This window comes from Marinihelvus fidelis (genome assembly GCF_008725655.1).
In the GTDB taxonomy this organism is placed as follows: domain Bacteria; phylum Pseudomonadota; class Gammaproteobacteria; order Xanthomonadales; family SZUA-36; genus Marinihelvus; species Marinihelvus fidelis.
The window spans coordinates 226,529-284,199 of record NZ_VYXP01000005.1 but is presented as its reverse complement, the minus strand read 5'-3'; the positions used below and the strand labels follow the sequence as shown (position 1 = coordinate 284,199).

The window sequence follows — 57,671 nt, the reverse complement described above, 5'->3', positions numbered from 1 at the left end:
TCGACAACCCAGAACTGTTGCGCACCCAGGCCTATATCGATGGCCAGTGGGTCAATGCCGATGACGGCGCCACCTTCGACGTCGATAACCCCGCCGACGGCGAGGTGATCTGCGCCGTGCCGGAGATGGGCGCGGCCGAAACCCGCCGGGCCATCGAGGCCGCCGACCGCGCCTGGGGCGAATGGCGCGCGCGCACCGCCAAGGACCGCGCGGCCATCCTGCGCCGCTGGCATGGCCTGATGCTGGACAACAAGGAAGACCTGGCGCGGCTGATGACCGCCGAGCAGGGCAAGCCCGTCGCCGAATCGACGGGCGAAGTGCTCTACGGCGCCTCGTTTATCGAATGGTTCGCCGAAGAAGCCAAGCGGGTTTACGGCGACGTGATCCCCACCCACATGAATGACCGCCGGATTATCGTCACCAGGCAACCGGTGGGCGTGGTGGGCTGTATCACGCCGTGGAACTTCCCGAACGCGATGATCACGCGCAAGGCCGGCCCGGCACTGGCCGCGGGTTGCCCGATCATCATCAAGCCGGCCTCGGAAACGCCGCTGTCGGCACTGGCGCTGGCTGTCCTGGCCGAGGAAGCCGGCATTCCGCCGGGCGTGTTCAACATCGTCACCTCGACCCGGGCGAAAGAGGTCGGCCTGGAGTTGACCGAGAGCCCGCTGGTACGCAAATTTTCGTTCACCGGCTCTACCGCGGTGGGCAAGCAGCTGATCAGACAGTGCGCTTCGACGGTGAAGAACGTGTCGATGGAGCTGGGTGGCAACGCCCCGTTCATCGTCTTCGACGACGCCGACATCGACGCCGCGGTCAAGGGCGCGATCATCAGCAAATACCGCAACGCCGGCCAGACCTGCGTCTGCGCCAATCGCATCTACGTGCAGGACGCGGTCTACGACGCGTTCATCGAGAAATTCGCCGCCGCCACCCGTGAGCTGGTGGTGGGCCGGGGTGAAGACGATGGCGTCAGCATCGGCCCGATGATTTCCGACAAGGCCGTGGACAAGGTGGAAACACTGTTGTCGGACGCCGTGGAAAAGGGTGGCCAGGTGGTCGTGGGCGGCGCGCGACATTCCAGGGGCGGGCTGTTCTACGAACCCACCGTGGTGCGCGACGCCAGCGCCGACATGGCGTTTGCCACCGAGGAAATTTTCGGTCCCATCGCGCCGGTCTTCCGCTTCAGCGACGAACAGGAGGTCATTGACCTGGCCAATGCCACGGAGTTCGGCCTGGCGTCCTACTTCTACGCCCGCGACCTGGGCCGTGTGTGGCGCGTGGCCGAGGGCCTGGATTACGGTATGGTCTGTATCAACGACGGCATCCTGTCGACGGAAACCGCGCCGTTCGGTGGCATGAAGGAATCGGGCATGGGCCGCGAAGGCTCGAAGTACGGCATCGACGAATACATCGAGATGAAGTACATCACCCTGGCGGGCCTGGGCAGCTGATCAATCCTGCGCGGCGCCGGTCTCCAGCATGAAGTCGGTGACCAGGCGCAGGTGTTCGTCGTTGCAGAAGCTGCACATGCCGCGTTCGGGCATCGCGCCCAGGCCATCACGGACATTCGCTTCGATCGTTTCAAGCGGCTTCGCCGCGACCTGGCTCCAGCGCGCGCGGTCGTCCATGCGCGGCGCGCCGTAGGCGCCGGTGTCGTGACAGCCCGCGCAGACGGCATCGTAAATGGCCTGGCCGGAGGCTTCGGGCTGCTCGCCCAGTCCCGGCAGGTCTTCGCGTGACAGCCTGAACAGCCCGCCATACTCGATCAGCACCCAGACCGCGCCGTCGTCGGCGACCTTGATATCGCGCATACGTGCATCCAGCGTGCCCAGGAAGCGGAACTCCGACAGGATGGTCCGGCCTTCACGGGCCAGGCGGCTGATGGACTTGCCCCGCAACGCACCGACCAGCAGGTCGCCGTCCCATTCCGGAAACATGTCACCGCGGTAGACGGTGATCGGCGAGGTGGCCACGGACGGCAGGTAGAACCAGGTGGGCTGGCGCATTCCCGGCGCGTGGGTGCCTACACCCAGGCGCTGGAAGTTGTAGCCCATGCCGTAGCCGATTTCCGGCCAGCCGTAATTCACGCCGGCCTCGATGATGTTGACCTCGTCACCGCCCAGCGGGCCGTGCTCGGTTTCAAACAGCAGCCCGGATTCCGCGTCGAAGTGCAGCCCCTGTGGATTGCGCACACCCAACGCGTAGATGCGGTCATCCATCGACGGATCGTCAACGAACGGGTTGTCAGCGGGCACGCTGCCATCGTCATTCAGGCGCAGGACCTTGCCCTGCAGTCGGTCCCCGCGCTGGGCCAGGGCTTCTTCGGAGCGGTCCCCCATGGAGACGAACAGCTTGCCCGTGTCATCGAACTCGATGGCGCCGCCGAAATTCGACGGCGAATACCCGTACGGGTCGGCCGCAACCAGCGTTTTAACGTCGACCAGCCGGGTATCGACCAGGCGCGCGGTGGCGATCATGGTGCGAAAGAAACGCCCGGCCTCGGGGTCCGCTTCGGAGTAACTGAAATAGATCCGCTGGTTGTTCGCGAAGTCCGGGTGCACTTCGATATCCAGCAGCCCGGTCTGCTCCTGGCTGGTGGCGATGTCCGGCAGGCCGGTGATCTCGACCAGCGCGCGCGGCTGCAGCGTCAGGCGGTACAGCCGGCCGCCGATCTCGGTGATCAGCAGGGTATTGGGGTCGATGAACTCGAAGGCCCACGGCTTGCGCAGCCCGGTGACGACCGGGTCGAGCCGGGCGTTGCGGATATTCATCAGGTAGAGATTGCGGAGGTTCTCGCCGCGGTTGTGCATCGGGTTGTAAGCACGCTTCTCATCGACCGGCGACAGGTTTGGCCCGGTTTGAATGGCGTGTTCGGCGTGCTCGGCGACGGGGTGCTCGACGGCCGGCGCTGACTTTGCGGGCGATGCCGCCGGCGCGTGCTTGGCGTCTTCGGGATCGGCCGTCGGTGAGCAGGCGGTGACGGCCAGCAGGCAAAGGCCAGGAAGCAGTTTACGCAACAACGGTTTTCCCCGGAGTTTGGCTGGCCGAAGACTAAACCATTGGTGACCCGGTCACCAATGGCTCGTGTGGCCTACTCGTTGCCGAACAACTTGTCGGCCAGGTTGACCCGGCCACGGCCGGGCTTGGCGCGCTGGGGCTTGCCGGCGCCCGGCTTGCTGCCGGAGTGGTTGCCGCGCTCCGTGGAGGCCTTCTTCATGTTGCCGCCGCTACGATTGCCATTGCTGTTGCCATTGCCGTTGCTGGCGCCGGACCGGCCGCCACGCCGCCGCCCGGACTTGCCGGCGGGCTTGGCACCATTGCCATCGCGGCCACCGTGACCACGGGCCTGGCTGCGCGGCTTGCCGCCGTTCTTGCCACGGCCGGACTTGTTCGACGGCTTGCCAGCGGCCTTGCGTTCGGACTTGGTGGGGCCCGTCGGCAGCGTGTGATCCGGCTCGTAGCCGTCCAGTTCCTGGCGCGGGAGTTCGCGCCCAATCAGCCGCTCGATATCGCGCAGCAGGTGGATTTCATCCGCGCTGACCAGAGAGATGGCCTCGCCTTCACGGCCGGCTCGACCCGTGCGGCCGATACGGTGGACGTAGTCTTCCGGCACATTCGGCAGGTCGAAATTGACCACGTGTGGCAGGCGGTCGATGTCGATACCGCGGGCGGCGATATCGGTGGCGACCAGAACGCGGACCTTGCCGTCCTTGAACTGCTTCAGCGCCTTTGTCCGCGCCGCCTGGCTCTTGTTGCCATGGATGGCGGCGGATTCCAGTCCGTCGGCGGTCAGCTGTTTAACCAGCCGGTTGGCGCCGTGCTTGGTACGGCTGAACACCAGCACCTGCTGCCAGTTGCCGGCGCCGACCAGGTGGCTCAACAGTTCACGTTTGCGTGACTTGTCCACGGGGTGGATGCGCTGCTCGACGGTGTCGGCGGAACGGTTGGTGCCGGCCACTTCCACCAGCTGCGGATTGGTCAGCAGGGTGTTGGCCAGTTTGCGGATATCGGCGGAGAACGTGGCCGAGAACAGCAGGTTCTGGCGCTGGTCCTTGGCCGGCAGCAGCGAAATCACGCGGCGGATATCGTGGATGAAGCCCATATCCAGCATGCGATCGGCCTCGTCCAGCACGAAGATCTCGATCTGCGACAGGTCAACAGTGCCCTGGCCGGCGTGGTCAAGCAGCCGGCCCGGGGTGGCGACCAGCACATCGACGCCGTCGCGCAGCTTGTTCATCTGCGGACGGATGTTCACGCCGCCGAAAATGACGGCAGATTTCAATCGCAGGTGGCGGCCATAATCGCGCACGCTGTCGCCCACCTGGGCGGCCAGCTCGCGCGTGGGCGTCAGCACCAGTGCGCGCACGGCCTTGCCCTTGCCGCGCCGCGGCTGGGTGGCCAGGTGCTGCAGCATCGGCAGCACGAAACCGGCGGTCTTGCCGGTACCCGTCTGCGCGCCGGCCATCAGGTCATGGCCCTGCCGCACCAGCGGAATGGCCTTGGCCTGGATCGGCGTAGGGGAATCGTAGCCCTGCTCGTTAATCGCGCGCAGGATTTCGGCTTCGAGGCCGAAGTGTTCAAAAGACATTGGGATTGTTGCTCCAGTCTCGCCCAACGCCGCTATTCGTGGCGTAACCGGTCAGGGCTGGAATCGTAATGATTTGCCAGACGGCCCGAATGGCCGAAAAGATAAGGACACCACCGGTCGGGCATCCGAGGCGCGCATTGTAACAGGTAACGGGTGACGCGTAACGCGTGACGCGGGGGAGCATGTCGCAGGGGTTTGGGGGTGGCGTAGCGCCTGTGCGGACTCGCTCAAGTCCGTCCATGGATCGCTCATCGGCGGCATCCATGCCGCCGAAGGTCCGCACAGGCACTACACCACCCCCAAACCCTGGAATGTTTTCTGTCACGCGTCACGCGTCACGCGTTACGGGGATGCGCGAGTGTGACAAAACCGTTATTCTCCGGAATCAATAACCCTTCTGGCTCTGAAGGGGTCGCGGAGAGCGGTAGAACTAAAGGGCGATGAAACGTACGGATACGTCGAATCCTGACTACTTTCACAAGGTGGTCGACTGCCAGTGGGCCTGTCCCGCGCATACGGATGTCCCGGAGTACATCCGCCAGATCGCGCAGGGCAATTTCACCGAAGCGTACATGGTCAACCGGGAGAGCAATGTCTTTCCGGGCATCCTGGGGCGTGTCTGCGACCGGCCGTGTGAGCCGGCCTGCCGGCGTGGCCGCACCGGCCAGAAGCCGGTCGCTATCTGCCGACTCAAACGCGTGGCCGCCGATCATCGTGGTGATATCGACGACCGCATGCCGGTCATTCCACCGAAAAATGGCAAGAAGATCGCGCTGGTCGGTGCCGGTTGTGCCTCGCTGACCGTCTGCAATGACCTGGTGCCACTGGGTTACGACTGCACGATTTTCGAAGCGCTGGATGAGCCCGGCGGCCTGATGCGCTCCAACATTCCCAGCTTCCGCCTGCCGCACGAAGTGCTGAACGACGAGATCGACCGCATCGTCGACATGGGCGTGGACCTGCGCCTGGGTACCCGGGTCGAGAGCATGCAGTCGCTGCTGGACGAGGGCTTTGACGCCGTGTTTGTCGGTTCCGGCGCGCCCAAGGGCAAGGAACTGAACCTGCCCGGCCGCGAGGAAGCGGACGCCAACATCCACATCGGTATCGAATGGCTTGAGTCGGTGGCCTTCGGACATATTGAATCCATCGGCGAGCGCGTGCTGATTATCGGCGTGGGTAACACGGCGATGGATTGCTGCCGCACCTCGCTGCGCCTGGGCGCGAACGACGTCAAGGTCATGGCGCGCAAGCCGCGCGACTTCTTCAAGGCGTCCGACTGGGAACTGGAAGACGCCGAGGAAGAGAACGTCGAGATTGTCATCAACCACTCGCCGAAGGCGTTCGTGGTAGAAGACGACAAGCTCACCGGCATGGTTTTCGAGGTCATGGAGTACGACATCGAGAACGGCCGCATCACCGGCCAGCGGGTGTTGCGCGAGGAGACCATCCCCTGCGATGACGTTGTACTGGCGATTGGCCAGGACAACGCCTTCCCGTGGATTGAGCGTGACCTGGGCATCGAGTTCGACCAGTGGGATGTGCCCGTGGTTGACGAAAAAACCCACCAATCGACACGCGATGGCGTGTTTTTTGGTGGTGACGCGGCCTTCGGGCCGAAAAACATCATCTGGGCGGTCGAGCACGGCCACCAGGCCGCCATTTCCATCCACCTGCACTGCACCGGCCAGCCGCTGCAAGAGCGTATCCCAGTTCACCTGAACCTGGGCAGCCGCAAGATGGGCATGCACGAGTGGAGTTACTCGAACAGTTTTGACGCGGCGGCCCGCCGCAAGATGGAGCATGTGCCGCTGGCCGAGCGGTTCCGGGCGTTGGGCACCGAGGTCGAACTGGGCTTCAACCCCGACCAGGTAGCCGTGGAAGTCGAGCGCTGCCTGAACTGCGATATCCAGACGGTCTTCACCGATGATCTTTGCATCGAATGCGATGCCTGCCTGGATATCTGCCCGACCGAATGCCTGACCATTGTCCCCGACGCCGAGGAGCCGGCGCTGGTCGCCAGCCTGCGCGCGCCGCGCCTGGAGCCGGACCAGCCGCTGTACGTGTCCGGCGAGCTGAAGCAAACCGGCCGGGTGATGGTGAAGGACGAAAACCTCTGCGTGCACTGCGGCCTGTGCGCCGAGCGCTGCCCGACGGCCGCCTGGGACATGCAGAAGTCGCTGCTGAAATTCCCCCGCGCGGGCGACCACGAACCGACGGCGGAGCCGCTGAAGAAGACCGGGTGACGGCCCGGGGAAGAACGCCCCATGACCACCGAACGCATTAACGATTTCGTCCTCAAGATCGGCACCGTCAACGGCACCGGCTCGGCCAGCGCCAACGGCATGCTGATGAAGGCGCTGTTCCGCATGGGCATCCCGGTCACCGGCAAGAACATGTTCCCGTCGAACATCCAGGGCCTGCCCACCTGGTACGAGATCCGCGCCAACCGCGACGGCTACATGGCCCGCGAGGCGCGCGTCGATGTCATGGTGGCGATGAACGCGCAGACCTACGCGAAAGACCTGGCCGAGGTCGCCCCGGGTGGCTTCTTTATCTACGACTCCACCTGGCCGCGCGATTCGCAGCTGGAGCGCGACGACATCACCGTGCTGGGCGTGCCGCTGGCGCGAATGTGCAACGAGCATTTCGACAAGGCCCGCGTGCGCATCCTGATGAAGAACATCGCCTACGTGGGCGTGCTCTCGGCGCTGCTGGGTATCGACCGCGCGGTGCTGAAACAACTGCTGGAAGAAACCTTCGCCAGCAAGCCGAAACTGGTGGACAGCAACCTGGAAGCCATCAACCTGGGCTATGAATACGCGACGGCCAATTTCACCTGCCCGCTGCCGGTGCGCGCCGAGGCCATGGGCGACAACGCCGGCCATATCCTCATCGACGGCAACTCGGCGGCAGCACTGGGCTGTGTCTACGCCGGCGCCACGGTGGGTGCCTGGTACCCGATCACGCCGTCGACCTCGCTGATGGACGGCTTCGAGCGTTACTGCAAGATGTTTCGCCGTACCGAGGACGGCCAGAACAACTTCTGCATCATCCAGGCCGAGGATGAACTGGCTGCGGCCGGCATGGTGCTGGGCGCCAACTGGATGGGCGCGCGCGCCTTCACGCCCACCTCCGGGCCGGGCATCTCGCTGATGAGCGAGTTCATCGGCTTCGCCTACTACGCCGAGATCCCGTCGGTGTTCTTCAACATCCAGCGCGTCGGGCCCTCAACCGGCATGCCGACACGCACCCAGCAGTGCGATGTGACGATGTGCGCCTATGCCTCGCATGGCGATACCCGCCACCCCTTGCTGTTCCCGGCCGACCCGCGCGAGTGCTTCGAGATGGCGGTCAACGCTTTTGACCTGGCCGAGCGGCTGCAGACCCCGGTGTTCGTGCTGTCCGACCTGGACATCGGCATGAACGACTGGATGATTCCGGAACTGGAGTGGAACGACACCTGGCGGCCCGACCGCGGCAAGGTGCTGCATTCTGCCGAGCTGGACGAAATCCAGAAATTCCACCGCTACCTGGACACCGACGGCGACGGAATCACTGCCCGTACGCTACCGGGCGAGGACGCGCGCGGCTCATATTTCGTGCGCGGTTCCGGGCACAACCGCTACGGCGGTTACACCGAGGACGCCGACGAGTACCAGGACGTGGTCGACCGCCTGCTGGTGAAGTGGGAGACCGGCAAGTCGCTGGTGCCGCAGCCGGTGCTGCGCGAGGCGCCCGAGCCGACGCGCCTGGGTGTGATTGCCTACGGGTCTTCCGACGGCGCGGTCAACGAGGCATTGGACCGGCTGGCCGAACAAGGTGTCCACCTGGATTACCTGCGCGTGAAGGCGTTCCCGTTCAACGATCACGTGGAGGCCTTCCTGGAAGCGCACGACACCGTGTTCGTGGTCGAACAGAACCGCGACGCCCAGCTCCGTTCGCTGCTGCTGACCGAAACCGAGACCGGCCGGCGCGACCTGCTGGTGCCGCTGCTGCACTACAACGGCATGCCCATCCCCAGTGACTGCATTATCCAGGCCGTCACCGAATTTTGCGCCGGCAAGGAGGTGGCCGCATGACCTTCATCGCCAAACCCCGCATCGACCTGCCGTCCGACCGGCTCAATGACATCGGCCTGCGCCGCCGCGATTACGAGGGCGTGCTCTCCACGCTCTGCGCCGGCTGCGGCCACGATTCCATCACCGCCGCCATTGTCCAGGCGTTCTGGGAAATGTCGATCGCGCCGGAGAAAGTGGCCAAGCTGTCCGGTATCGGCTGCTCATCGAAGACGCCGGCGTACTTCATTTCCGGCGCGCACGGCTTCAACTCCGTGCACGGGCGCATGCCGTCGGTGGCCACCGGCGCCATGGCCGGGAACCGCGACATGGTGGCGATTGCCGTGTCCGGCGACGGCGACTCGCTGTCCATTGGCTTCGGCCAGTTCGGCCACGTGGTGCGCCGCAACCTCAACCTGCTCTACATCATCGAGAACAACGGCGTGTACGGCCTGACCAAGGGCCAGTTCTCGGCCTCGGCCGACGTCGGCAGCCGCGCCAAGAAAGGCGCCGAAAACCGCTGGCAGAATATCGACCCGGTGGCCACGGCCATCACGCTGGGCGGCTCGTTCGTGGCCAGGGGTTTTTCCGGCGACCGCGACCAGCTGGTGCCGCTGATCAAGGCCGGTGTGCGCCATCGCGGCTGCGCCATCATCGACGTGGTCTCGCCCTGCGTGACCTTCAACGACCACGAAGGCTCAACCAAGAGCTACGCCTACACCCGCGAGAACAAGCATGAGGCGGTGAAACTGGACTTCGTCCCGCCCGCCGAAGAGATCAACGCCCAGTTCGACCCGGGCGAGGCGAAAGCCGTGACCCTGCACGACGGCTCACGCGTGATGCTGCGCCGTACCGAGGATGGCTATGACCCCACCGATCGCAGCCGCGCGCTGCAGTACCTGGAAACCGCGCGCTCCCGCGGCGAAGTGGTGACCGGCCTGATGTACATGAACGAAGACCTGCCCGAGATGCACGACCTGTTCGGCACCACGGAGCGTCCGTTGAAGGACATTCCCTACGAGGAGCTATCGCCGGGTTCGGACGCGCTCAGAAAGTTGCAGTCGAAAATGCGCTGACCCTGGATCAGTCGGCTGCTTCCCGCAACCGGCCTTCAACGTACTTGTGTAACACACTCGCGATCAGGGTCTGATAGGGAATACCTTCCGCCAACGCACGCTTTTGAATTCCGCGCAGGTCCCGTGATGAAATTCGAATGTTGATCCGGGCGTCCTTGCGCAACATGGCTTCAGCATAAGCCTGGTGGCGTGTCTGTATTTCCTTCGCGTTGTCACTTGGCTTCAGCGAGCCTGATTCGAATGCTTCCAGAATCTCGCGTTCTTCATTGTCCAGGTCACTCATCTTCATTGCCTCTGAATTTTCGCGTGGCCTTTCTGCTCGGAAAGATCGTTTTCAGGAACACCTCGTTTTCCGACTCTACAAATGGAACCAGGTAGACGTATTCCTCTATCTCAATTACGTGAACCTGTTGGTCCGGATACTTCTCCGCGTTGGGGTGTTCATATGTGTCGAGGACATCGCCCGCGAGAATATGGAAAACCACATCTTCAAACGAAACGCCGCGTTCGGATTTGAGTCGCGCGTTCTTGTCCGGGTTCCATACGATGGACTTCATTCTGAAGAACATTATGACGTTGTGTGCCTTATGGCATCAAGTCGGGTGTGTCCGGACATTCTGCATACGTAAACACTCTATCGATATGGCAATTATGTGTTTCATCCTGTACGAAACCCTCGCTATGATGCGGGGTTCGTGCTCTTAAAACGTTGAGATAAAAACAGTGTGTTCCATTTTCGGCATCCTGGACGTCCAGGAGGCGGATGACGCTTTGCGGCAGACCGCCCTGCGCCAGTCCCGGTTGCTTCGTCATCGCGGTCCCGACTGGTCTGGCAGTTACACCCACCCGCACGCGATCCTGGCGCATGAGCGCCTGGCCATCGTCGATGTGAATACCGGCGCCCAGCCGCTGCTGTCCGCGGACGGCGAGTGCGCGCTGGCGGTGAATGGCGAGATCTACAATCACCAGGAACTGCGCGCCAGTGAACTGGCCGACTATGCCTTCACCACGGCGTCGGACTGTGAAGTGATCCTGCCGCTGTACCAGCGCCGTGGCGCCGGGTTTCTCAACGACCTGCGCGGCATGTTCGCTTTTGTCCTGTTCGACGCCGACAACGACCACTGGCTGATCGCCCGTGACCCGATCGGCATCATCCCGCTCTACTACGGCCACGATGACCAGGGCAGGACCTACGTGGCCTCGGAGATGAAGGCGCTGATGGAGGTCTGTGCAGAGGTGCACGAGTTTCCGCCTGGGCATTACTGGCAGAAAGGTGAAGCCGCACCGCAGCGGTACTTCGAGCCGGCCTGGCGCGAATACGACGCCGTGGACAAAGGCGAAACCGACCGCGGCGAGTTGTTCCGCGCCCTGGACGACAGCGTCCGCAGCCACCTGATGAGCGACGTGCCCTACGGCGTGCTGCTGTCCGGCGGGCTGGATTCCTCGGTGATTGCCGCGTTGGCGGCGCGCCATGCCGAGCGCCGCGTGGAAGACAACGAGCAGAGCCCGGCCTGGTGGCCGCGGCTGCATTCCTTCGCCGTCGGCCTGGAGGGTTCGCCGGATCTCGCCGCCGCGCAGAAGGTGGCGGACCATATCGGCACCGTGCACCACGGCTTCACCTACACCCTGCAGGAAGGCCTGGACGCGCTGGAAGAAGTGATCGCGCACCTGGAAACCTACGACGTGACCACCATCCGCGCGGCCACGCCGATGTACCTGATGGCGCGCAAGATCCGCGCCATGGGCATCAAGATGGTGCTGTCCGGCGAGGGCGCCGACGAGATCTTCGGTGGCTACCTGTATTTCCACAAGGCGCCGGACGCCGAGGAATTCCACGCCGAGACCGTGCGCAAGGTGTCGCGCCTGCACATGTATGACTGCCTGCGTGCCAACAAGGCCATGTCCGCCTGGGGCGTGGAGGCGCGGGTGCCGTTCCTGGACCGCGATTTCATGGACTACGCCATGTCCATCAACCCGGCCGACAAGATGATCGTCGAGGGCGGCATGGAAAAGCAGGTGGTGCGCGAGGCGTTCGAGGAACTGCTGCCCCACGAAGTGGCCTGGCGCCAGAAGGAGCAGTTCTCCGATGGTGTGGGCTACGGCTGGATCGACGCCCTGCGTGACAACGCCAACGAGCGCGTCAGCGACGCGCAGATGGCCAGCGCCGCGCGCCGGTTCCCGCACAACACGCCGGATACCAAGGAAGCGTATTACTACCGCACGGTGTTTGAGCAGCACTTCCCGCTGCCGTCTGCGGCGCAGTGTGTGCCCGGCGGCAAGTCGGTGGCCTGCTCGTCACCCGAAGCCATGGCCTGGGACCCGTCCTTCGCCGAGATGGCCGACCCCAGCGGTCGCGCCATGCGTTCCGTCCACAAGGAGGCCTACTAATGCTGGTGCAGAAATTCGGGGGCTCGTCACTGGCGGACTTCCGCGGATTCGAGGCCAGCGCGGCCCTGATCCGGAAGTTTTCCGAAGACGAACCCGTGGCCGTGGTGCTGTCCGCCGTCTATGGTGTGACCGACCTGTTGATCGCCGCGATCAACCAGGCCCAGGCGGGTGATGATTTCTCTACGACCCTGGCCGACATCGCCTCACGCGAGTCTGCGGTGGTTGATGGCATGGCCGGCGCCGGACACGACGACAGCCGCCTGCGCGACATCCTGGCCGAACGGCAAAAACGCCTGGCTGGACGCCTGGAGGGTATCCGCCTGCTGGGGGACTGCCCGGACAAGAGCCGCGCCGAGATCCTGGCCTCCGGCGAAAACCTGAGCAGCCGCCTGATGGCCGAGTACCTGGCGTTGACCGGCGTGAATGCACGCTGGTCCGATTCCGAGGTGATTCCACCGGCCAACGACAGCTGGCTGGACTCGCTGGTGGATGTCGAGCGCGCCGCGCCGCGACTGAAGGACGCCATGGCCGACGACCTGCGTGTGCTTGTGCTGCCGGGCTTCCATGGCCGTAACGCCCAGGGCGACTACCAGTTGCTGGGGCGAAATGGCTCCGATTACTCGGCCGCCGCCGTGGCCGCCGCACTGGACGCGCGTTGCTGCCAGATATGGAAAGACGTGGATGGCTTCTTCTCCGCCGACCCGTCGATTGTGGGCAACGCGCAGGTCCTGGACGAGGTCAGCTACGGCGAAGCCATGGAACTGTCGTTCTATGGCGCCGGCGTGATCAGTTCCAAGGCCCTGGCGCCGCTGGCCAGCGCCAACATTCCCTGCGAGATTCGCAATACCTACCGTCCGGAACTGCCCGGCACCGTGGTCCATGCCGGCGCGTCGCGCTGCGTGGCCGTGCGGGGCATTTCGCTGCTGGACCACGTGGCCTCGATCACCATCGCCGGTAGCGGCCTGCGTGGCCGCGTCGGCGTGGCCCACCGCGTCATGGGCGCGCTGGCCCGCCAGTCCATCTCGGTGCTGCTGATCGTACAGTCGTCTTCGGAGTACAGCATTACCTTGTGTGTGCGTACCGACGAGGCCGACACGGCCTCCAAGGCACTGGCCGAGGAATTCCATTTCGAGCGCCTGCATGGCCTGGTCAGCGATATCTCGGTGCTGCGTGAGCGCGCCGTGGTGACGCTGGTGGGCGACGGCATGAAGCAGAACCGTGGCGTGGCGGCACGTTTCCTGACCGCCAACTCGGCGGCCGGGGTGAACGTTGAAGTCATCGCCCAGGGTTCCACCGAGCGCGCGATCTCCCTGGTCGTTGACCGGCGCGACGCGGTGTCCGCGACCCGCGCCAGCCATACCGCGTTCTTCGGCCACATGAGCCATATCGACGTGATCCTGCTGGGTTGCGGCAATGTCGGCGGCGCACTGCTGGCGCAGATTCACCGCCAGCGTGACAAGCTGGCCTCGAACCACCAGCAGCTGAAGGTCCGCGCTATCGCCAACAGCAAGCTGCTGCTGACGGCGGCCGACGAGGTCGACACGGGCCGCTGGAAAGACGACCTGCAGAGCAAGGGCAAGGCCTACACGCTGGACGATATCCTGAAGATCCGCGAGGAACTCGGCCTGCTGAACCCGACCATCGTCGACTGCAGTACGGATGCCGGCCTGGCCAGCCAGTACGTGCGCCTGCTGGCGAACGGCTTCAACGTGGTGTGCGCCAACAAGAAGGCCAACACCATGTCGATGGATTTCTACCATGAGCTGCGTGATACCGCGGCGCGCGGTTTCCGGCGCTTTTTGTATGAGACCAATGTCGGCGCCGGCCTGCCGGTGATCGACACCCTGCATGGCCTGATGCGCTCCGGCGATCACCTGCAGGTGTTTGAAGGCATCCTGTCCGGGTCGCTGTCGCAGATTTTCGGTTCGCTCGAGGACGGCGTGCCGTTTTCCGAGGCCGTGCAGTCGGCCATGGAACTGGGCTTCACCGAGCCGGACCCCCGCGATGACCTGTCCGGCATGGACGTCGCCCGCAAGCTGCTGATCATCGCCCGCGAGACCGGGCTGGACATGGAGCTGGGCGATATCGACGTCGAGCCGGTGATTCCGGCGAATTTCGCGTCCGATGCCAGTGGTGCGGAGCTGCCGCCGCGCCTGAAGGAGCTGGACGCCGCTTTCGCGGAAAAAATTGCCGCTGCCCAGGCCGACGACTCGGTGCTGCGCTATGTGGGCAGGATCAGTGACGGCCGCTGCAAGGTGTCGATCGAGGCGGTGCCGGCCTCCGGCCCGCTGGGCGCCATTCGTGACGGCGAAAACGCACTGGTCATCTACACCGATTACTATCAACCCATTCCCCTGGTGCTGCGCGGCTATGGCGCCGGCGCCGAGGTAACCGCGGCCGGCGTGTTTGCCGACGTGCTGCGGACGGCCTGGCGGCCACTGGATCCCTAAGCTCACGGGACAGGAGAGTCATGACATGAAAGTGTTCGCGCCCGCATCCACCGGCAATGTTTCGGTGGGCTTCGATTCACTGGGACTGGCCCTGCAGTCGCTGGACGGCGATGTCTTCGGTGACGTGATTGAACTGCAGGCCGGCTCCAATGACGACTGGCTGCTGGACGTGACCGGCCCGTTCGCCGATGCCCTGCCGCCGGACCCGGAAAGCAACATCGTCATGGCGTCCTGCCGCCGTTTTGAGCGCATGGTCCGGGCCCAGGGCAAGGAAATCGAGACCCTGAAAGTGCGCCTGGACAAGCGCCTGCCCGTGGGCAGCGGCCTGGGTTCCAGCGCCAGCTCCATCGTGGCCGCGCTGGTCGCGCTGAACCGCTTCTTCGGCGGCCCGCTAAACCGGCTGGAACTGCTTGAACTGATGGCGCGGATGGAAGGCGAGATCAGCGGCGACGTGCACCTGGACAACATTGCCCCCAGCCTGCTGGGTGGCCTGCGCCTGTGCATGCCGGATGGCCGCGGCCAGTACGCCCTGCCCTGGCCGGGCAGCTGGCAGGTCGTGGTGGCCTGGCCGGGCACGCGCCTGGAAACCAAGGCCGCGCGTGACCTGCTGCCGGAGCGGCTGCGGCGCGAGACGGCCGTCGCCCACGGCGCCAACTTCGCCCGTTTCGTACACGAACTCTACAGCGGTGACCCGCGTGATGCGGCGGCCTGCCTGGTCGACCTGATCGCTGAACCCTGGCGCAAGGACCTGATCCCGGGCTTCGAAGACGCGCGCGCCGCGCTGATGAAGATGGGCGCGCTGGCGTTCGGCATTTCCGGCTCCGGGCCGACGGTGTTCTGCGTGGTCGACAACAGCCAGGTCGGGAAAAATGCCAGGGCCTGGCTGGAAGACAACTTCCTCGAAAATGAGCGCGGCTTCGTCCGCCATTGCCGGGCCGACCTTGCCGGCGCGCGTGCGTTGCCCTGAGTGGCCGCCTGACCGATCCAAACTCCAGCGAGCCTGACCATGCGATTCCTGAACCTCTCCGACCCCAGCGACAGCGCCAGCTTTGAACAGGCTGTCCGCCGCGGCCTGGGCCGCGGACAGGGCCTGTATTTTCCCGAGACCATCCCGGTCGTGACCGAGCTGGATGCCCTGCTGGATCTTCCGTTTGCCGAGCGCAGCGCCCTGTTGCTGGCCGAACTGACCGGCCTGGACGTGGCCGTCATCCGGCCCATCGTCACGGCCGCCTTTGATTTCCCGCTGGAGCAGGTGGCGGTGGATGACCGGGTCAATGCGCTGGAACTGTTCCACGGCCCGTCGCTGGCCTTCAAGGACTTTGGCGCCCGTTTCATGGCCGGCTGCCTGTCGGCCTTCAGTGACGGCTCGCCGACCACGATCCTGACTGCGACATCGGGTGATACCGGCGCCGCGGTGGCGCACGCGTTCCACAACAAGCCCGGCGTCGAGGCCGTGATCCTGTATCCGAAGGGGCGCATTACGCCGCTGCAGGAAAAACTCTTCTGCACGCTGGGCGGCAACATTCGCACCGTGGCCATCGAGGCCGATTTCGACACCTGCCAGGCCATGGTCAAGCAGGCCTTCGACGACGAGACCCTGCGTGTGCAGCTGGGGCTGAACTCGGCCAATTCGATCAACGTCGCGCGCTTACTCGCGCAAGTCTGCTATTACTTCGAATCGGTGGCGCGACTGCAGGGCCGGGAGCCCGTGTTCTGCGTGCCCAGCGGCAATTTTGGCAACGTCACCGCGGGCCTTGTGGCACGCGCCATGGGTCTGCCGATGAAGCGCATGCTGGCGGCGACCAATGTGAACGACACGGTGCCGCGCTACCTGGCCGACGGACAATGGGCGCCGCGCGACACCGTGGCCACGCTCAGCAACGCCATGGACATTTCCCGGCCCAACAACTTTCCCCGTGTCGAGGCGCTGGCGCAGCGGGCCGGTGTGCCCATCGCCGAATTTCTCGACAGCGTCGCCGTTTCCGATACCGACACTACCGATGCCATCGTCGCGCTCAAGGCAAAGGGTTACCTGGCCGACCCGCACAGCGCGCTGGCCTGGTGGGCGCTCGACGCGTCGCTGGCCGACGGTGAGATCGGCGTGTTCGCCTGCACGGCGCACCCGGCCAAGTTTGCCGAGGTCATCCTGGACGCCACTGGTGAGGACGTGCCCCTGCCGCCGGAGCTGGCGGCGGTAAAAGACAAGACGGTATTGTCGGCCACGATCCCGGGGGATTTCAGTCGCTTGCGGGAATTATTGCTGGACTGATACCTGCCGACCAACTTTTGTGGTCGGCCATGGTACTCCTTTAGGCACGACCAACGAGGACGTGCATCATCTCTCTTTACTCGCCCGGCGCCCAGCCGGGCGCTTTTTTTTGGCGGTACGCCGTACCAGGCGGTCAGGCGAAGAACTGGCGAAGGATGAAGAAGCCGACCATCAGGAAGGCGATCGCGATCTTGGCGGCGGCACCCAGCACGGTGCCGATCCATGCACCGACACCGGCACGCCCCGCGTCCTGCACGGCCCGTCCGCCGGAGATTTCGGCGACGAACGCGCCGACAAAGGGCCCCAGCAGGATGCCGGCCAGGCCAAAGAACATCCCCACGATGGCGCCGAACATCGCGCCCCAGAACGCCCTTGGACTGGCCCCCAGGCGCTTGGCGCCCAGCGCCGCGGCAAGAAAATCGATCAGCCAGGCGATCGCGGTCAACGCGCCGAGGATCACCAGGGTCCACAGCCCTGCCGGCTCGAAGTTCGTGATCCACGCGGCGATAAACAGTCCCGCGAAGACCATGGGTACGCCCGGCAATGCCGGGATGATCGTGCCCGCCAGGCCACCAACAACCAGCAACACGGCCAGGATCCACCACAGTACTGTCAGGTCCATCGCCTAGCCCTCGTCATCGGCGGCCCGGGCCGCGCTGGGTGATTGTCCGGTCCAGTTCTTGAACGCGCGTGAAAATGAACTCATCTCCGAAAACCCCAGCAGGAAGGTGATCTCGGTCAGTGTCAGCGAGGCGTCCTCGATGTACTGCCGGGCCAGGTCCTGCCGCACGTCCTGGAGGATCGATCGAAAGCTCAGGCCTTCTACCTTGAGCTTGCGGTTCAGCGTGCGCGAGGTCATGTTCAGCGCGCTGGCCACGGTCTCGTCGCTGATATGTCCCGAAGGCAACTGCGCCATGATCGCGGCGCGGGCGCGGTTGGGGATGTTGTCGCGGTCCAGGCTGGCGAGCCGGCGGATAACGATGCGGTCATGCATCTGCGCCAACACCGGGTTGGCGCTGGGCAACTGGCGCTCCGCGTCCTTCTTGCTGAAGCCGATCTCGTTGTGTTCGCTGCCGAAATGAACCGGACAACGGAACAGTGCATCGTAGGCCTGGATGTCCGCCGGACGGTCCAGGCTAAAACTGACGTGCGAAGGGTTGGTCTCTGGCCCGGCATTCAGGCGCGACAGTGCGACCGCGTAGGCCATCATGCCGTCATCCCGCACACGCGCATTCGCCGATGGTTTGTTGACCGACAGGCTGACCACGAAGGTGTTGCCGCGGTCCTCAATGTCGAAATGGCTGTCATCGTTCACCACCCGGATAAAGCGGTGCATGCGCTGAAAGCTGTTCAACAGGCTGGAGCTGGCCAGGACGGCGTAGCCGAGCGCACCGATGTGGCTGGGATGAACCAGGGCCGCGGTGCGTAAGCCGAAATCCGGGTCACCGGTATCCCGGGCGGCATGGGCCCGCGCACGGTCGATGGCGTCGTAGGCCACCCGTGTGCCGGGCTCGATCGGCCATACGACATCAAGCCCCTCGGCCCGGAAATAGGGGTCCGGATCGAGGCCATAGGACTCGATGATCCTCCACCAGATGCCGATGGATGGTGCCAGGACTGACATGTTTACCCCCCGGGAGACGCGCATCCCTATTCTGGTTGACGGGCCCGGGCCGGGTCAAACCCCTGTCTGATAATGACAAGCCCGCAATGGGCCCGATCCGTACCATGCGCATCATTGAACGGGTACGGAACCAATTGATGTCATCCCAGGAATGCCACCTTCTCGCCGAAATTGATTTCTGGCGGGACATGATCGAACGCGAAAAATCGACCGTATCGGAGGTGGCACTGGAGCGGATGCACAAGGCCCTGGCCCTGGCCGAGCGGAAGTTGCTGATGCTCGCCCCGGAACGGGCAGACCCGGCCGCGCCGACCCTGGCCGCCCTGGGTACGTCCAGGCTTTCGAGCAGGAGGCACTGATGAAGCACATCGCGCGTTTTGTCGTATTCGTTTCACTGATCGCGATTGCGGTCAACTTGGCCCTGACGTTTTGAGCGTCGTGGTCAAGATTTTCTAGGGGAGGAGACAGGAGAACGCCCCCTGTCGGGTTTGACGTCCCGGTGCCGGTACAGTCCAGTGGCTTTGACTCCCCCCCCAAACCTTGGATTCGGCACCGGGACATTTTTAACAACGTGGTTTATGGCCCCGGGGCAACGACATTCAGTGGTTTCTTCCCCCCCTACCCTGGATATGCACCGGGGCCACCCTTGCAAGGTGTCGGTTCCCGACGTTTCAGTGGCTCCTCCTCCCTGTTCACTGGGTGGGGGCCGGCACCTTCTTTCCTGCCAGCGACAGGCTGGTCCCTGTTTGTCATTCGCCGCTCACAGACCAGGTCATGGCTGATTTTCTGAATCAGGTTCATGGGTCACACTCCTTCCAGGTTGCCTGAAAGCATGGACGCGAACCCTGACAGTATCGTGTCAGGGGTGAGACGAATGACTGTCCAGGAGGGATAAACCGGGGAGACGCGGGAAAACCCGGAAAATCAGGCCATTCACTTCGTTAATGACTTATTTATCCCGCGAATATCCACAAAATTATCCACAGGCGGAATAAATCAATAACTTACGCACTGCTTTTGGTGCCTGGTCGCTAAAAAAGGCCATATCCGGCCCTGATGGCGCGGTTTCGTGACCCAGAAACAGGATTTCGGCTGAACTATTTGTCCGCTGGCAGGGTGCCGTTCAGTCTCAGGGCGGCCTGGCGGATAGCGGGCCAGGCCTGCAACGCACGGCCGAAGTCCCGCCAGAACACCCGCCACCATTCCGTCAGTGACTCCCCGCGAAGGTTTTCCGGGTGCCCGGTGACCGGCCCCGGGACGGGCTCACCGGCCAACTCACGATTCAGCCGCTCCACGCCCTTGCCAATCAACAATTGCCACGCCGCTGGCGCGTCCGTGGCAACGCCCTGAAGGGCTTTCAGGTGACGATAGTCATCCGCCCGCGCGCGCAGGAGGTAGTCGGTGTGCAACTCGACCATCGCCTCATGGTCGAGTTCGGCAAGGTCGGCGTACAACTGCGCCAGGCGACGCAGCCGGGCCAGTGGCTCCTCGCCACGGCGGTCGTCCGCATGGTCACGGACCCAGTCCATGGCGAAGGCAGGAAAAGCGGAAGGCGTTTTGAGCTGCCGGTCGGCGTCCGTCCACTGGCGCTCGGGAATGGGTTTGTGCGGCACGGCCCAGGCATCGTCCAGGGCGACGGACCCGGGGTGGACAAAGGCGGTCATGTCGCCAAACAGGCGGTCTTCCCCGCGGAAAACGGGGATATAGGGCGGTAACAGGTGGCGATTGTCCAGCCCGGTGAACTGCGACATATTGGCCCGCGGCGACAGGGTGGGGCGGGACTGCCCGCTCCAGCCGTTGCGCCGCGACAGGGCGCAATCCACGCTGTCATCCGATGCCAGCAGGCGCTCCATCGATGCGCCGTCCAGGCCGGTGATCCAGTCCAGCCGGGACGTTCCCGGGTCACCCAGTGAACCGCATTCGGTAACCAGGACCCGGGAGTCATCTCCCAGGCTTTCCATGAACGGCACAGTCGCGCCTTCAAAGCTGGACAGCGGCAACTCGCCGGTGCCCATGGCGCCCAGGGCGGCCGGCAGTGACGCGCCCAGGTAGCGCAGGTGCCGCAGCATCGGGTCGGTATCGTCACTGGCGCGGAATTCCTGCCAGTCGTCATCATTGGCGAAGAACGCGGCCTCGCGGCCGCCCTCGGAGAAGGCCGGCGCACCATCGCCACGATAGGGTTCATGGGGAACGGCCAGGATATCGTCGTCGAGCACCAGCAGGCGGCGGCCTGCCGACACCAGCAGCGCCATGGTGCGGGCCAGTCCGCTGGTCCAGTAATCCGTCCAGCGGTCACGGTCCGCCAGGAACCGGATCGCCTCGCCGTGCGCGGGGACGGCAGTGATCAACTGTTGCAGGTACTGGCGCTGTTCGGTTTCGCCCATGTAGCGAACCGGTGTGTCGGTGCGCTCCGCGAACGCGGAAGTCGTCTCACGGTTGCGGGCCTGGTTCGCCGCCTGGCGCGAGTCATCGATGATGTAGAACGCGACGGCGTTCGACAGTTCGCAATGCCCGGCCAGGGAATCCAGGCAGCGGGCCAGGGCGTCAGGGCGCTCCCAGGTAATGATGGCAACCACCGGGCGGTCGGAATTCAGGCGCGGATTCACGGCGCCGCCCAGCGTGGTGGCGTAGATCTGTGCGGAAATCAGCAAACCGTCCCGGCGAACCGAGTCCAGCACCTGGACGATGGCCCCTTCCTGCCCGTTCAGGGCCGGGTTGTCACTGGCCAGGCGGGCGGCGTGATCGGCCAGGGTACGGAACTGTGTGCAGGCCGTCAGCGCGGAGTAGACATCGGGGGTCAGTACAGCCTGCCGGCCGCTGCGCGGGTTGCGGACCAGGATGCGGTTGTCAGGCAGTGGATAGGCCTTGCACTGGTCGAAGGCGTAGAGCCCGGCCTCGGCGTGGGTCTGGTTCGTCTGCTCGGTGCTCATGGTGTTCGGGGCCCGGTGAATGCGTCGCGTGCTGGACAGGTTCAAGCTAAATGGGGTCGCCTGGCCGAATTGCCAGTGTCACGAGGCCAGCCGCACCCCGGCCACCCTGCGATGAGCCGATGATGCGATTTCGGACCGGCTTGCGTTTAAAGGTATGAGGGTGAACTTCCGGCGGACCTTCGCAGGGACCCAACTGAAGCCACCGGGAACACTCTCCAACCCCCAGGGAAGCCCGGCCGTGTCCGTTCGGCCAATACATGGGCTGTCCTCCTCGAAGCGCCGCCTTTCGCCGGGCGGCGTTTCCTTTTCCCCCTACCGGAACTTGTGTCAGCCAGACGCCTTGTTCAGCAGCGCGCGTGCCTGGTCGGGTGATTTGCGCAGCGAATGCGCCAGTTCGTCAACCAGCAGGTTGGTGGACTGGGTCAGGTGGGCCCGGTCCTGCGCGCGCAGGGCATTCTCCGACTCGAGCGTGCACAGGGCCTTGTAGACCTTGGCGTATTCGAACGGGTCGCCACAGTCGATCGCCGCCTGGTTGGCGCGAGCGCGGGTTTTCCATTGCTTGCTGGGTTTGCCTTTCCAGGCTTTGAGTTCGTCAAGGAGCTTGCGCGCGTCCTTGGAGGAGATGGGCTCGCGAACGGTCTCGTCGAGCTCGGTTTCGGGCAACATCAGGGTCAGGTCGTCGCGTTCGAAATAAAGCTTGGCGAAGGAGGATGCTTCCTCGCCGTAGAAGCTTTTTTCGCGGATGGATTGAACCTGGCCGATGCCGTGTTGGGGGTGATGTACTGCGTCGCCTTTTCGGATGTTAATGAGCCTTTCCTTTGAAATATCAGGGGTTAAAGAACTAACCGTAGGAAAAACAACATTTTACACGATTTTGGCATGAAAAGCAACGCGGCGAGCGCCAAGTGTTTGTCTGTAAACGAAAACCCCGCCAGGCGGCGGGGTGATCAACGTGCGGTCTATCGGGGCAGGTTCAGCCTGCCTTGACGACGTTGGTGGCCTGCGGCCCGCGCGGTCCGTCTTCCACTTCGAAAGTCACGGAATCGCCTTCTGCGAGAGACTTGAAGCCGGAACCCTGGACGGAAGAAAAATGCACGAAAAGGTCCTTGCCGCCGTCAGCCGGCTGGATGAAGCCGAAGCCCTTGGCGTCGTTGAACCACTTGACAGTGCCTGTAGCCATTTGAAATCACCTGTAGGTAAAAAATTAAAACGAATCGATCAATCGCCAGTCGCGGAAAAATCTGTGGAAGGTAACACCGGAGGTATACTTCTGGGACATTTCAGGGATGTGCAATCAATCTCTACTACCGAGCGGCGCCCGTTGGCGTTATTGCCTTCAGATCACCGTTCTTGTTTTGAACAATAGGCCCAAGTTGTGAAAAACTCAAGCTTTATCTTAAGTTTATGAATTTCCGGGTGAACTGTTGAGTGACTCGTCCCAAAGGCCCCCACTGGGCAACTGGCGTGAAGAAGAACGCCGGGTTCAGAAGGCCCGCGCCCGCCGTTCGCGCTGGATGACCCTGGCCGCCGTGGTGGTCGTTGGCCTGGCCGTGGCCGGCGTATGGCGCGTGTTGAGCCTGCCGGCGCCGGAAGGATCGGGACCCAACCCGCCGGGCATGCCCTCAAACCCGGTTGATCGCCGCTCACCCGCCGCTGACGCCGGCGCAGATGCCAGCGGTTATTCAGACCGGATTCTGCAGTGCACGGCGGCGGATGGCTCCACGTTCTACACCAACGCCAGCGACTGTGATGCGGCCGACACCAGCAACCGCGTGACCGTGGTGCCTGCGCATGAATCCGGCGCCGATGCCTCGGTAGGACAGAACTGCGTGGATTCCAGTCGCGAAGGCCGGGCCTCGCATCGATTCCTGGGCGCCTGCCAGGAGCCCTTCAGCGAAGCACTCGAACTGGAGCGCTACCTCGCGCTTGCCGAAGACCCGGCTGCGAGTCCACGGGCCGAGAGCTATTGCGCGCTTATCGCCCAGGGCGTGAACGCCGGCTGCCTGGCGACCAACGCCCAGTTCTGCTTCCTGCGCATCTGCCAGCAGCGCCTGGAAAACCCGGCAAAACGCTGAACCGGATTGATGCACGACGAATGGGCATAATGGCCTGATGCCGCGACCGCCCCCACCGCCGCCCACCGAAGCCGTCACCCAGGGCTTCTTTGGCGTATTCCGCTACTCTCGACGCGCGCTGGAACTGGTCTGGACGACCCACCGGGGGCTGACCATTGCCCTGGCCGTGCTGACCCTGGTGGCCGGCCTGTTGCCGGCGGGTATCGCCTGGGTCGGCGCGAAGATCATTGATGCGGTGGTGGCCGCCACCGCCACGTGGACGGCCGATGGCGTCCTGCAGATGGGCGACGTCTTCGGATGGGTCGCTGCCGAGGCGGGCATCGTTGCAGCATTGGCGTTCTGCCAGCGCGGCATTTCGTTGTGCCAGGCGTTGTTGCGTGCCCAGCTGGGCCAGCGCGTCAACATGATGATCCTGGAGAAGGCGGCACAGCTGGAACTGGCCCAGTTCGAGGACAGCGAGTTTTACGACAAGCTGACCCGCGCTCGCCGGGAAGCGTCGAGCCGGCCGCTATCGCTGGTGAACCGGACCTTTGGGCTGGCCCAGAACCTGATCTCGCTGGCCAGCTACGGCGTGCTGCTGGTGCAGTTTTCTCCGTGGGCGGTGCTGGTACTGGTCGTGGCCGGCCTGCCGTCCTTCATTGCCGAGACCCGGTTCGCCGGGGACGCCTTCTCGCTGTTCCGCTGGCGCTCGCCCGATACCCGCATGCAGATCTACCTGGAATCGGTGATTGCGCGCGAGGACAACGTCAAGGAGGTCAAGCTGTTCGGGCTGGGCCCGCTGTTGCTGGGGCGCTACCGGGACATCTTCCTGCGCCTGTACGGGCGCGACCGTGACCTGGCCATCCGCCGTGACGGCTGGGGTTTCTTGCTGGGCCTGATTGGCACGGCTGCACTGTATGGTGCCTATGCGTGGATCGCGCTGGCCGCGGTCACCACACGGATCACGCTGGGGCAGATGACCATGTACCTGATGCTGTTCCGCCAGGGGCAGTCGGCTGTGTCGGCCAGCCTGACCGCTATCGGCGGCATGTACGAGGACAATCTCTACCTGTCGACCCTGTACGAATACCTGGAAACGCCGGTGCCCGAAGCGCGGTCGGGCCTGTCCGAGGGCCCCTTGCCAGGCGACGGCATCCGCTTCGAAAAGGTCGGTTTTACCTATCCCGGGGCCAACCGTCCCGCGCTGGTGGATATCGACCTGCATATCCGCCCGGGTGATTCGCTGGCGCTGGTGGGTGAAAACGGCTCCGGCAAGACCACGCTGATCAAGCTACTGACCCGCCTTTACACGCCGACCACCGGGCGCGTTCTGCTCGACGGGCTGGACCTGGCCGAGTGGGACGAGGCCGCCCTGCGCGCCCGCATCGGTGTCATCTTCCAGGACTTTTCGCGTTACCAGTTCATCCTGGGCGAGAACATCGGCGTGGGCGATGTGCGCCATATCGATGACGAAACCCGCTGGCGTGATGCGGCCCGGAAGGGCATGGCCGACGCCCTGGTCGAGGGCCTGCCCGACGGTTACGAAACCCAGTTGGGGCGCTGGTTCGCCGATGGCCAGGAGCTGTCTGGCGGCCAGTGGCAGAAGATTGCGCTGGCGCGTGCGTTTATGCGCGAGCAGGCCGATATCCTGGTGCTGGATGAGCCGACCGCGGCCATGGACGCCGCCGCCGAAGCCACCATCTTCGAACATTTCCGCCGCCTGACGGAAAACCGCATCGCCATCCTGATTTCGCACCGTTTTTCCACCGTGCGCATGGCCAGCCAGATCGTCGTGATCGAGAACGGCCATATTATCGAGCGCGGCACCCACGACGAACTGATGACGATGGACGGGCATTACGCCAGCCTGTTCTCCCTGCAGGCGGCGGGATACCAATAAACTAAGGAGAGCACGATGAACCACCTTATCAACCGGAGACTCCGGGTCCGCATTCAGTTCCTGGCCGCCTGGGGGGTGTTGGCGATTTTCACCACGCCGGCCATCGCCGACGTCCAGGCGATTACCGCCCAGCGGTTGTTCGAACCCGAGCGGGGGCGGGTGACCGGCCCGGTCACCGTGCTGGTCGAGGACGGCAGCATCACCGCGGTGAACCCGGCGCGCATCCCCGATGGCGCCGAGCGCATCGACCTGGGTGACATGACCCTGCTGCCCGGCCTGCTCGACATGCACACGCACATCACCGGCGACTACTTTACCGGCGATAACTGGGTTACCACGCCGGTGATGGAAACCGCGCCCGACTGGGCGATTCGCGGCGTGGTGTTTGCTGACAAGACCCTGCAGGCCGGTTTCACCACGGTGCGCGACCTGGGCGCGCTGCCGGGTTTCCCGGACGTGGCGCTGATGCGCGCCGTCAACCGCGGCGAGGTGCCCGGCCCGGATATCTGGCCAGCCGGTCACTACATATCCATCACCGGTGGTCACTGCGATGTCACCGGGTTTGCGCCCGGCGTCATGGAACTGGGGCCGAAGCAGGGGGTGTCTGACGGCGTCGACGAGGTCATCAAGGCGGTGCGCTACCAGGCCAAGCACGGCGTGCGCGTCATCAAGGTCTGCGCCACCGCGGGCGTGTACTCGTTCTCGAAGTCGGCACCCATTGGCGCGCAGCAGTATTCAGAAGACGAACTGCGCACCATCGTCACCGAGGCCACCAAGCTGGGGCTGAAGGTGGCCGCGCACGCGCATGGCACCGACGGCATCAACGCGGCGGTGCGCGCGGGCGTGGCATCCATCGAGCACGGTTCGATTTTATCCGACGAGTCCATCCGGCTGATGAAGGAACGCGGCACTTACCTGGTGCCCAACCTGTACATCAACGACATGCCGCTGCCGGACAACACCCCGGCCGAGGTGCGCGAGAAGAGTGACTACCTGGTCCCGCTGGTGGTGGGGAGCCTGGAGAACGCCTACCGGGCCGGCGTGAACATGGCGCTGGGCACGGATTCGGGCGTGTACCCGCACGGGGTCAACGGCCGGGAGTTCGCGGCGCTGGTAAAGAACGGTATCGAGCCTGTCGATGCCCTGCTCATGGCGACCATCCATGCAGCCGACCTGCTGGGCGTGGATGATCGCGGCGTTATTGCCGCCGGCAAACGCGCCGACATCATTGCCGTGGCCGGCAACCCGCTCGACGACATCGCCGTGATGGAAGATGTGCGATTCGTGATGAAGGAAGGCGTGGTCTACAAGCGCTGAGCCGGCCTTACCGGCGTTGGCCCATGGTCGCGAGGTCCAGCTTGCCGGTTTCGTTCACACGGATTGACGGGTGCAGCCCACCCATGTCGAGCTTGGCCTTGAAGGCGTAGTCCAGTTCGTTGCCGCTGGACTGCATCAGGTCGGCGAACAGGCGAATGCCCTCCAGCAGGTTGACGCTGCCGGTCAGGGTCAAGGTCTCCTCTGAATAGCTCTCGATCACCGGAAAACCCTTGCCCACGCTTTTCACCAGTTCATGCCCGTCGAGCGCGATGGTGTACACGACGCCCTCCAGGTCCAGGTCGAAATCGTTCGGATTGACGATATGCAGTTTGACCTCGAAGTTGGGCATGCCGCCCTGCGACGGCAGGGCCCGGATGCCCGCCAGGCTCACCACCGGCTCCTCGTAGTCGGGGTCCAGCGTGGCGCAGGCAGTGAGCAGCAGCACTGAAAGGATGGTGAGTAAGCGATAAAGTGGCGTGGTCATGGCACCTCCCCCGGGAATGGTCAGGCCCAGTATACGGTGCGCTGTACATGGATTCTCACGCACTGATAACGTCCGCCGTTAACATGGTTTCCTGCCGACCCGCCCAGGAGCAATCGACCCGCCGATGTCGCTGAAAATCTACCACGCCAACCGGATTGAGACCCTGTTCGCGCAACTGGCCGTGCGCCTGGACCAGGCGCCGCCCGGCATGGGCCCGCTGGAGGGCGAAACGGTGTTGCTGGAAAACCCGGCCATGGGCGCCTGGGTGAATCTTCAGCTGGCGCGCTTGCATGGCGTCGCGGCCAATATTCAGTATCCGCGGTTCTCGCAGTTTTTCTGGGACCTGGCCCGAGTGGTGGTTGCCGAAGATATTCCCGAGGTCACTCCGCTGAACAAGCTGGAGATGACCTGGCGGATCCTGGCGGCCCTGCAAGACCCGGAACTGATGGCCCGGCCGGAGCTGGCGCCGGTGAACCAATACCTGGACCGTGACGATGCCGGAGAATCGCTGACGGCGCTGAAGCGCTACCAGTTGGCGGCGCGCGTGGCCGACCTGTTCGACCAGTACCAGGTGTTCCGGCCGCGGTGGATCGTGGATGGCTGGGACCGGGACGAGCCGGCGGGTACCCGGCGTGAATGGTCGGAAAGCTGGCGATCGGCGGAGGCCTGGCAGCGCGCCATCTGGCGATTCATCCGCGTGGCCGGTGATGGGGCCCCGGCGCCTTCGCGGAAGGCCCACCGGGCCGGTATTCACCGTGCGCTGTGCAATCGGCTGTCGGGCGATTTCGATCCGGCGATTTTGCCGTTCAGGCGCTTGTCCGTATTTGGTGTCACGGCGCTGCCGGAGTCCGACCTGGACGTACTGATGGGCCTTGCCCGCCACGTTGATGTCAGCCTCTACCTGTTCAACCCCTGCGAGGCGCACTGGTGCGACATCCCCACCGCGCGCCAGGCCATCCGCGAAGAAGCGGCGCGATACCGGGCCGGAGAGCAGGCGACGGGCCTGCCCCCGGAACTGGGCAACCCGCTGCTGGCGGCGCAGGGCCAGCAGGTTCGCGACTTCCTGGAACTGGTTTACCGAAAGTCCGATGAGTACCAGCTGGCTGCGGGCGTCGAGGACCACCAGGCCTTTACCGACCCGGATCCGGAGCGGGACCGTGGGCTGCTCACCGCCGTGCATCAGGACATCCTGGAACTCAGCTTCCGCGGCGAAATCGCAACGCTAACCGGTGATGAAGGCGAGCCCCTGCCATTGCCCGCAGGCGAGACGGATGGCGCCCCCAGCATCCATTTCCACAACGCGCATGGCCCGTTGCGCGAGGTTGAGATGCTGCATGACCAGCTGCTGGACCTGTTCGACCGTGACCCGGACCTGAACCCCCGCGATGTGGTGGTGATGATGCCGCGCGTGGCCCCCTACGTGCCCTGCATCAAGGCGGTGTTCGAGCGCGGCGCGGAACGCGGCGATGGCCGGCGTATTGACTACCACATCGCCGACCGGACCCTGGTGGAAGAATCGCCGGTGCTGAATGGCTTTGAATCGTTGCTCAAGTTGCCGGAGAGCCGGCTGCCGCTTTCAGAGGTGCTGGGCCTGCTGGAGCTACCCTCGGTGCAGCGCCGGTTTGGCCTGCAACGCGGCGATTTCGAATCAATCCGGCGCTGGCTGATCGATGCCGGCGTACGCTGGGGGCGTGACGCGGCGCACCGGCAGGCGGAAACCGGCGCCGCCTTTAGCGAATTCAGCTGGGCGTTCGGGCTCGATCGCATGCTGTCGGGATACGCGATGTCGGCGGATGGTGATACGAACATCCTGGGCGTGCAGCCGCTGGATGACATCGAGGGCGGTCACGCGGCCGCCTTCGACGGGTTCCTGCGCTTCTGGCGGCGCCTCGAACATTACCGTGAGCTGCTGGCGAGGGACCGGTCGCCGGCCGCCTGGGCCAGCACCCTGGGTGGGATGTTGAATGACCTTTTCGAACCGGATGACGAAGACCGGCCCGCGTTCACAGAACTGCGCCGGGGGCTGGAGTCACTGGCCCGGGCCGGTGAGTCAGGGTGGTTTACGGGGACGGTGCCGCTGGACGTGGTACGGGCCGCCATCGCGCCAGTGCTGAGGCAGGGCAGCGGCATGCGTCACCCGTTCAGCGAGGGCGTGAAGTTCTGCAGCCTGCTGCCCATGCGCGGCGTGCCGTTCAAGGTCGTCTACCTGCTCGGCATGAACATGGAGGATTACCCCCGCCGCATCGACCGCCCCGGGTTCGACCTGATGCGCGACGACTACCGTGCAGGCGACCGCTCCGCCCGCATCGATGACCGCTGGCTGTTTCTCGAGGCGCTGCTGTCGGCACGCCAGGCCTTCCATGTCAGCTATATAGGCCAGGACATGCACCGCAACGAGGCCCGCGAGCCGTCCGTGGTGGCGTCCGAACTGATGGACTACCTGCGCGACGGCTATGCCACCGACGGTTTCGATGAGGAAGGCCAGCTTCGCGAAGGCCGGCTCTACACCCGTCATCCCCTGCAACCTTTCAGCCCGTCTTACTTTGGCGGACGGTCCCGTGAGGACAGTCGGCGGTTCTCGCTGGATCCGGCGTCCTGGGCGATCGCCACCGAACAGGCGACTGCGCGGGGCGCTGGCCAGGATGGTGAGGAACCCGGTGTCCTGCGCGCACGGTGGAACGCCGGCGTGGTGTCCACGGAAACCCCGGCCGAGGTCGATCTTGACGATTTCATCGCCTTCTTTACCCGCCCGGCGAAGTGGTTTTTCCGTCGCCATGGTGTCAGCCTGGGCCTTAATCAGGACCAGGTCGAAGACGAGGAAATGCTCGGTTCCGGTGATGGCCTGGCGGCCTGGCAACGGGGCAACGCGTTACTGCGGCGGATTAACCAGTCCCCGCTAAGTCCAGATGCGGACCAGGCGGCGGAGAAACAGCGTCAGATTGACGGCCTGGTCCGGTCGCTGCAGGCCCGGGGGCAGTGGCCGATGGGCAGCGCGGGCCAGCATGCCGCGAAGAAACTGGATGAGCTCGGTGAGCCCTATTTGTTTTTCCGTGCCCAGGCCGGCCCGGCCAGCGATGTAGCCATCCGCCTGGAGGTTCCCGTTGCTGGCACCGCCACCGGCCCGGTGGCCAGCCTGCGCATCACAGGCACCCTGCCACTGCATGAAGCCGCCTATCGCTACCAGTCCGCAAGCGGCCTGAAGTTCAAAACGCTACTGGATTTCTACCTGCGAACGGCCGTGCTGGCCGGTTCGTACGACGGTGGGTTGACGGAGGCGTGGGGCGTGTTCGGTGGCGCGAAGTCGGCGGCTGACAGGCGAAAGCTCAACGGTGAGTACGTCGGCCTGCGTTTTGATGCGGACTTCCTGGCTGATCGCCGCCGGCATATCGAATTGCTTTCTGGGTTGGCCAACCTCTACCTGGCACATGCTCACGGCGGGTTACCCTTTCACCCGGAACTGAGCGCCGAACTGGTGGACCTGGATCCGGATGAACAACGTCAGCTCGTCCGGAAAAAGTGGTACGAATCCGGGTTTGGCCGTGATGACTCCATGCGCGGCAACCTGGTGGAGCGGGCCTATTATGGTACGCCCGAAGCCCTGTTGGAGCCGGTGTTCCTGGACACCTCGGCGGCGATGGTCGAAGCCGTGAACCGCTGGGCGAAGGGGGGTAGCGATGAGTGAGTCAAACGTCGAGCATTTCGATTCCGCCGGTTTCCCGTTGAGCGGACGCCGGCTGGTGGAGGCCAGCGCGGGCACCGGCAAGACCTACAGCATCGCCCACCTGGTGCTGCGGCTTGTGCTGGGTGTCGGCGAAGGGCTGGATTTTTCGACGCCGAGGCGCATTGAAGAGATCCTGGTGGTGACGTTCACGCGCGCCGCCGCCGGCGAACTTCGTGGGCGGATTCGCGCCCTGGTCGAGAAGGCCTGGCGAGACCTGCGTGCAGGGCATAGTGATGACCCCCGCATCAGCGCGCTGATCGATGACGACCCGGAACGCATGAAGGCCATGCTGTTTCGGTTGCAGCGGGCGCTGGTGAACATGGACGAGGCCGGTATTTCGACCATCCACAGTTTCGCGGTGAAGGCGGCGGCCAGCTTCCTGTTCGAAACCGGCGCGATCGATGATGTCCAGCTCAGTCACACCGGTGGTGAGCGTTCCGAGCGCATCGTCACGGACCTGTTCCGGCGCCTGGCGGCGAGCACGGGCGCGCCCGGCCTGGTCTACGCCTTGCTGGGCCGGCCGCAGCTGGAAGATTTTCGCAAGTACTGGAACAGGGTGAAGGGCGACTCGGCCGAGGTTCGTCCCGCGTTGCCGCCCGGTGATGCCTGGGAAGTCATGGATGCGGTGGTGCAGGCACAGACCGCTTTATGCCAGGCGCACCAGGACCTGGCGGATGAGTGGTCGCAGGCGTTTCCATTGCAGGACGGTGCGTCGGACCGGGCGGCGACGAAGGCCGTGCTGGTGGAAGCCCTGGGCGAGCTTGAAGACTCACCGGTGGCCGCTGGGCGGGTCACCAACATCATCAAATACATTGAAAAGAACCTGGCCCTGCCTGTCGATGCGGTGGCCGGGGCGGGTGCGTCCGACTACTTCAAGGACCTGGCCGAACTCCAGGTGCCGCCTGGCACGACTGGTCCGGTGGAGTTGCTGGTACGTGTTCGTGACCACCTGTTTGGTCTTCCGGACGCGCGGCAAGAGGTCGCTCACCTGGCCCGCGCGGCGGTTTACCGGACGCTGGTGCAGGCCCGCGCGGGGCTTGACCTGCGCGACATGTCCCTGGACGAGGTCATCACCCTGATCAACCAGCGCCTTGATCGCGATGACACCCGGCCGGCGCTGCAGGCCGCCATCGCGCAGGCGTACCCGGTGTGCCTGGTGGACGAGTTCCAGGACACCGATCCGGAACAGTTCCGTATGTTCAAGCGCATTTACGATACCCCGGCGGCCAGGGCGCCGGGCGCGGGGCTGTTCATGATCGGCGACCCCAAGCAATCCATTTACGGGTTCCGTGGCGCCGATATTTTTGCCTACCTGGATGTGCGCGGCCAGGTCGCTTCCGCATGTGCCGGGGGTGACAAGAACCAGGGCATCTATGACCTCGACACCAACTGGCGCAGCCGAGCGCTGCTGGTGCAAGCCGTTAACGCCTTGTTCGCGGAGCCACCCGCCGGCGATGACGATGCGCTGTCGTTTGTCTTCAAAGGCATGCCGTTCACGGCGGTGCGGTCCTGCGAGGAGGCGGCACCCGGGCGGATACGCGACTACCGCCTGGGTGGCGAAAGCCCGATGGGCGACGAGGCGCTGGTGTTTATCGGCCACCCGGCTGAACGGCCGGAAAAAGCGGAGCTGAACGGCGACCCGCTGAAGCGGCTTTATGCCCGTGACACCGCGGCCCGAATTTCCGCGCTGCTGGATCCGGTTCACGGCGCGAAAACGGTCGGCGCCGACGGCGAAGAGCAGCCCCTGACACCCGGTGATATCGCGGTGCTGGTGCGCAGCGCTCACGAAGCCCGCGATATTCGCCAGGCGTTGGCGCAGCCGGACATCGGCCTGCGCAGCGTGTTCGCCAGCCAGCGCGACAGCGTCTTCAGTGACTCGGAGGTGAGCGAAGACCTGCTGCTGGTGCTGATGGCCATGGACCAGTGCACCGATCGCCGGCGCCTGAAGTCGGCGCTGGCCACGCCGCTGATGCGCGGGTTTGGTTACGGTTTTGACGAGCTCGCAAACATAGAAATCGATGACGATGCCCTGGAGGCGGTCATCGCCGAGTTCGGCGGCTACCGTGAGACCTGGCTTCGCCACGGGGTGCTGGCCGCGATCAACCAGTTGCTTTCGCAGCCGGCACGCAGGCTCCTGCCCGCGATTGCCCGGCGCGAAGACAGCGACCGCCTGTTCACCGACCTGCGACACCTGGGCGACCTGCTGCAGCAGCGTGACCTGGACTGCGCCACGCCGGAGCAGCTGGTGGACTGGTACGCCGACTGCCTGCGTGATGACAGTCACCTGGACGAGGATGTCCGCCGTGTGCGTCTGGAGAGCGACGAGGACCTGGTCAAGATCGTCACCATTCATGTCGCCAAAGGCCTGGAGTACCCGGTGGTGTTCCTGCCGTTTTTCTTCATGCCCTGGAACACCAGCCTGGACAAGGGTCCGCCGCTTTATCGCGAAGACCGCGGTGACCACTGGCAATCGGTGGTCGAGTTCGGTGGTGACACGACGAAAGTGACCCGGCACCTGGAGCGCGAGCGCCTGGCCGAGGACATGCGCCTGCTGTACGTCGCCATGACCCGCGCCGTGTACCAGTGCCACGTGGGCATCAGCGCGTCGTACCGGAACTCCAGGGCGCCGCAATTTGCGGCGTCAGTGTGGGGCCACCTGCTGGCGCTGCCGGCCGACGAAAACGGTGCCGTTCCCGACGCGCCTTCATTCGCGGAAATCCGAATTGCGCTCGAACAGCGCTTCGGCGGCGCGCCGGGCACCGTCGGTTACGCGGTAGCGGGCGAGGTTGGCCCGGTGCGGTACCAAGCCGGGTCCGCCGCCGCGCAGGCGCTGGTGCCGGCGCTTCCCGCCGTGCAGCTGCCACAGAGCCACTGGCGTATCACCAGCTACACCGGCCTGGTCCGTGGCGAGGCGCCGCGCCTGGGGGTTAAGGACGATGACGATGGCAACGCCCCGGCGGTGGAAGTCGCCGTTGTCGAAGACGATTCGGGCTGGGCGGATAACATCCGCTTCGCGCTGCCGGGCTCGGCCAATACCGGCAGTTGCCTGCACGATATTCTCGAGACTTATGCGCTGACGCGCGCCCCGGCCGGCACCGGCGAGCCGGCCGCGGTCGACCTGGGTGAGATCGCCCGTCAGTGGGTCACGCGCTACGGGCTGGAAACTCCCGGCCTGGATGACACCGCCCTGGCGCAGGCCGTGACGACCTGGATGAACGACTGCCTGCATCACCCGTTCGAGGGCACCTGCCTGGATACGCTGTTCGCCGCCGGTTGCGCGATTCCCGAGATGCGCTTTGATTTTGCCATCGGTGGCGATGGTATTACGGATTTCGACGCCATCAACGCCGCCCTGGCCGCCGCCGGCCAGGCGCCTGTCCATCGCTACGGTCCGATCAGCGGCCTGATGACTGGCGCCATCGACCTGACCTTCGTCCACGACGGCCGGATATACGTGGTCGACTACAAGTCCAACACCCTGGGCCGTGCGCCGCGGTTCTATGACCACGCGGGCATGGGCGCATCCATCGCGGAGCATCGCTACGACCTGCAGTACATGATCTATGCCGTCGCGGCGCACCGGCACTTCCGACGCCGCCTGGGCGAGCGTTATGGGTTCGACGATGGCGAGTTCCGGTTCGGCGGTGTCTATTACCTGTTCCTGCGCGGCATGGGGCTGGCGGATTACCCGGATCACGGCGCCTGGTTCACGCGGCCCTCGCTGGAAAGCGTCGAGCGCCTGGACCGCGCGCTGGCGGGAGACCACCATGAGTGACCGCCGCGATCGGCACCCGTCCCTGCGCCAGCTGGATATCAGCTTTGCCGACTGGGTGGCCACGCGGCTGGTGGCGGACCCTGCCGGCCGGGCCACGGCGGGCCGGCTGGCGGCCGCGGCCAGTTTCGCACTGCACCTGAAACACACCTGCCTGGACCTGGACCTGTACCGGGAGCTGCACGAGCCAACGCTGGATGAACTGCTTGATGGCCTGGGCCCGGAATCGGTCTGCGCCCTGCCGGAGACCGCCTGCGCGGTCGCGGCGCATGCCGGCAGCGGCGGCGACGCCGGCCCGGCAACACCGCTGGTTCGTTCGGCCGACGGGCGCCGGCTATGGTTGCAGAAGTATTTCCGTTTCGAGCAAGGCGTGTGTTCACGAGTCCGCCAACTCGCCCAGGCACGGCTTCCCGCGGTCGAGGTGGTGACCGCCGGCCTGGACGAAGGCCAATGCACCGCCGTGCAGACCGCGTTGACACGCCGCCTGGCCGTTATCACGGGCGGCCCCGGCACCGGCAAGACCTGGACCGTGGCCCGTATCATCACCCTGCTGCTGGAGGCCGACCCGACGCTGCGCATCGAGATGGCCGCGCCCACCGGCAAGGCCGCCAATCGCATGATGGAATCGCTGCGCAGCGTGCTCGAGGGCGGTACCGCCAGGGGCAGCCGGCCCGATGTCGCCACGCTGCCCGGCAAGGCCCATACCTTGCACTCGTTGCTGGGCATCTACCGGCACACACCCAAACCGCGCTTCGATACGCACAACCGGCTGCCGCTGGACGTGCTGGTCGTCGACGAGGCCAGCATGGTGGACCTGCCGATGATGGCGCGCATCCTGGCTGCGCTGCCTGATCACGGCAGGCTGGTGCTGCTGGGTGACCGCGACCAGCTGGCCTCGGTGGAGGCCGGCGGCGTGCTCGCCGAGCTCTGCCGTGGCGGGCCGGATTCGGTGTATGGTGCGGAGGACGCCCCGGTGGCGGTGCTCAGCACCAATCACCGCAGCATCCAGGCCATCAACGACCTGGCTCAGGTGGTCAACGCCGGCCAGGCCCCAGGCGAGGCCCTGCTCGACAACGGGATCGTCCGGCACGTGGTGGAAAACTCACCGGGTGCGGCACCCGCCTGGCTGGAGGATGCCACGAACCACTACCAGGCCCTGGTGGAAAAGGTCGCCGCGCACGACAGTGTCGTTGAGCTGCTCAAGTTCCATGGCCGGTTCCAGTTGCTCTGCGCCCTGCGCGCCGGTCCCGCCGGCGTGGCCGGCATCAATGCCCGGCTGGAGCGCCGCTTCGGCGGCCGGCATGAACACGCCACCGGCCAGCCTTCACGCCGCGAGCTACAGGCCTGGTACCCCGGCATCCCGGTGATGGTCACCGCCAATGATCATGAGCGGAAACTCTACAACGGTGATATCGGCCTGGTGCTGCCGGTACGTGAAATTACCGATGACGAACCTGGTGATGACAGTCCCGGTCCCGCCGGCTGGGTGATCGACACCGAGCACGGCGAGTTGCGCGCCTGCTTCCCCGGGGACAGCCCGCGTGCCATCCGGTTCGCACAGATGCCGGCGTTCGAGACCGCCTATGCGCTGACCGTGCACAAGTCGCAGGGCTCGGAGTACGACAAGGTCGTGCTGGTGCTGCCCGATGACGCCAACCAGATGAACGACCACCCGGTGCTCACGCGGGAGTTGCTCTATACCGGCATCACAAGGGCCGCGAAGGCGCTGGATATCCATGCCGGCCCCGGCGTCATTCAAGCGATGACCAACCGCAGGACCGTCAGGATGTCGGGCCTGGGGCACCGCTCCAGCGGATGACGTCGATGTCCACCTCCCGTTTGCAAGCAGACGTTATTGTCCTGGGCGCCGGCGCCGCCGGCCTGATGTGCGCGATTACCGCCGCGCGCCGCGGCCGCCGCGTGATCGTGCTTGACCGCTCCAACAAGGTGGGCAAGAAAATCCTGATGTCCGGCGGTGGCCGCTGCAACTTCACCAACCTGCATGCGGCGCCGGACCGCTTCCTGTCCGCCAATCCACACTTTTGCAAGAGCGCGCTGAGCCGATATACCCAATGGGATTTCATCGCGATGGTGGAATCACACGGGATCGAGTACTTCGAAAAGGAAACCGTCAACGGCCTGAGTGGACAGCTGTTCTGTCGCGAGTCGTCGAAACAGGTCGTGGCGATGTTGATGGCGGAGTGCGAGAAGGCCGGGGTCACGGTGCTGACGCGTTGCGAAACCTCGGAAGCGCGCCATGCCGGTCATTTCGAATTGGCCACGGACCAGGGCCGGTTCAGTGCCGAGAGCCTGGTGGTGGCCACCGGCGGCCTGTCGATCCCCAGCCTGGGCGGGTCCGGGTTCGGGTACCAGCTCGCCGAGCAGTTTGGCCTGGCGTTATTGCCACGCACGGCCGGGCTGGTGCCGTTCACGTTGACCGATGAAACCCAGGCCCTGTGCAAGGCCCTGTCCGGTGTGTCCTGCGAAGCCATCGTGGCGAACCAGCGCGCCAGCTTCCGGGAAGACCTTTTGTTCACCCACCGCGGCCTGAGCGGCCCGGTCATCCTGCAGGTCTCCAGCTACTGGCGCCCGGGTGAGTCCATCCAGGTTGACTTGTTGCCGGGGCACGACGCCGAACAGGCGTTGTTGGCCTTCAAGGCGTCGAACCCGCGGGCGACGCTGCGCACATCACTCACGACGCTGTTGCCCAAAAACCTGGTCATGACGTTGCAGGCCGAGTGGTGGCCACAGATGGCGGAAAAGCCGCTTGCTGACTGGCCCGACCGGCAACTGCGGGCAGTCGCCGAACGCCTGCAGGGTTGGGAGATCAAGCCCGCCGCCACCGAGGGCTACCGCACCGCCGAGGTCACGCTGGGCGGCGTCGATACCAGGCAGTTGTCTTCTAAAACCATGGAATCGAATACTCCGGGGCTGTTCTTTATCGGCGAAGTCGTCGACGTGACCGGCCACCTGGGCGGTTTCAACTTCCAGTGGGCGTGGTCATCGGGTCACGCCGCCGGGGTGGCGCTCTGAGCGGCGCGTTCCGGTAGACTCAATGGCATAACACCAACAGCACACTCAGAGGAATGTCCATGAAGCACATCGCCCCCGTTCGCGCCGCCCTGGCCGCGCTTGTCGCCGCTGCCTTGATGGCCCCCGCCGCGCAGGCGCAGGTCTCTGGTGGCGACCTGGCCACCAGCGTCAAGGCCGATTACGACAGTCATTTGTGGCCGTTGTACGAGCATTTCCATCGCTACCCGGAACTGTCGACCATCGAAAACGAGACCGCGATGCGCATGGCCAACGAGTTGCGCGCGGCCGGTTTCCGGGTCACCGAGGGTATTGGTGGTACGGGCGTCGTGGCGATCATGGAGAACGGTGACGGACCGCTGGTGATGATGCGCGCCGACATGGACGGCCTGCCGGTGCAGGAAAAGTCCGGCCTGGAGTACGCTTCGGAACACCAGCAGGTGAGCCCCATCACCGGCGAAGAGGTCTACACCATGCACGCCTGCGGCCATGATGTGCACATCACCGCGCTGGTGGGTACGGCTCGGCAGATGGCCGAGCGCCGCGACGACTGGTCCGGCACGCTGATGCTGCTGGTGCAGCCCGCCGAGGAGCGCATCATCGGCGCGCGCATGATGAAGGAGGACGGCCTGTACGCAAAGTTCGGCAAGCCCGATTACGCGCTGGCGTTCCACGTGTCCGCGGGGGATGTCGCCGGCAAGATCAACGTCACCGAGGGCAGCCCTTATGCCGGCGCCGATACCGTTGACATCATCATCCACGGTGTCGGCGCGCATGGCGCGGCGCCGCATCGCGGCAAGGACCCGATCGTGCTGGGCAGTGAAATCGTGCTGGCCCTGCAGACCCTGGTGTCGCGCGAGCTGGCCCCGCGCGAGCCGGGCGTGGTCACGGTCGGTTCATTCCACTCCGGTACCAAGCACAACATCATCTCCGACCGCGCGCACCTTCAGCTGACGGTGCGCAACACCAGCCCCGAGACCCGCGAGCTGCTGCTGAACGGCATCCAGCGTATCGCCGTGAACATGGGCCGCGTTGCCGGCCTGCCGGAGGACAAGCTACCGGAAGTGATCATCTCCGAGGAGAGCGTACCGCCGACGGTCAACGACGCCGCCCTGGCGCGACGCCTGCGCTCGGCATGGCAGGAAGAAATGGGCGACGACGCGGTGGTCGAGAACCCGCCGTCGGGCATGGGCGCCGAAGACTTCCCGATCCTGGCCACCGACCCGGACATCCCGATGGTGTACTGGGCCATCGGCGGCACCCCGCAGGCCGACTTCGACCGCGAGGCCGCCGGCGGCGAACCGGTGCCCAGCCACCATTCGCCGCTGTTCAAGATCACCCCGGAGCCCGCCGTGCGCGCCGGTGTGGAATCCACCGTGGTGGCGCTGATGGACCTGATGCCGGCGAGTGGCGACTGACGCCGGCCGCCTCCTGCAGAACTGGCTATAGCCGATTCGCCAGATTGGCTATAGCCGCCTTGCCCAAATGGCTAAAGCCAGAACAGTGAATGGTCCATGAGCGACAAAAGCCTGCACTTGCGTACCAGTGAAGCGGTTTCGGCTGCATTGAATGAAGGCCGGCCGGTGGTCGCGCTGGAATCGACCATCATCACCCACGGCCTGCCGGCGCCCCATAACCTGGAGACCGCCCGCGCCACCGAGCAGGCCGTGATCGACGCGGGTGTGGTTCCAGCCACCATCGCCATCATCGACGGCCGTATCCACGTTGGCCTGGATGACGCGCAGCTCGAGCGGCTGGCCCGCGCCGGCGAAGACGTCGACAAGTGCAGCCGCCGCGACCTGGCGGCGGTACTGCAGCGCGGCGGCACGGCCGGTACCACGGTGGCGACCACGATGATCGTGGCCGCGATGGCGGGTATCCGCGTGTTCGCGACCGGCGGCATCGGTGGTGTCCACCCCGGCGCGCACCGCAGCTTCGATATCTCCGCCGACCTGAAGGAGCTGGCGCGGACCCCGGTCGCGGTGGTCTGTGCGGGCCCTAAATCCATTCTCGATATCGGCCTGACGCTGGAGTACCTGGAAACCCACGGTGTGCCCGTGGTCACCGTGGGCTCTGACACGCTGCCGGCCTTCTACTCCCGCGACTCCGGCTTCCCGGCCAGCCTGCGCCTGGACGATCCGGCGGCGATCGCCGACATGCTGCGGCTGCAATGGCAGCTGGGCCTGGATGGCGTGGTGATCGCCAACCCGATTGACGCCGAATACGCCCTGGGCGTGAAAACCATGGCCCAGGTCAACGAGACCGCCGTGCGCGAGGCCATAGAGGCGGGCGTGTCCGGGAAGGCGCTGACCCCGTTCCTGCTGGCGCGCGTCGAGGCCCTGACCGGCGGGCAGTCGCTGCAGGCCAACCAGGCGCTGATCGTTTCCAATGCGCGGCTGGCCGCGGAGATCGCGCGCCAGTTGTAAACCGGCACCGTGGCGCACATCCAGCGTGAATATGACGGCTTTGTCATATTCATGTCTCGCCATTGCATGATCTGTCACATCACCGTCACCGGGGCGTCATCTTCGGGTCACGTTGCGCGAATAGCTTGGTGGATTCCCAGCATCCAACCCACATGAGGGAGAGTCCATGCTCAAGCACACCGTGCTCGCCGTTGCCATCATGGCCGCGGTCACCAACGCCGAAGCGGCGAAGGAAAAGAACATTACCCTGGCGCCTCTCGGCACTTACGAAACTGGCATTTTCGATGACGGCGCCGCCGAAATCGTCGCCCACGACCCGGCCACGCAGCGCCTGTTCGTGATCAACGCCGGCGAGAACGCCGTGGATGTCCTCGATATTGCGGACCCGACCAACCCCACCAAGCTGTTCGACATCGACGTGTCGGCTGCCCTGCCGGAGTCCGGCGGCGTGAACAGCGTGGCGGTGCGTGACGGCCTGGTGGCCATCGCGGTCGAGAACGATGACAAGCAGGCCAATGGCTGGGCGGCCTTCTACAACACCGACGGCGAGTTCCTGAGCGCCGTGGGCGCCGGCGCGCTGCCGGATGCCATCACCTTCTCGCCCAACGGCCGTTACGCCGTGATCGCGAATGAAGGCGAGCCGAGCAGCGATTACCAGGTCGACCCGGAAGGCTCCATCACGGTGGTCGACCTGTCCGGTGGTCCGCTGGCGGCAAGCGTCGCGCAGGCCACGTTTACCGCGTTCAATGACCAGCCGTTGCCGGCCGGCCTGCGCGCCGCGCGCCCCTTCGGCGCCACGCTGGCGCAGGACCTGGAGCCCGAGTTCAGCGCCGTGTCGCATGACTCGAAAACGGCCTGGGTGTCGCTGCAGGAAAACAGCGGCATCGCCGTGGTTGACCTGGCCAGCGCCACGGTCACGGCCATTCTCGGCCTGGGCCTGAAGAACCATTCGATCCCGGGTTACGGCCTGGACGCCAGCAATGAAGATGACGCCATCAACATCACTCAATGGCCGGTCCATGGCGCGTTCATGCCGGACTCCATCGCCTCGTTCCGGGTCAAGGGCAAGAGTTACCTGCTGACCGCCAACGAGGGTGACGGCCGTGAGTACATCTTCGACATCGAGGAAGACAACGAAGAAGACGAGGCCTACTGCGAAGACCTGATCGACCAGGCCGGCACTTTCAACGACGGCGAGGCTGATGACGACGAGTGCATCGTCTACCTGGACGAAATCCGCGTGAAGGACGTCGACCTGGACCCGGCCGCGTTCCCGAATGCCGACTGGCTGCAGGAAGACGAGAACCTGGGCCGCATCAAGGTCGTTGGCACCGAGGGTGACACCGACGGCGATGGCGACTACGATCACCTGGTGTCCTACGGCGCCCGTTCGATCTCCATCTGGAGCACAGACGGCGAGCTGGTCTGGGACTCCGGTGACACCATCGAGCAGGTCACGGCCCTGGCCGATGCCGACAACTTCAACAGCACCAACGACGAGAACGACACCTTCGACGACCGCAGCGACGACAAGGGCCCGGAGCCCGAAACCGCGATTGTCGGCAAGGCATTCGGGCGTGATTACGCCTTCGTTGGCCTGGAGCGTGTCGGCGGCATCATGATCTTCGACGTGTCGATGCCCGAAGACGCCCGTTACGTGGACTACATCAACACCCGCGACTTCAACGCCGAGAACGACGAGGAAGAAGAAACCCTCGAAGGCGTCGATGCCGGTGACCTGGGTCCGGAAGGCCTGGCCTTCATCAAGGCCGAGGACTCGCCGACGGGAACGCCGTTGCTGGTGGTGGGTTTCGAGATCAGTGGCACGACGACGATTTTCGAAGTCCTGAAAGACTGACCCTGCGCCCTGGAAACACCCCGTCAGCCGGACCGGTTGGCGGGGTGTTTTGTTGTCCGGCGTCAAATTTTTCTCGGCCTGAACCAACTATTGCCACGCGGCGCGGTACTGCAGGTAACGACAAAAAAGCCGTCAAGAAAAGACAAGGACCTGCAGGATGCGCGCTTTCAGCTGGATGATCGTTTTACTCTCAGCCGCCTGGCTGGCGATCTCCGGGGCACGCAACGAGGCGCCGAGCGCGATACTGGCGCAGCTGGCCGGGCAACTGGCCGAGACCGTCGCCGAAGAGCAGGTCACCGGCACGATGGCGCCACCGCAGCCGGCCTGCGAGGGGGCCGAAGATGGGGCCGAAACGATTGATGGGGGGAGCCGCCACGCTGAAGGGAGCGTGGACCAAAGCGTAGATCCGGGGCGCACCGAGCCACGACTGGCCACGGCCGATGCGTCCCGGATCGACGCGACTTGTGGGCACTGATTCTACGCACGCAACCCAACTTCTGTTACAGGACAATGCACCCCGCGTGGGTGTACCATTGCGCTCCCGTGATCGGTCAGGTTCAGGGAAATCAGTGGAAAAATTCATGCGCGTCGTCAGCTGGATGGTGATCTTCGGAGCCGTTTCAGCGCTTATGTATCGTGGCCTCGCACCCCTGTTGGGTGAGGGCGACCTGCATGATATCGATGCCATCCTGGTAGCCGGGACCATGGCCGATGATCGAATCGCCCAGATCGCCCAGTGTGTCCGTGAACTGGATGACGAACCCGGCAGCCAGGGCGCTTCCACCACCGAACCGTCAGCGACCGAGGCCCCCCGGGACCTGCTTTCCCGTGCCGACGCTGATGATGTCGCGGCGTGTCGCCGCAAGGTCATGGCCCAGAAATGAAGTTTTCAGTTCCCAACACCCTTCTCGTCACCCTGCTCGCGCTGGGTGCCTCCACCGCCGGCGCTGCCGAAACCGTGTTCGAGTTCAAGGGTAGCGCCAGCCGCAATACGCCCGAATTCGAAGTGAAGGCGCCGTGGATTCTCGACTGGCGAATCACCACCGAAGGCGCGTATGAGTCCGCGGTGGACATTTCGCTGGAAGAGGCCGGTACCAGCGCCCACCAGGGGCGTGTGTTGTCGACCAAGTATCCCGGCAACGGGGTCCGCATGTTCGACCAGGACGGCCGCTTCTATTTCCGCGTGGATTCCTCGTTCTCGACCTGGACGCTGAAAGTAATCCAGTTGACCGAGGAAGAGGCGGAAGCCTACACGCCGCGTGAGCGGCCCTCGGCCATCGACTGATCGTCGTCCTGCTTGCGCTCGACCCAGAGCGCGGCGGCACAGAACAGGAACAGCCACCAGGGCCCATCCGGCGCCAGGGGAACGCGTGCCGTGTTCGGGTCACTGACCTGCGCCGGTTCCGAATGGTCCATGCGCCTGAACGTCGCCTGTTGGCGCGCCCAGCGCCCGGCCGTGCGCCATTCATCTTCCGCGTGAACGTACTCATGGCCCTGTGGGATGGGCTCGTCCGTGCCCGGCGCGATCCAGTCGACACGGTGCCAGCCGCTGCTTTGCGGCCAGAACGCAATACAGCCCAGGGGGCCGGTCGCCGGGTTGAATGCCAGCGTGGATTCGATGGCCTGCCCACCCGCGACGGGGGCCACGCGCAGGCGCCCGGCGATGTCCAGGGCCGTGTTGTCGGTGGCCTGGGGGGTCTGCCGGCAGATGTGGTGCACCAGGCTGGGGCGGGCCAGGCTGTCGGGTGACGGCGGCGCCAGGCGGCCCCGGTCATCCGGGCGTGCCAGCGTGCCCAGCACATGCCCCCAGTAGGCCGTGTAGAGGTCATCGCGCCCCGCGGTGCGCCAGCGGTGACGTTCGCGCAGCACGCTGATGGCCACGCGGCCCAGGCCGTGGCCATGCCAGGCTTCCAGCTCCTGCCCCTGCTCATCGGCGGTGAGCGTGTGGCTGTCGTTGGCCACGAGCCGGCGCCCCAGCAGCGGCAGGGCGATATCGCCCTGGAAGCCAGGTACGAGCGGGTGCGCGCTCTCCCTGGGCTCGGCCTCGCGTGCCAGCGAGTAGCGCGCGAACAGCGTCCCCGGTTCAAAGTCGTCATCGGCCAGCAGCAATAACCCCAGGCCGTCGGCGACGGCCGACTCCAGTCCATCGCGCTGACCGGCATCGAGCGAGGCCCAGCGGCGGCCGTCCATGACCAGCAGGTCGAGTTCGGCCAGCCAGCTCGGGGACAGGCGCGCGCCGGCGTCGCGGTTGATGCCCTGGTCCAGGCGGCGGTCGCGGCTGATCGTCGTGTCGATCGACAGCGTGCTGCCATGTCCGCCGGCCCATTGCTGCAGGTGCCGGGTCTCGAAAGAAGGCGCGGATTGCAGCACACCGATGCGGACGGGCTTGCCGCCGGTCACTTCGACATTCACCGGCGCGTGGTCGATGACGCGGTCGCCGCGGTGCAGCTCCAGCCGGTAGCTGTACAGCCCGGTGGCCCGTGGAACCGCCGACAGAGAGAACGCCGCGCCGGCGCGGACGCTGGATTCAGCCACGCGCGTACCGGCGGGATCCAGCAGCGTGACGGTCGCCACGGCGTCTGGCGAGTCGGCGTGGTAGCGCCCCGTGACCCCCAGTGGCTCGCCGATGAACAATCGCCGGGGCCAGGCCGGTTCGACCAGTCCCTCCAGCGCCGGTGGTTCGAAGTCGATGCCCACCGATGCGGGCAGTTGTGCCCATTCATCGGCGTCCAGGCCATGGCCTTCGACGACCAGGTGACCCAGTCCGGGCTGGCGCAGTGGCAGTTGCGCGGCCAGCGCCAGCCGCGTCATGCCGGGCTCGATGCCGACCCCGGGCAGGGCGAACACCGACCCAGAAGGCCGCTCCGCCGTGGTCGGCGCGCCCTCGGTCAGTAGCGTCACGGTGGCATCGGCGCTGGCCAGGCGCTGTGGCGGCGCCAGCCAGGCGGCCAAAGCCAGCGCGGCGCCGATGTTCAGCACGGCGACCAGCAGCCAGCGCGCCGGTGAGCGCCGGCCCAGGCGACGCCAGGCCGCGTAGACTGATACGGCCGTGACCAGCACCAGCAGGCCCAGCCCCCAGGCCGCGGGCCCGGTGGGCAGTGAAATGACCCAGGTACCCTGCGTCATGGTGTCGTGTCCTCCGCGGTCTGCTCGTCACCCGGATTCGCGTAGTCGCGAACCAGCGGATCACCGGCCATGTAATCGCGCTGGCCGGTGCGTGGTACGGCCCGTGCTGCCGGCAGCAGGGTCCACAGCGCGTCGCGTAACGCCGGCAGGCAATCCGGGCAATCGTCGACCGCCAGCTGGCCGGCGACCAGGACCCGCTCGATGGTCGCGGCGTGGGTGATCAGCGCTGGCCGCTGGCGTGACAACTGCTCCAGGCGGTTGCGGGCGTGCGCCAGGCGTTCACGCGAGTCCGTGTCCAGCGGTTCGGCCGGGTTCGCCCTGCTGATCCAGTCCAGCAGCGCGGAGAACAGTACGCGATCACCGTCGGGCGCGGGCGGCTCCAGCCGGTGGGACCGGGAGCGCACCTCGTCGAGCTCGCCCTGCAGGCGACGCTCCTCGCTCACCGGCGGGGGCTCGAAGCCCAGCCGCCGCGTGTACACGCGCTCCGCCTGCCGGGCCAGGTTCAGGTATTTCAGCGCCTCGTACTCGTACGGCAACGCCTGCGATGGCTCGGACAGGAGCAGGTGCAGCTCGGCCTGCCACATGTTGCTGATGGCGCGCTTCATCATGCCGACCGGGTTGCGTGACGTGATCGGACCGATCTCGGCGGCGCCGTGGGCGTGGCCAAAGCGCGAAACCAGCGCATCGGCACCGCCGGACGGGTCCAGGCCGGCGGGCGGCGGCCCGGAAGCCAGCTCACCGTGCCCGGGTTCCGCGTGCAGGTGCTCATGATTGTGTGCCTCGGCGTCCTCGGCATGGTCGTCGTCATCCGCGGTCTCCGTTTCGACTGCCGCCTCGTAGCCATCGCCTTCGCCAAACTCGTCGCCCAGGTACTGGCCGTAGCGCTGCTTAAGGTCACTCTGCGCCTGCCCCAGCGCGCGCGAGGTTGCGTCGAAGTTGTCCCGGTCCAAGGCCTGGCGGTCGGCGATCAGGGCCTCGGTCTCGATGATGATCTGGCGCTGCGACTTGAAGTAGTCCGGCATCAGGTCGATGGCGATGCCCTCGGCCGCCACGCCGGAGGGCGCCTCGTCCAGCCAGCGCACCACCACGGTGTCGGAACGGGCGCTGTTGGGCTCGGGCGCGCGGTTGTCGGTGGCGACGACGAAGAAGTAGACCTCGTCACCGGGCGCCATGCCGATCGCGGCCAGGTCCCAGTCGCGTGAGTAGCGCGTGCCGTCATCCGCGCTCTCGCTGGCATCGAAATGGAACACCTCGTCGCGGAATTTCACACCCTCGCCGGCGCCCTTGGCGACCGAGGCGCGGATTTCGACGTCGCCGATGCCGTAATCGTCGCGGACCAGGGCCGTCGACGCGAAGCGGGCCGGGCCGGCCATGGGAATCTCCATGGTGGCGCTGTCGGGCTCAATGATGCGGACATCCGGTGGTCGGTCCAGCGTGACGGCCAGCGTGTAAATGCCAGGTATCGAGAGCTCTTCGCCCACGGCCATGACGACCAGGCGGTAGAGGCCGGTGTCGTCGACCTGCTGTTCTGCCACCAGGGTGCCGTCGTCTTGGCGTTGCAATGGCAACAGGGCGTCACCCAGGCGCAGGGCGTAATCGCCGGGCTGGTTGAAGCGCAACCGCCACTCGACGCGGCTGCCTTCCGGCAGCTCCACGTCCAGGGCGTCCTGCGTGAAGGCCGGCAGCCCCGTGTAAGCCGGTGGGATCACAGTCACCCGCGAGTCCGTCAGCTGCAGCGCCGCGTCGGCCCGGGGAGCAGCGTCACCCGCGGTGGGCGACGGGGTCGTGCTCGTGACCCAGCCACGTAACGGCATGGCCAGAAGCCAGAGCGCCACGCCAGCCAGGGCCAGGGCCGTGGCGGTACGCGGCCACGTGGCGGGCTTCCAGTCGGCCGGGGTGGCCAGGGCGGCGGACAATCCGCGCGCGACCCGGTCCCGCTGCAGCTGCCGGGTAACCGGCAGCCCGTCGCGAGGTACCAATAGCAGCTGGGCGCTTTCCTCCAGGCCGGGCAGGCGCCTGTTCAGGTGCTCGGCCAGCTCGGCGTCGGTCTTTCGCGCCAGGGGCCCGAAACGGGCCAGCGCGAGCAGGGTTAAGGCTCCGGCCGCGATGGCGGTGCCAACGGCCACTTCCGTGGGCAGCCCCGCCATGCGTGACGCGCCCGCGGCCAGCGCCGCAGTCGCAACGGCCAATACGAGGCGCCGCAGCCACAGCCGCCGGCGTAAGTGTCCGAAGGCCGAGACCAGCCCGGCATCCATCGTGGCCCGGTCACTCATGACGACGACGCTCGCTCAGCACACGCTCGAGCCCCCAGAGGCACACCAGCAACAGGGCCAGCCAGGGCTGCAGTGGTCGGTACGGTCGGCCGGCATCGTCGTCCGTTACCAGCGCGTCGTTGGCCTGCCCCGGAAAACCGGACAGGTCGACGCCGGCATGGGCGAACAGGCCCGCCTGCTCGGCTGGCGTCAGGATCGCGTCCAGCAGTCGATTTGGAAAACCAGGGTCGCTGTCCTGCCGCGGAAAGGTGATGGCGCTGACATCCAGTGGCCGCGCGTCATCCGGGGCGTCATTCGAGTCGAGCTGCCACTGCAGGCCAGGCAGCCGGTGCCGGCGCAGTAACGCCAGCGCCTGCTCGGTCTGCGCCAGCTGGGCGTTGTCCAGTTCGTCGGCCGGAATAATTAGTGTTGGCGCGGGCACACTGGGGGAGGGTTTGTACCCTTCAGCCACGACCCAACCGACAGGGCCCGCAAGCGCGGGCATGCGATCGCCAAACTCGCCGGCGCTGGCCGTGCTGGTGACCGTGACCGCGCCGGTGTGTCGCAGCGTGTCCAGCCGCTCCGCCAGCAACGGCCAGGCGTCCGGTGGGTTTGCGGCCAATGCCGCGTCGACCGGCTCATCCACGGACGGAAAGCCCGGCAGCAGCAGGCGACGGTCGACATCGGCGCCAGCGGACGGCGCTTGCCCATCCAGCGCGGCCCAGGCGGCCGGGGTGATGTACTCGCTGTCGCGCGGCTGGTCCTGCAGCCCGGGCAGGGCCCAGCGCGCGATCACCAGGGCGGCCACGGCCAGGATCGCCAGCCGCAGCAGCAGCAACAGCCACTGGTCCATGCGGATTTCGCGCGCACGGCGGCGGCGCGCGGCCCGGACCAGGGCGATGTTGCCGATCAGCACGCGCTTGCCACGGCTGCGGTTGACCAGGTGGATGATGATGGGAATGGCGGCGGCGGCCAGGGCCCACAGGCCGGCCGGGTAGAGCAGCATCGCGTTGGCCAGCGGGCCCATCAGCGCGGCATCCGGAGCCTGCGCTGCAGGTAGTGATGCAGCGCGGCGTCGAGCGGCTGGTCAATATCGAAGCTGTCCAGGCTGACGCCGATGCCGCCCAGCGCGGCGCGCAGGCGGTCGTTGTAATCGTCCAGCGCGGCCAGGTAGGTGTCGCGTGCGGCGCGCCCCGAAACCAGCACGGTCTCACCGGTTTCCAGGTCCTCGAAACGCACCGGCCCACGCCAGGGGAACCTGGTTTCGTCCGCGCACAGCAACTGCATGCCGTCGACCTCGTTGCGCGCATTGGCAATGCGCCGCACCAGCGCGTAGATCTCGTCGCTGACCTGGTGAAAATCACTGATGATGAACGCCAGTCCGGCGGACTGCAGGCGCGCCAGGTGGCTGCCCAGCAGGTTCGCGTCGGGAAATCGGTCGCCGGTCTCCAGGCCATGCAACTGCGTCAGCAGCCGGTGCCACTGGCGCTCGCCGGTGGCCAGCGGCAGGATCGTCGACTCGCCTGCGTTCAGCGCCAGCAGGCCAATGGGGTCACCCTGTCGATGGGCAATCCAGGACAGCGCGGCAACCAGGTGGCGGGCGTAGTCGAACTTGCTCCAGGCGCCATCCTCGCTGCGCTGCGCCATGGACTGGCTGCAGTCGATGACGAACCAGGTGCCGATCTCGCTTTCCCGTTCCGCCTCGCGGACGAAATAGCGGTCGGAACGGGCATAGAGCTTCCAGTCGATGCGCGCGGGATCGTCGCCAGGCTCATAGGACCGGTACTGGCTGAACTCGATGCCGACGCCGCGTTGGTGACTGGGCTGGATGCCGTGCAGGAAGCCCTCGGCCACCGTGCGCGCCACCAGCGGCAGGTCCCTGACCCGGGCCAGCGTCTTTGGATCGATGAAGCGCTCCAAGCGGATGACCCCGGCGGTCAGCCCAGCGGTGAAGCGGGTTCGGCCACCTTCTCCAGCACCCGTGCCACGACGTCATCGGTGCTGACGCCATCGGCTTCGGCCTGGAAGTTGCGCAGCAGCCGGTGCCGCAACGTGGCCGGCGCCACCGCCCGCAGGTCGTCCAGCGTGACGGCCAGGCGGCCGCGAAGCACCGCGTGCGCCTTGGCGCACAGCACCAGCGCCTGGCCCGCGCGGGGCCCGGCGCCCCAGCGCAGGTAGTGCTGCACCGTGTCGATGCCGCTGTCCTGCGGCCGCGTGGCGCGCACGATATCGGCCACGTAGCGCAGCAGGGCCGGGCTGATCTCGACATCGCGGACCAGTGCCTGCAGCGCCAGCATGTCTTCCCCGTCCAGGGACTTTTCCACGCTGGCGCGCTGGCCGCTGGTCGTGCGCTCAAGGATATCGACCTCTTCATCGATATCCGGATAGCTGACGCGGATAAACATCAGGAACCGGTCCAGTTGCGCCTCGGGCAGCGGATAGGTGCCGGCCTGCTCCACCGGGTTCTGCGTGGCCAGCACGAAAAACGGCGCCGGCAGCGGGCGGCTCTCGCCGCCGTAGCTGACGGAGTGCTCCTGCATGGCCTCAAGCAGCGCCGCCTGTGTCTTCGGTGGTGTGCGGTTAATCTCGTCGGCGAGCAGGATATTGGTGAACACGGGCCCCTGCTGGAACTTGAAGAAGCGCTTGCCGGTGGCGTGGTCTTCTTCCAGGATCTCCGTGCCGATAATGTCGCTGGGCATCAGGTCGGGCGTGAACTGGACGCGCCGGAAGCCCAGGTCCAGCGTCTTCGCCAGCGTGCTGACCATCAGTGTCTTGGCGAGTCCGGGCACACCCTCGAGGATGCAATGCCCGCCTGCCATCAGGCTGATCAGCATCTCCTCGACCACCTGCCGCTGCCCGACGACGACCTTGCCAATCTCATCCGTCGCCCGGCCAACCCGCCCCAGCATCACTTCCAGTTCCTGCTCATTCATTCCAATCTAGTTCCTGTAGTCTTTTGTCACGCGTCACGCGTCACGCGTCACGCGTCACGCGTCACGCGTCACGCGTCACGCGTCACGACGTCATCGCGTAAACGACGATATTCACCGCGAACCGCGTGTTGTCATTCACCATGAACCGCTTGTTGCGGAAGTCGTAGTCCCATTCACAGCCGTAGTCCTTGTTGCTGTAGAGCACGGCGATCCGGCCATCGATCTCGATGGCCTTCAGGTACTCGTGGACCAGGTCATCGCCCCAGCCATTGAGTTCCTGGCTGGTGCGCGGTGGCCCGTCGAATTCGAAGAACGATGAGTACAGCGCGTGGTCGTTGGGGATCTTGGCCAGCGCGTCGGGGCCGAATATCTCCGCCATCTGTTCCTCGAAGCTGCGCGCGAACAGGCCGTCGATATCGTGGTTGCAGTCGTCGATGAACACGAAACCGCCGTTGCGCACATAGGTCTCGAAATTCTGCCGCTCCGCGTGGTTGAAACGCAGTAACCGGCGCCCGGCCAGGTAGCAAAAAGGCGACCCCAGCATGGCCGGGTCGGCCAGCGCGATGACGCGCTCGGTCAGGTCCACCCGGATGGTCGTGTACTCGATCAGCGCGTTGAGGATATTCGACGGCGCCCGCTCATCCACGTCCCAGTCACCCGACTCGTAACTCAGTCGCGTGAAATAGAAATCCGCGTCCGACCCCCGCGCCCGCAGCGGCACACCCAACCCGGCCAGCGCACCGGCTGCGAGGGCCGTCGTGATCAACTGTCGGCGTTTCATGCTGGGGGAAGGGTGACGCGTGACGCGTGACGCGTGACTAAACCCCAGCGCTGATGTGGGGTGGGGTGCGTGCGGGGCCGTTGTGGCGGTTGCTTCTTCCAGGGCCTCCAGCGGCCATGGATGGCCGCTGAAGAGCGTCCCAGGGATGGGTTTAAGCGTGCCCTGGATGAAGTAACCGTCACGACGGCGTTCGGCTCGTAGCGACTCCCGTCAGACGGCGTCTGACAGGCTCGAGAACGTGAAGTCCCGCAATTTCATCGGCGGCACCAGCGAGCCATTGATCCGCACCGGCTTGCCCAGTTCCTCGATGTTATTGAGCATGACGATGGGCGACTCGTTGAAACGGAAGTTCTTGATCGGGAACTTGATTTCACCGTCCTCGATGTAGAACGTGCCGTCGCGGGTCAGGCCGGTGTACAGCAGGGATTGCGGGTCGACCTGTCTGATGTACCAGGTGCGCGTGACCAGTACGCCGCGCCGGGTGCCGGCAATCAGGTCTTCCAGCGACTTGTCACCGCCTTCCATGACCCAGGGCAGGTTGCCGCCGAAGATGCCACCACCGGTGAACGGTTGCGGAACATACGGCATGCCGGTCTTCTTGGCCCAGTAACGCGAGTTGGGCAGCGTCTTGACCACGCCCTTGTCGATCCACACGGTCTTGCCGACGGCTGCGCCGTCACCGCCGAACGGCGCCGAGGGCACCTCGGGGTGGGCCGGGTCGGTGAAAATGGTGACGCGTTCGTCGAACATCTTCTCGCCGGCACGGTTGCGCGGTGCATCTTCCGGCAGGGTCTCGCCTTCTTTCGCCTTTCGGCTGAGGAAGCTGCGGCCTTCGTCGGCCTGGCGCTGGCCCATGTTGCCGATCATGTTGCCGATCAGTGTTGAGCTGGCGGCCGGTTCAAGGATGACCGTGTACTTGCCGGGTTCCATCTCGCGGGCATCCCGAGAGCCGGTGGCCTTTTTGATGGCCACGGCGGACGCGGCGCCGGTGTCGAGCTTGGACACGTCGTTGTAATCACGCGCGGCCCAGCCGGAACCCTTGCCGTCCTCGGTACGAATGGTCACGGTGAAGTTCGCCTCGGTCGCCGTGTTGTACGCGAACAGGCCCTTGCTGTTCATGATGGCGATAAACGACGCGGTCTCTTCCAGGTAGCCGGCGGCGACCAGGTCATTGGCCTTCGACGGCTGGATGCTGGCGTCGGCGAACTCGGCACGCTGCTCCGGTGTCACGCTGGCGGTGGAGTCGAACCACGTGGGCGTGTCGGTGTACTCCTGCGGGCCCAGGATGGACATGAATTCCGGATTGTCCGGGGCCAGGCGGGCCAGTTCTTCGGAGCGGCGCACCACTTTCTCCAGCGACGCGTCGTCGAACTCGTTGATGGTGGCCGTGCCGACCTTCTGGCCGAAGCTCGACTGCACCACCAGGGTGACGTCGCTGACTTCGCCGGCGGTGGACACGGTGTTGCGGGCGTAACGGATGTTGCCCTGGTTATTGCCGGCGAGGTTGCATTCGCACTCGTCGGCCTGGGAGAAGGACAGCGCGCGTGTCAGCAGGTCCTTCGCTTCCTGTTCGGTCATGATTGCCATGTTGTGAAACTCCAGTTGTTCTGCGAGGACTTGATCAGCCGACCTTGCGGGCGGTGTTGATCACGTTGACGTTGTTGAAGCGCGTGGTCGGGCAGCCGTGCGACACGGCGCTGACCTGCGAAGGCTGGCCCTTGCCGTCGAAGAACGAACCGCCGACGCGGTAATCGCTCTTGCCGGCCATCGCCACGCAGGAATTCCAGAACTCCTGGGTGTTGGACTGGTAGGCCACGTCCTCGATCTGCTCGGTGATCTTGCCGTCCTTGATTTCATAGAACAGCTGGCCGCCGAACTGGAAGTTGTAACGCTGCTGGTCAATGGAGAACGAACCGCGTCCGACGATGTAGATGCCGTTCTCGACGTCCTTGATGATGTCGTCGGCGGACAGGTCGGCCTGGGCGTTGGGTTTCAGCGACACGTTGGGCATGCGCTGGAACTGCACATCGGCCCAGCTTTGCGAGTAGCAGCAGCCGTGTGATTCGTCCTGGTCGATCATGTGCACCTGGTCGCGGATGGCCTGGTAGTTGACCAGGATGCCGTCTTTCACCAGGTCCCATTCCTTCGTTTTCACGCCCTCGTCGTCGTACTCGACGTAGCCCAGCGAGTGCTTCTGGGTCTTGTCGGCGACCAGGTTGACGATGTCGGAGCCGTACTGGAAGTCACCGGACCGCCATTTATCCAGCGTGGCAAAGCTGGTGCCGGCGTAGTTGGCCTCGTAGCCCAGCACGCGGTCGAGCTCCAGCGGGTGACCGACGGACTCGTGGATGGTCAGCATCAGGTGGTGCGGGTCCAGTACCAGGTCGTATTTGCCCGGCTCCACGCTGCGTGCCTTCATCTTGGCCTGCAACTGCTGGCCGGCCTCGCGCGCGTCGCGCACCATGTCATAGGCGAAGCGGTAACCGACATTGGCGCCGGCCACCTGGATCTGCTCTGCCGGGTCCGGCTCAAGGTATTCGAAGCCCATACCGACCGGGTTGCCCAGGCCGTTGCGTTGCTTGAACCCACCCTCGCCCACGGCGGTGGCGAAGAACGGCGCCCACAGGCGATGCACGTCCTGGTCGATGTAGCTGCCGTCCGTGGAGGCGAAGAACTTCTGCTCGTTCACCTGGAACAGGATCGAGGTGATGTAGTTGGCACCGTTATCGAGCGCGGCGTTGTTGACCTCCATCAACAGGTCGACCTTGTCCTTGATGGGCACTTCCAGCGCGTTCTGTTTGATCGGGGTGCGCCACTGCACGTCGCCGGCGCCGGTGACCGGGGCCAGCTGCACGGGCTCGGTCTGGAATTTCGAATTGGCCTTGGCCACGGCCACGGCCTGCTGCGCTGCTTTCGCCACGCCATCCGGGCTGGTGTCGGAGGTGGCCGCGAAGCCCCAGGTGCCGTTGGCGATGACGCGGACGCCCACGCCGAAGGATTCGGTGTTGACGATGTTGTCGACACGCTTTTCCTGCGCGGTGATGAACTGGTTCAGGTAGCGGCCGATGCGCGCGTCGGCGTAGCTGGCGCCGGCGCTGGTGGCGGCGTTCAGGGCCACGGTGGCGAGTTGCTTCTTGGCCGCGAAGTCCATCCCGGTCTGGGTCAGTTCGGCGGCGGACACGATCCGGCCGGTGATCGGCAGCATCAGGCCGCCCACACCGATGCCGGTGAGTTTTACGAAATCCCGTCTGTCCATGGAGAGTCTCTCTTGTGTGCTGGTGTGTGGTGTTATGCGTCCGGCCGCTCTGCCCTGGCCGGGTCGATCACTGTAAAGTGATTGCTGCAAGCCCGCAAAGGCTACGGGGCTGCCAGCGCGGCCGGAAAGTGCGATTAGTCATGGTCCGGACAGATTGCATGTCGAATCCGGATGTTTGATATAAGTCGTTCACAAAAGTAGTATTTGATTCACTTCAGGGGCGCCAGGTGCAGTCCTGGCCGGGAAGGGAGACCCGACATGCTCAGCGACGATCAAGCCAGGGGCAGCACCGAAAAGGCAGCCAGGACCATGAATTCCCGTACCGATACGTTGGTCGGCCACCTTGTCGAGGTGGGCGGCGAATCATTTACCGCGGTCATGCACAGCCAGGATGGAGAGTTCCAGGCCGAGCGCATGATCGGCATGCACAAGGTGCTGATCGGACAGGTCGGTTCCTACCTGAAAGTGTCCCACCACGGCCATGACATTGTTGTCATGGTCGAGAACATGTGGGAGGAACACACGCCTGGCGGCCAGCTGCTGCACAAGGCGCGGCTCAGCCCTCTGGGCGAAATGGCCGTGGGCGGCGAGTTCAAACGCGGTGTCACCAACTACCCGACCACCGGGGCGGAAGTGCATGCCATGTCCGACATGCAGCTGGAGCGGATCTTTTCCGATTCGGCCGATGGCGGCTACAAGGTCGGCAAGCTCAGCGCCACCGGCACCACGGACGTGTTCTTCCGCGCCTCCAAGTTCTTCGGCCGCCACGCGGCCATCCTGGGCCAGACCGGTTCGGGTAAATCCTGGACCGTGACCAGCCTGGTGCAGTCAGCCCTTCGCACCATGCCGTCGGCGCACATCATCATCATGGACATGCACGCCGAGTATGGCGACAAGGACATGGGCGGCGCCGGCCGCTCGCCGTTCCCCGAGGGCAAGGTGCGTTGCCTGGACGCCCGTGAACTCGAGGTGCCGTACTGGCTGTTGAGCTTTGGCGAGCTGACCGAGCTGTTTATCGACGAGGACGACGCCAACGCCGCGGTGCAGCAGGCCCTGCTGCGCAACGCCATCATCGACCTTAAGCGCGAGACCAACGCCGACCAGGACCTGGGTGCGATCACCGTGGACGCGCCGGTCTACTTCGCCATGGACGACCTCTACGAGCGCATCAAGGATGCCAACCGGCGGTCTTCCGACTTCGGCAAGACCAAGTCCGCCACCTTCGGCCGTTTTGACCAGCTGCTGGTGCGCATGGAGAGCCTGCTTAACGACAACCGCTACGACTTCCTGCTGCGGCCGCGGATTCGCACCAGCACCGACTCGCTGGTCGGGCTGATGGAAGACTTCATGGGCCTGGGTGACGTCAAGGCGGCGGTGACCGTGCTCGACCTTTCCGCGGTGCCCATCGACGTGGCGCCGATGGTGACTGCGCAGATCGCCCGGCTGGCGTTCGAATTCAACTTCTGGAACCCGCAGTGCCGCGAGTTCCCCATCACGCTGGTCTGCGAGGAAGCGCACGAGTACATCCCGCGCGGCGACCACCCGCGTTACAAGCAGGCCAAGCGGATGATGGAGCGTATCGCCAAGGTCGGCCGTAAATATGGTGTTGGCCTGCTGGTGGTCAGCCAGCGCCCGCACGACGTGTCGGAGACGGTGCTGGCCCAGTGCGGCACCTACGTCTGCCTGCGCATCACCAACCCCAACGACCAGGACTACGTCACGGCGATGGTGCCCGATGCCGCCCAGGGTGTGCTCGGCGCGCTGACCTCGCTGGGCCCTGGCGAAGCGATCGCCATGGGCGAGGGCGTGCCCGTGCCCGTCCGCCTGCAGGTCAACCGCCCGAACCCGCCGCCGAACTCCAGCGATATCGACTTCACCACGCACTGGCGCCATGGCGGTGCCGATGTGGACGTGAAGAAGCTGGTGCGGCGCTGGCACAAACAGGTTCGCTAGTCGCTCCGTTGTAGGGCGTTTCCGCGACTATTGCGCGCGGGGCACGCTCGAGTACATCCATGTATCGCTTGGACGCGGCCATCCATGGCCGCGTACAGCCCCGCGCACAACAGTCACGGAAACACCAACGGACCGATTGTCGCGACTGGTGTTCAGGCCGTAACGTCTTCCCGTCACCCGTCACCCGTCACCCGTCACCCGTCACCCGTCACCCGTCACCCGTCACCCGTCACCCGTCACCCGTCACGCGGCGGTGGGGAGGTCGAAGCGGAAGGTGGTGCCGCGATCGACTTCGCTGGTGACGGTGATGCGGCTGTCGTGGAGGTCGAGGATCTTGTGGACGATGGCCAGGCCCAGGCCGGCGGAATCCGAGGCTTCGTCAGGCGATTTTCCGCGGTAGCAGCGGTCGAATACGTGTTCGAGTTCGTCGGCCGGAATGCCGCAGCCGGTGTCTGCGACCTCGACGGCCACGCGGTCGGGGCGTGGTTCAAGCGTCAGGGTGACTTCGCCGCCGGCGGGTGTGTGGCGTATGGCGTTTCTTACCAGGTTTTCCAGCACGCGTTGCACCAGGCCGATATCGGCAAAGACGCGACTGCCCGCCGGCTGGCCGGCGACTTTCATCGAAATGCCCCGGCGCTCCGCTTCCAGTTCGAATTCCTGGGTCACGTCCTGTAGCAGCTCGGCCAGCGAGAAGGCTTCGGGTGCAGGCTGGATGCTGGCGGACTCCAGTTTTGACAGTTCGAACAGGTCGCCGATCAGCCGCCGCAGCCGCAGGCTGTGCTTGCGGGTGATTTCAAGGTAACGACGGCGCTCATCGGCATCCATGCGGTCGTTGCGGATCAGCAGTGTTTCCACGTAGCCGTGCATCGAGGCCAGCGGCGTGCGCAGGTCGTGTGACACGTTGCTGATCAGTTCACGGCGCAGCCGGTCGGTTTCTTTCAGGTCGTCGAACTGCTCGATGAGCTTGTCGGCCATGCGCGCGAAGGCGGCGCGCAGCTCGCCGATTTCGTCACGCCCGGGGGTGCGGGCGGCGGGAATCCGTGGTGGCGGGGTGTCACCGGTCAACCCGGTGGCGGTAAAGGCGCGGACATCGGCCGTCAGCCGGGCCAGGCGCCGGGTCAGCAGGCCAAACACCAGCAGGCCGGCGGCGAAGGCGGCGCCGGTGATGGCCAGTGCGGCACCGATGCTGACGCGCTGAACATGGCTGCCTCGCACGCTGTCGGCGATGGCGTCGTACTTCTGCCCGCCCAGCACGGCGTACAGGTAGCCCTGCAGTTCATCGTCCTGCAGGACCGGGTGGGCGGAGAACACCTTCTCGCGTTCGCTGCGGGGGTCGGTGCCGCGCAGTGGCATGCTCGCCTCACCGCCGATCAGCGCCTGGACGGGGGCCAGGTCGACACGATCGGTCCGCAGGCTGTCCGGTGG

Annotated in this window: 42 protein-coding genes (2 of these 42 running past the window's edge); 23 read left to right on the top strand and 19 right to left on the bottom strand. The window is 65.2% G+C overall.

Translation table 11 applies throughout. From position 1 onward, the window contains the following. Positions 1-1,454 carry the 3' portion of an NAD-dependent succinate-semialdehyde dehydrogenase gene (locus F3N42_RS09205; RefSeq protein ID WP_191621328.1) on the top strand. Its footprint begins 10 nt before the window's first position, so 1,454 of the gene's 1,464 nt are visible here — the last part of the coding sequence; the start codon falls outside the window, past its left edge; it ends in the stop codon at positions 1,452-1,454. Here the strand turns inward: F3N42_RS09205 and F3N42_RS09200 are convergent, their stop codons facing one another. Beyond that, entirely contained in the window at positions 1,455-3,020 is a 1,566-nt protein-coding gene (locus F3N42_RS09200; protein ID WP_150864134.1) for a PQQ-dependent sugar dehydrogenase, read from the bottom strand. A 74-nt stretch (positions 3,021-3,094) separates the two neighbouring features. After that, the gene (locus tag F3N42_RS09195) at positions 3,095-4,591 is read right to left on the bottom strand and encodes a DEAD/DEAH box helicase (protein ID WP_150864133.1); all 1,497 of its coding nucleotides are present in this window, start codon (positions 4,589-4,591) and stop codon (positions 3,095-3,097) included. 440 nt (positions 4,592-5,031) lie between these two features. Here F3N42_RS09195 and F3N42_RS09190 point away from each other — a divergent pair, with 440 nt between their 5' ends. From F3N42_RS09190 to F3N42_RS09180, 3 genes are read left to right on the top strand one after another with little or no spacing between them, the layout of a single operon-like run. After that, a complete protein-coding gene (locus F3N42_RS09190; RefSeq protein ID WP_150864132.1) occupies positions 5,032-6,834 on the top strand; it encodes an FAD-dependent oxidoreductase in 1,803 nt (600 codons plus the stop codon). Positions 6,835-6,855: 21 nt separating this feature from the next. Then, positions 6,856-8,670, top strand: a complete 1,815-nt coding sequence (locus tag F3N42_RS09185) for a 2-oxoacid:acceptor oxidoreductase subunit alpha (protein WP_150864131.1) — start codon at positions 6,856-6,858, stop codon at positions 8,668-8,670. Further along, positions 8,667-9,722 (top strand): 2-oxoacid:ferredoxin oxidoreductase subunit beta, encoded by a 1,056-nt coding sequence (locus tag F3N42_RS09180; protein ID WP_150864130.1) that lies wholly within the window; start codon positions 8,667-8,669, stop codon positions 9,720-9,722. The genes F3N42_RS09185 and F3N42_RS09180 overlap by 4 nt, the downstream gene beginning before the upstream one ends. Before the next feature lie 7 nt (positions 9,723-9,729). Here F3N42_RS09180 and F3N42_RS09175 read toward each other — a convergent pair whose 3' ends face one another. Together F3N42_RS09175 and F3N42_RS09170 are read right to left on the bottom strand one after the other, a co-directional pair. Beyond that, positions 9,730-10,005, bottom strand: coding sequence for an antitoxin (locus F3N42_RS09175; RefSeq protein WP_150864129.1), 276 nt, complete (start codon positions 10,003-10,005; stop codon positions 9,730-9,732). Then, entirely contained in the window at positions 9,998-10,279 is a 282-nt protein-coding gene (locus F3N42_RS09170) for a BrnT family toxin (RefSeq protein ID WP_150864128.1), read from the bottom strand. The genes F3N42_RS09175 and F3N42_RS09170 overlap by 8 nt, the downstream gene beginning before the upstream one ends. A gap of 166 nt (positions 10,280-10,445) precedes the next feature. Here F3N42_RS09170 and asnB point away from each other — a divergent pair, with 166 nt between their 5' ends. Genes asnB through thrC form a run of 4 tightly spaced genes read left to right on the top strand, consistent with a single transcriptional unit; the run spans position 10,446 to position 16,829 of the window. Then, positions 10,446-12,110, top strand: a complete 1,665-nt coding sequence (gene asnB, locus F3N42_RS09165; protein WP_150864127.1) for an asparagine synthase B — start codon at positions 10,446-10,448, stop codon at positions 12,108-12,110. Continuing rightward, positions 12,110-14,560 carry a bifunctional aspartate kinase/homoserine dehydrogenase I gene (gene thrA, locus F3N42_RS09160; protein ID WP_150864126.1) on the top strand — a complete coding sequence of 817 codons (2,451 nt, stop codon included), beginning with the start codon at positions 12,110-12,112 and terminating at the stop codon, positions 14,558-14,560. Before asnB ends, thrA begins: the two co-directional genes overlap by 1 nt. Positions 14,561-14,585: 25 nt before the next feature. Next, positions 14,586-15,527 (top strand): homoserine kinase, encoded by a 942-nt coding sequence (gene thrB, locus F3N42_RS09155; RefSeq protein ID WP_150864125.1) that lies wholly within the window; start codon positions 14,586-14,588, stop codon positions 15,525-15,527. A gap of 39 nt (positions 15,528-15,566) precedes the next feature. Further along, on the top strand, positions 15,567-16,829 hold the full coding sequence (thrC, locus tag F3N42_RS09150; RefSeq protein ID WP_150864124.1) for a threonine synthase: 1,263 nt from the start codon (positions 15,567-15,569) through the stop codon (positions 16,827-16,829). Positions 16,830-16,962: 133 nt separating this feature from the next. On the opposite strand, the gene F3N42_RS09145 is transcribed toward thrC, so the two are convergent. Both F3N42_RS09145 and F3N42_RS09140 read right to left on the bottom strand, forming a co-directional pair. After that, on the bottom strand, positions 16,963-17,451 hold the full coding sequence (locus F3N42_RS09145; protein WP_191621327.1) for a DUF456 domain-containing protein: 489 nt from the start codon (positions 17,449-17,451) through the stop codon (positions 16,963-16,965). A gap of 3 nt (positions 17,452-17,454) precedes the next feature. Further along, positions 17,455-18,453, bottom strand: coding sequence for an AraC family transcriptional regulator (locus F3N42_RS09140; RefSeq protein WP_191621326.1), 999 nt, complete (start codon positions 18,451-18,453; stop codon positions 17,455-17,457). A gap of 137 nt (positions 18,454-18,590) precedes the next feature. Here F3N42_RS09140 and F3N42_RS09135 point away from each other — a divergent pair, with 137 nt between their 5' ends. Continuing rightward, positions 18,591-18,812, top strand: coding sequence for a hypothetical protein (locus F3N42_RS09135; protein ID WP_150864122.1), 222 nt, complete (start codon positions 18,591-18,593; stop codon positions 18,810-18,812). 738 nt (positions 18,813-19,550) lie between these two features. Here F3N42_RS09135 and F3N42_RS09130 read toward each other — a convergent pair. The 3 genes from F3N42_RS09130 to F3N42_RS09120 form a co-directional block, all read right to left on the bottom strand. Then, entirely contained in the window at positions 19,551-21,383 is a 1,833-nt protein-coding gene (locus F3N42_RS09130; RefSeq protein WP_191621325.1) for a hypothetical protein, read from the bottom strand. A gap of 327 nt (positions 21,384-21,710) precedes the next feature. Next, positions 21,711-22,184, bottom strand: coding sequence for a CarD family transcriptional regulator (locus tag F3N42_RS09125; protein WP_224784844.1), 474 nt, complete (start codon positions 22,182-22,184; stop codon positions 21,711-21,713). A 172-nt stretch (positions 22,185-22,356) separates the two neighbouring features. Further along, entirely contained in the window at positions 22,357-22,563 is a 207-nt protein-coding gene (locus F3N42_RS09120; protein WP_150864119.1) for a cold-shock protein, read from the bottom strand. Between the two features lie 244 nt (positions 22,564-22,807). Here F3N42_RS09120 and F3N42_RS09115 point away from each other — a divergent pair, with 244 nt between their 5' ends. The 3 genes from F3N42_RS09115 to F3N42_RS09105 are packed head-to-tail and all read left to right on the top strand — an operon-like array spanning position 22,808 to position 26,654. Further along, positions 22,808-23,458 (top strand): hypothetical protein, encoded by a 651-nt coding sequence (locus F3N42_RS09115; RefSeq protein ID WP_150864118.1) that lies wholly within the window; start codon positions 22,808-22,810, stop codon positions 23,456-23,458. Positions 23,459-23,495: 37 nt separating this feature from the next. After that, the gene (locus tag F3N42_RS09110) at positions 23,496-25,337 is read left to right on the top strand and encodes an ABC transporter ATP-binding protein (protein WP_150864117.1); all 1,842 of its coding nucleotides are present in this window, start codon (positions 23,496-23,498) and stop codon (positions 25,335-25,337) included. Between the two features lie 15 nt (positions 25,338-25,352). Further along, entirely contained in the window at positions 25,353-26,654 is a 1,302-nt protein-coding gene (locus F3N42_RS09105; RefSeq protein WP_150864116.1) for a metal-dependent hydrolase family protein, read from the top strand. A 7-nt stretch (positions 26,655-26,661) separates the two neighbouring features. Here the strand turns inward: F3N42_RS09105 and F3N42_RS09100 are convergent, their stop codons facing one another. After that, entirely contained in the window at positions 26,662-27,138 is a 477-nt protein-coding gene (locus F3N42_RS09100; protein ID WP_150864115.1) for an LEA type 2 family protein, read from the bottom strand. A 124-nt stretch (positions 27,139-27,262) separates the two neighbouring features. On the opposite strand from F3N42_RS09100, the gene recC reads away from it, so the two are divergent. The 10 genes from recC (at position 27,263) to F3N42_RS09050 (ending at position 43,230) form a co-directional block, all read left to right on the top strand. Next, positions 27,263-30,820, top strand: a complete 3,558-nt coding sequence (gene recC / locus F3N42_RS09095) for an exodeoxyribonuclease V subunit gamma (RefSeq protein WP_150864114.1) — start codon at positions 27,263-27,265, stop codon at positions 30,818-30,820. Continuing rightward, the gene (locus F3N42_RS09090) at positions 30,813-34,634 is read left to right on the top strand and encodes a UvrD-helicase domain-containing protein (RefSeq protein WP_150864113.1); all 3,822 of its coding nucleotides are present in this window, start codon (positions 30,813-30,815) and stop codon (positions 34,632-34,634) included. Before recC ends, F3N42_RS09090 begins: the two co-directional genes overlap by 8 nt. Further along, the gene (gene recD / locus F3N42_RS09085; RefSeq protein WP_191621324.1) at positions 34,627-36,450 is read left to right on the top strand and encodes an exodeoxyribonuclease V subunit alpha; all 1,824 of its coding nucleotides are present in this window, start codon (positions 34,627-34,629) and stop codon (positions 36,448-36,450) included. Before F3N42_RS09090 ends, recD begins: the two co-directional genes overlap by 8 nt. Before the next feature lie 5 nt (positions 36,451-36,455). Then, positions 36,456-37,664 carry a BaiN/RdsA family NAD(P)/FAD-dependent oxidoreductase gene (locus F3N42_RS09080; protein ID WP_150864111.1) on the top strand — a complete coding sequence of 403 codons (1,209 nt, stop codon included), beginning with the start codon at positions 36,456-36,458 and terminating at the stop codon, positions 37,662-37,664. A 59-nt stretch (positions 37,665-37,723) separates the two neighbouring features. After that, positions 37,724-39,079, top strand: a complete 1,356-nt coding sequence (locus F3N42_RS09075) for an amidohydrolase (RefSeq protein WP_150864110.1) — start codon at positions 37,724-37,726, stop codon at positions 39,077-39,079. 96 nt (positions 39,080-39,175) lie between these two features. Continuing rightward, complete coding sequence (locus tag F3N42_RS09070; RefSeq protein ID WP_150864109.1) at positions 39,176-40,087, top strand: pseudouridine-5'-phosphate glycosidase; 912 nt, start codon at positions 39,176-39,178, stop codon at positions 40,085-40,087. A gap of 166 nt (positions 40,088-40,253) precedes the next feature. Next, the gene (locus F3N42_RS09065; RefSeq protein WP_150864108.1) at positions 40,254-41,945 is read left to right on the top strand and encodes a choice-of-anchor I family protein; all 1,692 of its coding nucleotides are present in this window, start codon (positions 40,254-40,256) and stop codon (positions 41,943-41,945) included. Between the two features lie 157 nt (positions 41,946-42,102). Beyond that, on the top strand, positions 42,103-42,420 hold the full coding sequence (locus F3N42_RS09060; RefSeq protein ID WP_150864107.1) for a hypothetical protein: 318 nt from the start codon (positions 42,103-42,105) through the stop codon (positions 42,418-42,420). Positions 42,421-42,526: 106 nt separating this feature from the next. Continuing rightward, the gene (locus F3N42_RS09055) at positions 42,527-42,829 is read left to right on the top strand and encodes a hypothetical protein (RefSeq protein WP_150864106.1); all 303 of its coding nucleotides are present in this window, start codon (positions 42,527-42,529) and stop codon (positions 42,827-42,829) included. Beyond that, the gene (locus F3N42_RS09050) at positions 42,826-43,230 is read left to right on the top strand and encodes a hypothetical protein (RefSeq protein WP_150864105.1); all 405 of its coding nucleotides are present in this window, start codon (positions 42,826-42,828) and stop codon (positions 43,228-43,230) included. The genes F3N42_RS09055 and F3N42_RS09050 overlap by 4 nt, the downstream gene beginning before the upstream one ends. Here the strand turns inward: F3N42_RS09050 and F3N42_RS09045 are convergent. From F3N42_RS09045 to F3N42_RS09010, 8 genes are all read right to left on the bottom strand, one after another. Next, positions 43,194-45,071: a hypothetical protein gene (locus tag F3N42_RS09045; RefSeq protein WP_150864104.1), complete on the bottom strand. Its 1,878-nt coding sequence runs from the start codon at positions 45,069-45,071 to the stop codon at positions 43,194-43,196. The two genes, F3N42_RS09050 and F3N42_RS09045, sit on opposite strands and share 37 nt — an antisense overlap. Next, positions 45,068-47,344, bottom strand: coding sequence for a DUF4175 domain-containing protein (locus F3N42_RS09040; protein WP_150864103.1), 2,277 nt, complete (start codon positions 47,342-47,344; stop codon positions 45,068-45,070). The genes F3N42_RS09045 and F3N42_RS09040 overlap by 4 nt, the downstream gene beginning before the upstream one ends. Then, positions 47,337-48,350 carry a BatA domain-containing protein gene (locus tag F3N42_RS09035; protein WP_150864102.1) on the bottom strand — a complete coding sequence of 338 codons (1,014 nt, stop codon included), beginning with the start codon at positions 48,348-48,350 and terminating at the stop codon, positions 47,337-47,339. Before F3N42_RS09035 ends, F3N42_RS09040 begins: the two co-directional genes overlap by 8 nt. After that, a complete protein-coding gene (locus F3N42_RS09030) occupies positions 48,350-49,243 on the bottom strand; it encodes a DUF58 domain-containing protein (RefSeq protein ID WP_150864101.1) in 894 nt (297 codons plus the stop codon). Before F3N42_RS09030 ends, F3N42_RS09035 begins: the two co-directional genes overlap by 1 nt. Positions 49,244-49,260: 17 nt before the next feature. Then, positions 49,261-50,256: an AAA family ATPase gene (locus tag F3N42_RS09025; RefSeq protein WP_150864100.1), complete on the bottom strand. Its 996-nt coding sequence runs from the start codon at positions 50,254-50,256 to the stop codon at positions 49,261-49,263. Between the two features lie 82 nt (positions 50,257-50,338). Beyond that, entirely contained in the window at positions 50,339-51,037 is a 699-nt protein-coding gene (locus F3N42_RS09020; protein ID WP_150864099.1) for a DUF4159 domain-containing protein, read from the bottom strand. Between the two features lie 210 nt (positions 51,038-51,247). Beyond that, positions 51,248-52,624, bottom strand: coding sequence for a TldD/PmbA family protein (locus F3N42_RS09015; protein ID WP_150864098.1), 1,377 nt, complete (start codon positions 52,622-52,624; stop codon positions 51,248-51,250). A gap of 34 nt (positions 52,625-52,658) precedes the next feature. Continuing rightward, a complete protein-coding gene (locus tag F3N42_RS09010) occupies positions 52,659-54,293 on the bottom strand; it encodes a TldD/PmbA family protein (RefSeq protein WP_150864097.1) in 1,635 nt (544 codons plus the stop codon). A 258-nt stretch (positions 54,294-54,551) separates the two neighbouring features. Between F3N42_RS09010 and F3N42_RS09005 the strand changes: the two genes are divergently transcribed. Beyond that, a complete protein-coding gene (locus tag F3N42_RS09005; RefSeq protein WP_150864096.1) occupies positions 54,552-56,246 on the top strand; it encodes an ATP-binding protein in 1,695 nt (564 codons plus the stop codon). Between the two features lie 243 nt (positions 56,247-56,489). Here F3N42_RS09005 and F3N42_RS08995 read toward each other — a convergent pair whose 3' ends face one another. Beyond that, positions 56,490-57,671, bottom strand: the 3' portion of a protein-coding gene (locus tag F3N42_RS08995; RefSeq protein WP_191621323.1) for a sensor histidine kinase. 300 nt of this gene lie beyond the right edge of the window; the window shows 1,182 of its 1,482 coding nt (coding positions 301-1,482); the start codon falls outside the window, past its right edge; its stop codon occupies positions 56,490-56,492.

Bases quoted from the DNA above. Each gene is read 5' to 3' on its own strand.
- F3N42_RS09195 (WP_150864133.1), bottom strand. From the start codon at position 4,591: ATGTCTTTTGAACACTTCGGCCTCGAAGCCGAAATCCTGCGCGCGATT.
- F3N42_RS09190 (WP_150864132.1), top strand. From the start codon at position 5,032: ATGAAACGTACGGATACGTCGAATCCTGACTACTTTCACAAGGTGGTC.
- F3N42_RS09185 (WP_150864131.1), top strand. From the start codon at position 6,856: ATGACCACCGAACGCATTAACGATTTCGTCCTCAAGATCGGCACCGTC.
- F3N42_RS09180 (WP_150864130.1), top strand. From the start codon at position 8,667: ATGACCTTCATCGCCAAACCCCGCATCGACCTGCCGTCCGACCGGCTC.
- F3N42_RS09175 (WP_150864129.1), bottom strand. From the start codon at position 10,005: ATGAGTGACCTGGACAATGAAGAACGCGAGATTCTGGAAGCATTCGAA.
- F3N42_RS09170 (WP_150864128.1), bottom strand. From the start codon at position 10,279: ATGAAGTCCATCGTATGGAACCCGGACAAGAACGCGCGACTCAAATCC.
- thrA (WP_150864126.1), top strand. From the start codon at position 12,110: ATGCTGGTGCAGAAATTCGGGGGCTCGTCACTGGCGGACTTCCGCGGA.
- thrB (WP_150864125.1), top strand. From the start codon at position 14,586: ATGAAAGTGTTCGCGCCCGCATCCACCGGCAATGTTTCGGTGGGCTTC.
- thrC (WP_150864124.1), top strand. From the start codon at position 15,567: ATGCGATTCCTGAACCTCTCCGACCCCAGCGACAGCGCCAGCTTTGAA.
- F3N42_RS09145 (WP_191621327.1), bottom strand. From the start codon at position 17,451: ATGGACCTGACAGTACTGTGGTGGATCCTGGCCGTGTTGCTGGTTGTT.
- F3N42_RS09140 (WP_191621326.1), bottom strand. From the start codon at position 18,453: ATGTCAGTCCTGGCACCATCCATCGGCATCTGGTGGAGGATCATCGAG.
- F3N42_RS09135 (WP_150864122.1), top strand. From the start codon at position 18,591: ATGTCATCCCAGGAATGCCACCTTCTCGCCGAAATTGATTTCTGGCGG.
- F3N42_RS09130 (WP_191621325.1), bottom strand. From the start codon at position 21,383: ATGAGCACCGAGCAGACGAACCAGACCCACGCCGAGGCCGGGCTCTAC.
- F3N42_RS09120 (WP_150864119.1), bottom strand. From the start codon at position 22,563: ATGGCTACAGGCACTGTCAAGTGGTTCAACGACGCCAAGGGCTTCGGC.
- F3N42_RS09110 (WP_150864117.1), top strand. From the start codon at position 23,496: ATGCCGCGACCGCCCCCACCGCCGCCCACCGAAGCCGTCACCCAGGGC.
- F3N42_RS09105 (WP_150864116.1), top strand. From the start codon at position 25,353: ATGAACCACCTTATCAACCGGAGACTCCGGGTCCGCATTCAGTTCCTG.
- F3N42_RS09100 (WP_150864115.1), bottom strand. From the start codon at position 27,138: ATGACCACGCCACTTTATCGCTTACTCACCATCCTTTCAGTGCTGCTG.
- recC (WP_150864114.1), top strand. From the start codon at position 27,263: ATGTCGCTGAAAATCTACCACGCCAACCGGATTGAGACCCTGTTCGCG.
- F3N42_RS09090 (WP_150864113.1), top strand. From the start codon at position 30,813: ATGAGTGAGTCAAACGTCGAGCATTTCGATTCCGCCGGTTTCCCGTTG.
- recD (WP_191621324.1), top strand. From the start codon at position 34,627: ATGAGTGACCGCCGCGATCGGCACCCGTCCCTGCGCCAGCTGGATATC.
- F3N42_RS09080 (WP_150864111.1), top strand. From the start codon at position 36,456: ATGTCCACCTCCCGTTTGCAAGCAGACGTTATTGTCCTGGGCGCCGGC.
- F3N42_RS09075 (WP_150864110.1), top strand. From the start codon at position 37,724: ATGAAGCACATCGCCCCCGTTCGCGCCGCCCTGGCCGCGCTTGTCGCC.
- F3N42_RS09070 (WP_150864109.1), top strand. From the start codon at position 39,176: ATGAGCGACAAAAGCCTGCACTTGCGTACCAGTGAAGCGGTTTCGGCT.
- F3N42_RS09065 (WP_150864108.1), top strand. From the start codon at position 40,254: ATGCTCAAGCACACCGTGCTCGCCGTTGCCATCATGGCCGCGGTCACC.
- F3N42_RS09060 (WP_150864107.1), top strand. From the start codon at position 42,103: ATGCGCGCTTTCAGCTGGATGATCGTTTTACTCTCAGCCGCCTGGCTG.
- F3N42_RS09055 (WP_150864106.1), top strand. From the start codon at position 42,527: ATGCGCGTCGTCAGCTGGATGGTGATCTTCGGAGCCGTTTCAGCGCTT.
- F3N42_RS09050 (WP_150864105.1), top strand. From the start codon at position 42,826: ATGAAGTTTTCAGTTCCCAACACCCTTCTCGTCACCCTGCTCGCGCTG.
- F3N42_RS09045 (WP_150864104.1), bottom strand. From the start codon at position 45,071: ATGACGCAGGGTACCTGGGTCATTTCACTGCCCACCGGGCCCGCGGCC.
- F3N42_RS09040 (WP_150864103.1), bottom strand. From the start codon at position 47,344: ATGAGTGACCGGGCCACGATGGATGCCGGGCTGGTCTCGGCCTTCGGA.
- F3N42_RS09035 (WP_150864102.1), bottom strand. From the start codon at position 48,350: ATGGGCCCGCTGGCCAACGCGATGCTGCTCTACCCGGCCGGCCTGTGG.
- F3N42_RS09025 (WP_150864100.1), bottom strand. From the start codon at position 50,256: ATGAATGAGCAGGAACTGGAAGTGATGCTGGGGCGGGTTGGCCGGGCG.
- F3N42_RS09020 (WP_150864099.1), bottom strand. From the start codon at position 51,037: ATGAAACGCCGACAGTTGATCACGACGGCCCTCGCAGCCGGTGCGCTG.
- F3N42_RS09015 (WP_150864098.1), bottom strand. From the start codon at position 52,624: ATGGCAATCATGACCGAACAGGAAGCGAAGGACCTGCTGACACGCGCG.
- F3N42_RS09010 (WP_150864097.1), bottom strand. From the start codon at position 54,293: ATGGACAGACGGGATTTCGTAAAACTCACCGGCATCGGTGTGGGCGGC.
- F3N42_RS09005 (WP_150864096.1), top strand. From the start codon at position 54,552: ATGCTCAGCGACGATCAAGCCAGGGGCAGCACCGAAAAGGCAGCCAGG.